This window comes from Weizmannia acidilactici (assembly GCF_008974225.1).
Classification (GTDB): Bacteria; Bacillota; Bacilli; order Bacillales; family Bacillaceae_C; genus Weizmannia; species Weizmannia acidilactici.
Genome location: NZ_BKZR01000024.1, coordinates 1 through 49,374, shown reverse-complemented (window position 1 = coordinate 49,374; position 49,374 = coordinate 1). Strand labels below are relative to the sequence as shown.

The following is a 49,374-nucleotide window of genomic DNA, read 5'->3' as shown; positions in this document are numbered from 1 at the left end:
GGCATTTGGGCGATTTCATCCAAGCTGTAGGCCTCCATTAAGAAATCCAAAAGAGTGGTTCCAAACACGGACTGATCCACCTCTGTGGTGAAGGAGCTACACTTGTAAAACAGGTGCTGAAGAAACATTTGCTTCTCCCGTGTCATGTTTTCGGTAATGTGGAACCGCATCCGTGTGAGGCGTTGCGGGGCTTGGAATTGTTCACTCATGATGAGCGTCTTTTTCAAGCGCCCGAAACGAAGCCGGTCGGCAATGACCCAGGCATCATTCATGTCTGTCTTATCCATTTCGGCATAAGCCTTTTTGAAGTTTTTGATCTGTTTGGGGTTGATCACATAGACCTTAGAATTTCACTGATTTAACAGATCATCCTGATTAAAAAATATGGCCGGATGCCAACTATAGACAGACGTCGCTTCCATACCAATTTAGATCATCTTGATATGGTGAACCCATGATGTATGGACAATGGCATTACGCAATTCAGTAACACCTGGCAAGTTGTTCGCAACTGTAAGGGTGCTAAGCGTTTCGCCTTCCTGATTCATAAGGCAGGCTTTCATGTCCTTTGAGCTTACATCAATTCCGACAAAAAGTTTCATTGGATTGAACCTCCTTTCATTTTAGGATCAAGGGATCAGGCGCTTCGGGATGCCCCCAGATGGTTTGCCGATCAATCAGCCTCGCTTATCAGAACTCATCCGGAGCCACGAGCTGCGTCTGAACGCTGCCACGTTCAGCGTGGTGTTCACCGGAGGAACAGCCTACGGGTTAGAAGGTCGGGCAAAAACTGGGGACGCAGACTTTTTAAGTAGTCAAAGCTACAGAGTGTTCTCAACGTTAACCCAAATGATCCTAAGAACATTATCTAGGAACATCACGAAACGCCCAAGTCCTAAATTGATGTTTTCGGGGCTCGACCCGAAAACATCAAAGATTCACTTGTCAAAGAACAATCATTCAACTGAAATTGACTCATTTAATAGGATCGAAACTTATTATACGAGGGTGTCTTGGAATACCCGATATTTAAACAGTGTCGAGAAAAACTTAACACATACAAATAATCTTTTTTGTTGAAATGTTGCAAAAAGAGGTTTATATTAAAAATTGACAACTTCATGAACGTAACCACAGGGGGAGCGTTTAGCTGAGAGTGAACGTGAAGTTCTGACCCTTTGAACCTGTCCAGTTAATGCTGACGTAGGGATGTGGAATGCTTTTCTCTTGTCTCCCATGGTCAGTTATGTTCATGCATGCCAAAAGGGGGATTTTTTAATGAAAAATTTAAGTTTGCAGGCCATGATTGAAGCGGCGATTTTTGCAGCATTCTCGATGGTGTTGGATTTGCTGCCGTCCATAAAAGTGACATCGGGCATTTCCTTGTCGTTTGCGATGATGCCAATCTTTGTAGTGGCGTTCCGTTGGGGATTCATGGCAAGCGTATTGTCCGGCTTTATTTGGAGCCTCCTGCAGCTTGTCACAGGAGATGCGAACGACATTTTGAACCCGGTGCAAGGCATTATGGAATATCCGGTCGCCTTTTCGTTTATCGGCTTCGCAGGGTTATTGCGCCCGCTGATCCAAAATAGCAGCTGCTTAGGGCATAAAGGGGCCATGTCTGTATGGATGTCCCTTTCGGTTCTCGTCGGCAGCATCGCCCGGTATTTCTGGCATTTTATCGCCGGAATTGTTTTTTGGGGGTCTTACGCGCCGGCTGGACAATCCGCTTTTATGTATTCGCTAATCGTTAACGGCGGCACGATGATCGGCAATACGGTTTTGTGTGCGGCGATCACAGTAGTTCTGTTTAATGCCGCGCCGCAGTTGTTGACAAAATACCGGCACGAACACCGGAAAGCGGCATAAAGGATAAAAATTGGATGGTTTTAAATGTGAAAGCGGCATGTCTCCCTTGCGCGGGGCATATCCGCTTTTTCTTTTTGGCTCTGTTAAATGTTATTGTTGATGACCGTCTATATTTTGGATTTAAGCGGGTAAGAAGAGACTCCTACGGCTGAAGCATCGAGTGCTGTCTGCAGCAACGTTATCCCGATGTCGGACGCTGAACTGAAGGGAAGGCCTTCAAAACTTGGCACCGCGTTTTGACGAAGCAGCGGTTCCGGATTACGGCAAATATACCGACCCGGGCAGCCTTGGACATTAAGGCAAACCAATATCCTAAAATAGGCTAGGCTGTTTTCTCATTGCTTCCCATTCGGTAAAGGTTTACAATAATTGTAAACCTTATAACCACAAGGGGCGATTTAATTGGAAGTTAGAGATTTTATGATCCGCGATGTGATAACAGTGAAAAAAGAAACAACGATCCGGGAGCTGTTAAAAGTGCTTGTTGACCATAAAATCGGCGGTGTCCCTGTCGTCGACGGACAGGGGAAGCTGCTCGGAATGATCAGCGACGGGGATGTCATTCGCTTCCTGCAGCCGAAAGCGCGGACGGTCTACGATTTTTATATCACAATCGTCGTGAACGAACGTGAAGATTTTAACGAAAAGCTTGCGCAAAGCCTTGACTTGCCTGTTGAAAAAATCATGAAACGGCGGGAACTGTATACGGTGAAACCGGATGACGATTTTGAAAACGCCTTAAGTATTTTAGCCAAACACCATTTTAAAAAATTGCCGGTTGTCAATCCGGCCGGGCGCGTTGTAGGCGTCATCAGCAGGGGTGACATTATGCGCCAAATTACAACAAAACTGATCAACAGCTAAAATCATGTTTACGTTTTCCTCTCCGGGGAAGACTATTATTGAGAGTCTGACTCGGGAGGTTAAACGATGAACGAAAAATCAATTCCGCATTATCCGGAACCAATTTGGCGCAAAACAGTATCACTACCGCGTTTTCCCTCATTGCAAGAAGACATTGAGGCGGATGTGGCGGTTGCCGGCGCAGGAATGGCCGGGATTGTGACGGCATATTTGCTTGCAAAAGAAGGAATAAAAACTGTGCTTTTTGATGCGGGAGAAATTGCGAACGGCACAAGCGGCCATACAACGGCGAAAATTACGGCACAACACGGCCTCGTTTATGATGAACTGATCCAGCATATCGGCATAGAAAGGGCCGGGCTTTATTACAAAGCTAATGAAGCGGCCGCGTCCTTGATTAAAAACATCATTCGTGAAAACGACATTTCATGCAGTTTTTCCCATCAGGCTGCCTTTCTTTACACTAATTCGGATGATTATTTTGAAAAACTTGAGAAAGAAATGCGGGCATATGATACGCTCGGTATCCATGGCGAATGGCTGGATAGGCTGCCGGACGGGATCCCCGCGAAAAAAGCGGTAAAAATGGAACGCCAGGCACAATTCCATCCTCTTTCGTATTTAAAAGCTTTAGTCGAATTTTTAATGGAAAAGCAAGTCCCGATCTTCGAAAATACAACGGCTAAAGACATTGAATACGGCAACCCGATTAAAATCAAAACGGAAAAAGGGCACACGATTTCCTGCAATTACGTCTGCATTTGCACGCATTATCCTTTCTACGATGCAAAAGGGCTTTATTTTACAAGAATGTACCCGGAACGTTCCTATTTAATTGCGGTAAAGCCCGAAAAGCCATTTCCGGGCGGGATGTATATCAATACCGAACAGCCAACGAGATCCTTCCGTGAAGTGGAAGCGGAAGGTGAAAAACTGCTTTTGGTCGGGGGCGAAAACCATAAAACCGGCCAGGGCGGTCCGATGATCCGGCATTATGAAGTATTGCAGGAATTCGCCGAAAAAACATTCGGGATTGAAACATTTTATTGCCGGTGGTCGGCGCAGGATTTAACGACACTGGATAAAATCCCTTATATCGGGCCGGTTACGAAAATGGAACCGAATGTTTTCATTGAGACCGGTTTCCGAAAATGGGGGATGACGGGCACCCATGTTGCCGCCCTGATCATGCGTGATCTGATTTTGCAAAAAGAAAATCCTTATGTGGAAATGTTCGCACCGCAGCGTTTTGAAGCGGATCCAATGGTAAAGAATTTCGTTTCCGCAAATGTGGATGTAGCAGAGCACCTTGTAAAAGGAAAGTTTGATTTGCCGGATAAACCATTGGAACAATTGGAACCGGATGAAGGCGCCGTTGTCCGTATCAACGGAAAGCGGGCAGGCGCTTATAAGGATAACGAGGGAAACATCTATCTCCTCGATACGACCTGCACACATATGGGGTGCGAAGTGAAATGGAACTCAGGGGAACGGACATGGGACTGCCCGTGCCACGGTTCAAGATTTTCTTTTACAGGGGAAGTTGTAGAAGGGCCGGCAAAAGACCCATTGACAAAAATCGAATACCAGGAGTAAAGTTTGAAAAACACCGCCGAAATTCGACGGTGTTTTTTTGTATCTATGCGCGAAACTATGACAATATGCCTATGTTACAAATTTTTCACGATATTACAAAGGCTGCTTTTTGTGTAACCAAATCAACACTTTCCCGTTATCGGGCTGTTACTTCATTATGTTAGCATTTTTGGTGTTGGCGGAAAGTCGGCAAAAAGAGGAGGTTGCATTTTATGAAAAAAGCAGTAACAGCACTCGCGGCTGCGGTGACATTAACAAGTGTGATGGCTGCCAATGCTTCAGCCGCCGCCCCGGATACTTATACTGTAAAACAGGGGGATACACTTTGGGGGATTTCAAAAAAATACAACACATCCGTCAAAGAATTGAAGCAATGGAACCAGCTTTCCACAGAAACCATCTATCCTGCACAAAAACTGAAAATTTCCCCGAAAAAAGTTTACGTCATTAAAGCCGGGGATACCCTTTCGGAAATCTCGGCCAAATATGGAGTAACGGTCGAACAATTAAAAAAATGGAACGACCTGCCATCCAACATCATTTTCCCAAATGACGAAATTGTCATCCATACCAATCCCCGGAGCAAGATTACGGTGAAGGATGATTCTGCAGACGTCTCCGTTCAGGCAAAAACGAATACGGATCAGGCAAGGGTGGAAGTGAAAAAGCCGATGGTAAATGTACAAACATCCGAAAAAACCACTTCCCGCCCGCAAGGAAGGACAATAACCGTAACGGCAACGGCTTATACGGCCAATGATCCGGGCTGTTCCGGCGTAACGGCGACCGGCATCAATTTGAAAAACAATCCGGACGCAAAAGTGATCGCCGTTGACCCGAATGTTATTCCGCTCGGCTCAAAAGTGTACGTGGAAGGTTACGGAACGGCTGTTGCCGGCGATACCGGTGGTGCCATCAAAGGGAACCGCATCGACGTCCTTGTGCCGAATACGGGTGAAGCAATGAACTGGGGGCGCCGCACGATCCAGGTGACGATTTTGGACTAATGTGTTTATGCGCAAATGGAAGAAACAAAAAAATAGCATATACATCAGGAAGTGAAAAGGGTACGATGGGGGATCAACTGAATTTTTGGAGGCCGCCCGGCTAAACAAAGCTCAGACGAAGTGTTTTGTTTAGCCGGGCTTTTTATTTTGCCTTGGCATTTTCCGGAAAACATTGTAAAGTAAGGTTAGAAATCGAGAGGAGTGGTTGAGTTTGTCGTTTCCATTGATCATCGCCGAAAAACCCGACCAGGGGCTCACCCTTTGTTCGGTTTTTCCCTTTGTAAAACGCCAGGGCTATATCGAGATCCGTCCCAATGACATTTTCCCGGAAGGCGCCTACTGCACATGGGCGGTCGGCCATTTGGCGCAGCTCGTGCAGCCGGAAAGCTATAACCCCGCCTGGAAGCAGTGGAAGCTTGAAACGCTGCCGATCATTCCGGAAAAATTCCGATATGAAGTTTCCAAAACGAAATATAAGCAGTTTCATACCGTCAAAAAGTTGCTGAAAGATGCGCGTGTGACAGAGATTATCCATGCGGGCGATGCCGGCCGAGAAGGGGAGCTGATCATCCGCAATATCATCCATTTGTCCGGCATCAAAAAGCCGCTGAAGCGCTTATGGATCTCTTCTCTGACACCGCAGTCGATCAAGGAAGGGTTCCGGAATCTTTTACATGACGAAGATACCAGTTCTTTATATCATGAGGCATATGCTCGCGCTTGTGCGGACTGGCTTGTCGGCATGAACGCCTCGCGCGTCTACAGCCTGCTTCTAAAGCAAAAAGGGATCAATGATGTGTTTTCTGTCGGACGCGTCCAGACGCCGACCCTTGCTTTAATTGTAAAAAGGGAACTTGAAATCGAAAATTTTAAGCCTGAACCGTTTTGGGAAGTCACCGCCTTGTTTCAATTTGATGACAAACAATACGAAGGAAAGTGGGTAAAAAATGGCGAATCGCGTTTAAAAGACCCCGCCATGGCGGAGCGGATCGCCGCATTTTGCCGACAAAAACCGGCAAAAGTTGCGGCGCTTAAAAAAGAAAGAAAAGAATTCCAGCCCCCGCTTCTGTTTAATTTATCGTCACTGCAGGCGGCCGCAAACCAGGCTATTAAATTCCCACCGAAAAAAACGCTTGATCTGGTACAGTCTCTGTACCAAAAAGGGATCGTATCCTACCCGCGTTCCGATTCCAATTACGTCACAAAAGGGGAAGCCGAAACGTTTCCGGATATTTTGCAAAAACTGCAGACTTATCCTGAGTATGCCCCGTTTTTCCCGCTTCCGCACCCCTCCATCATCAACAATAAACGCTTCGTGAATGAAAAAAAGGTGTCTGACCACTATGCGATCATCCCGACTGAACAGGTGGTAAACCCGGAAAATCTTCCGAATGACGAGAGGAAAATTTACGATATGATTGTGCGACGTCTCATTGCCGCCCATTACGGAAATGCGGTTTATCATTATACTACGGTTAAGACGCTGGTGGACGGGCGCGCCGAATTTATTTCAAAAGGCACGCAGATGGAAAAAGAAGGCTGGCGCAAAGTCATTTTTGCAAATGAAAAAGAGAAAGACCGCATTTTGCCGGAAGTCAAACAGGGGGATAAGGGCATTGTAAAGGATGTCAAGATAAAAGAAGGCAAAACCCAGCCGCCGAAACGGTATACGGAAGGACAGCTGATTACGCTTATGAAAACAGCGGGAAAATTTATTGAAGATGAAGCACTTGAAAAAGTGATGGCGGATGTCGAAGGGCTCGGGACGGAAGCAACAAGGGCAGGGGTGATCACTTTATTAAAAGAGCGTAAATATATCGAAGTGAAGAAAAATCAGGTATATGCAACCGATAAAGCGAAAGTGCTCATCCGCGCGGTCGGCGGTAAAATCCTCGCCTCCCCGGAAATGACGGCAAAATGGGAGCAGCGTCTCCGGGAAATCGGGAAAGGGCAGGCATCCCCGGCTGGCTTCATGGAACAGTCAAAAAAGCTGTCAGCCAAAATTGTGCACGATGCAGTCCAATCCGCAAACGAATGGGATTTTTCCGGTTTGAAAGTGGATGAGATCAAAAGGGTGAAATCGAAATATACATTAGGCAAAAAGATGGGCAAATGCCCGAAATGCGGCGGCGATATCGTTGATAAAGGCAATTTTTACGGCTGCAGCGCCTATCAAAAATCGGGATGCACCTTTACGCTTCCGAAAGTCATACTCGGCAAAAAAATCAGCCAGGCGAATGTAAAAAAACTTTTAGCCGGCGAAGAAACAAACCTCATCAAAGGATTCAAGAAAAATGAAAAGGCGTTCGATGCCAAACTGAAACTGGAACAAGAAAAACTGCGCTTTATTTTTGGAAAAGAAAAAACGGAGGGTTAACCCCGCTTATTCGAGAGCGGGGCTATCTGCCTGACGGCGGTTTTTCTTCCGATTCACCAATATGGCAATGGCGATGATAAATATCATGACGATCAAGCTTGCATAAAACCCGGGGCGGATTTCTTTTTCCGCCAGTGTCCCGCTGATCGAGAGCAGCAGAACCACCATACCGATATAACCCATTATTTTGTCAGAGCCTTTCATTTTTAACACGCGCATTGCGGAGAGGATAATAAACAGCCAGTTCATTAAAAGCAAAATCCCGGCAGCTGTTGTAATGTATTCGTAAATTTTCCCCGGCAAAAGAAGCGCAGTAATTATGGATAAAACCAAACCGGCGGTAGCGAGTGCCAGTGATGGAAGGGGGAGGTTTTTCCACTTTTTGATCTTTTTCTCGAACAGTTTTGGCGCGTCTCCGTCATCCGACAAGGTGACAAGTAGATTGGTTACCCCGAACAGAGAAGCAGTCATGGTGGAAAATCCGGCAATAATAATCGCCCCATTAAATACATGGGGGAAAAAAGTAAGATGATAATCATCCATCGCCTTGACAAACGGGCTTTCTTTATCGTTAAAAGCCGTGTATGGTTCCATAGTGACGGTAAGGCCGAGCGAGAGCACGTAAATGATGGTTAACAAGACTAACATAATCGATCCCGACTTTGGCGCATCGTCCTTGTTTTTTAATTGCATCGCCATTAAGCCGATGACTTCGATCCCGCCGAACGCATAAAAGGCGTAAATGAGTGAAGCCCAAAAGCCCATCAAGCCGTGGGGGAGGAACTCACCATAAGTATCCGGAAGCCGCACTCCGCCTCCGTGCCTTCCGTTAATCCAGCCGGACAAGGCGCAAAACGCAAGCACGATAAACATGACAATTGCTGCGGTTTTGACAACGGCCAGAATATTTTCCACCTTGTCAAATCCTTTTGTGCCGAACAGGACGACAATGATGGCAAGAGATGCGTAAACGGCCGCCATTACCCATAACGGCGCATTTTGGAACCAAAACTTTGTCAAAATGGACAGCGCGGTTAATTGGCTGCCCATAATGAGGATATTTGAACACCAGTAATTCCAGCCGCAGCTGAAACCAGCCCAATTCCCGTAAGCTTTTTTCGCATAATAGCAAAATGAGCCTTCGCGCGGGTCATCGGCTGTCATTTTCGCGAGCGCATGGAAAACGATATATGTTCCGATGGCTGCGATCAGGAAAGAAAACACGATCGAAGGGCCAGTGGTTTTAATTCCGATGCCTGAGCCGAGAAAATACCCGGTTCCGATCGTGCAGCCGACACCTACAAGCGAAAGCTGCCACCACGCTAAATTGCCTTTTTTTGCCGCTTTCGATGGTTGTTTCGAATTGCCCATCCGGTTCCCTCCTTTACCATACATACTGTTTGATAAAGGATGCCGGATTATGTACGGGTTCCGGCTGTTTTTTCGTTCAGGCCTTCGCAGAAAAACTTGTACATTTTATGCCGTGCCATCCTTTTTTATGCGGGGAAATGCATCATTTTGGGAAAATGTGAAACTTCATCTGCATTTTTTCGTAAAGAAATATTAAAATACGATTCAAACGGATACGAGGTGGCTTTTGATGTCCCGGAAAAACAGCAAAACAAAACATGCGATCTTCAGCCTCGGTTCTGTCGGGCTGCTCGTTTTGGCGAAACTGAAATATGTACTGGCAATCTTAAAACTAATGAAATTGTCATCTTTATTCACCTTATTTTTATCCCTTGGCGTGTACGCTATTGTTTACGGCTGGAAATTTGCGGTTGCATTGATATATTCGATGCTTTTGCACGAATCAGGCCATATGATCGCGGCTAAAAAACGCGGGGTGAAAACATCGCCGATCTTTTTTATCCCTTTTGTCGGGGCGGCTGTCGGCATTCAAGAAGAAATCAAACATTCCAAAGATGAAAGCTATATTGCTTACGGCGGCCCGCTGTTCGGGACGGCCGCAACGGTCATTGCGCTTCTTTTGTATTTATTGACGCACGGGGATGTATGGCTGCTCGCCGTTTACCTTGGCGCGGTGATTAATCTTTTTAATTTAATTCCGTTTTCGCCTTTGGACGGCGGAAGGATCGTTACGGTCATTTCGCCGAAAATATGGCTGATCGGCCTTATGCTGCTTTTGGTGTATTCATTTTTCGCGCCAAATCCGGTGATCGTCTTTATACTCATTATCGGTGCCTTTGAAGCTTTCTCCCAGCTGCGGCGCCCGTATGCGGCCCGGCTTTCTCAAGGTTTTTTGCACCTGCTAGAAAAAAGAAAACAGGCTTTGCAAAGCTTCCAGCAAACGGAGGACGTATATGAACGGAATGTGCTTGCCTATGAAGATGAACAATACGGCCGGCGGTTAAAGGAACGGGTGCGGTTTATAAGAGAGAACGAACATTTACGGAAGAACTACAAAAAGGTGCGCCTCGCCCTGCTGGAAAAGCGGCTGGAAATTTATCAATTTACGTCTTTTCAAGATCCGGAGACCGGGCTGGAATGGCTGGAGAGAAATATAAAAGAGGAAGAAAAAAACGCCCTGCAAATGAGGCAGTATTTCCAAACGGCGGCAAAAGAAAAAATTCTCGCGGGGCTGGCCTACCTGTTGCTCATTGTGGTGCTTGGAATCCTGCTTTACATCAGCCGAGATATTCTCCCGGATCCGCATGCGTTTAACGCTGCGGGCCGGGCAATATTTTAAATTGGGATCAAGGAGGAGTCGTTGTTTAAATAAACAGTTTAGGCTGTTGAAAGCAGTCTATTTTTTTGGCCTGTAATTGATGATAAAATAAACATGTATCTTGAAAAATATTGTGCAAAGGGGGAAACACATTGTCGAAAATTTACGGTGCGGTGGTGGATTCCGAGACGCGCTGCATCCATTATGCTTCTCCATTGGATGTGGTTGCGATAAAGTTTAAGTGCTGCGGGAAATTTTATCCTTGCTACCGGTGCCATGAAGAAGCAGAAGATCATCCGGTGGCACGCTGGGAAGAGCAGGAATGGAATGAAAAAGCCATTCTTTGCGGCGTATGTAAACACGAACTTGCAATCCGTGAATACTTGGCAGCAGGGCATTGCCCCCATTGCGGCGCCTCGTTTAATCCGGGATGTGCCAACCATTACCATCTTTACTTCCAGATGGAGCCGTCCTGCGGTGTGCCAGTAGAGAAAAAACAATCTAAAACCGAATAGGGGACAGCTTTGTTACCGCTTTAAAAATTCACAGTAGGGCCTTTATAAAGTTGTAAAACGTTTTAAGTCACAAAATAGTCAAGGCGGCCTTTAAAAAGCACGTAAAGACCGTCTCAAGTCAAAATTGAATTGCTTTTCACCTTGACCACCTTCATAAAATATGATATGGTTAACTCAACCAAAATACTTTAGTATATTAGAGTGCTAACATAATAAAGAGAGAATGGTAGGAAGTGAAAAAGATGTTTTTACCGGAAGGCAGCCAGGATGAGATTGGCACAATTGTCGCCAACCGCTCAAAAGTGTTTGAAACATTCCGCCGGACAGCGGAGCAGCGGAATTACACGGAAATCTCAACGCCGCTTGTGGAATATGCGGAAACTTTTACAAACGAAAAAGTCGGCATGAAGCTGCAAAATATGCTGAAATGGTTTGACGCCCGCGGCCAGATTGAAGTGCTCCGGCCGGACTGGACGACGTCAATCGCGAGAGCGCTCTCGCAGAAACCGTTCCGGCAGTATAAATGGGCATACCAAGGTTCCATTTTCAGGCAGGAAACGCCGGGCCTTGAAAGCCGCCAGGTTGGGATTGAAATCGTGGATCTGCCGGCGATTTTAGGGGAAAGCGAATGTTTATTTTTTGCCAATGATTTTTTCGGCAGGCTCGGGTTGGAAGCTGTGATGGTCGAACTCGGCCATGCCGGCATATTTGAAGAATTGGTGGCGCGGCTTGAGTTGCCGGCCGGACAGGTTGACAGATTAAGAGGCGCGATGCACGATAAACGAAAAGACGAAGTTTACGGGATTGCGCGTACCGGAGGAAACAAAAAAATCGCGGAAGAACTCGCAGCGCTCGTTGATGCGTACGGCCCGTTCCAAATGATCGAAACGTATTTGGAACGCTGGAAAGGCGAGCCGGAACTGTCCGAAAAACTCAAACATATCCAAAAGTTAGGGGAAACATTGTTTTCCATTGGCATGGAAGACGTCATCATCGATCTTGGCAGGGTGAAAAACCTTCCTTACTATACCGGCATTTTGTTCAGGGGATTTTTAAAAAAAACCGGCACGTCCTGTTTTTCCGGCGGGCGCTACGACAAACTGTATGAACAGTTTAACCGTAATACAACCGCAGTCGGAATTGCCTTTGACGCGGATATTTTGGCGGAGCAGCTCGATCGTGCCGGAAACCGGGAAAAAATCTGCATCATTGCCAATGAAGAAACGCTTGCCGACGCGGAAAAACTGAGATCAACATACTCATCAAGCATCGTGGATATCCGGTTTGAAAAGCCGCAAAAAGGCGAGTTCAGCACAGTGCTCCGCTTTACAAACAAGCACGGCAAATGGGAGGCGGAAGAAATTTGACCATCAGCATTGCATTGACAAAAGGGAGAGTTGAAAAACAATTTTTGCAGTATTTGCAGTCGCGCGGATTTGACGTCGGGCCGCTCATTGAAAAAGGCAGGAAACTCCTTGTTGAAACGGATGAATTCACCTGTATTTTCGTCAAAGGATGGGATGTGGCGACTTATGTAGAATACGGGATTTGCGACCTCGGCATCGTCGGTGAAGACATTTTGGCGGAAACCCGGCCGGATGTTTTTGATTTAATGCCGCTTCCATTTGGAAAATGCAGGTTTGCGCTGGCAGGGAAACCGGAAAGCATTCGTCATAACCGGAAACGGAGAATCGCAACGAAATACCCGAATGTTACACAGCGCTTTTTTCGCGAAAAAGGCGAATCGGTAGACATTGTCAAATTGGAAGGGTCCGTTGAGCTGGCGCCGATCGTCGGGCTCGCGGATGCGATCGTCGATATAGTGGAAACAGGTACGACCCTAAAGGAAAATGGCCTTGTCGTCATTGAGGAGATCCAGCTGATCACAGCTAGGCTTATTGCCAACCGTTCGGCTTTAAAAATAAAGAAACAGTCCATCCAGCCATTTATCGAAAAACTACATGGAGAAGGGGTTTACAAATGATCAGGGAATACACGCAGGAAGAATTTGCTGAAAATTTTTTGCGTTCCAAAAATAAGGGCGGCGCGCTCAATGAAGAAGTGTTAAAGACAGCGAAAGAAGTACTCGAAGATATCCGCTTAAACGGGGATGCGGCCGTCAAAAAATATGTTGCCAAATTTGACGACGAAGTGCCGGATACATGGGAAGTTTCCGCCGAAGAACGTAAACAGGCGTGGCAGGAAGTTTCGCAGGAGGTCATTGAGGCCCTGAAAAAAGCAGCTGAGAATATCCGCAGTTTCCATGCCAAACAGCTGCAAAACTCGCGGATCATGCAAATGGGTGAAGACATCGTTTCTGGGCAGCTGTTCCGTCCTGTTGAAAGAGTCGGAATTTATGTGCCGGGCGGGACAGCCTGCTATCCATCGTCTGTTTTGATGAACGCGATTCCGGCCGTTCTGGCGGGCGTAGAAGAAGTGATCATGGTGACGCCGGTACGGGAAGGCACAAAAATTGCCCCGATCTTATCGGTTGCAGCCGATATAGCAGGCGTTAACACGATTTATAAAGTCGGCGGCATCCAGGCGGTCGGCGCGCTGGCGTACGGGACGGAAACGATTCCGGCCGTTGATAAAATCGTCGGCCCGGGGAATGCATATGTCGCGGCGGCAAAATCGCTCGTTTACGGCACGGTTGGCATTGACATGATTGCTGGCCCGTCTGAAGTGGCAGTTATCGCTGATGAAAATGCCAACCCGGTTTATATCGCAGCCGACCTGATTGCCCAGGCCGAACATGACAAAAGTGCCCGGACTTTCTTGTTCACAACGTCACGCAAGTTAATTGAGGAAACAAAAGCGGAACTGGAAAAACAATGCACTGTCCTACCGCGCCGTGAAATTGCCGAGGCATCGATTCAAACGCAAAGCGCAGCCGTGCTGGTTGAAAATATTGATCAGGCTTTTGAACTTTCCAACCGGCTCGCCCCGGAACATTTGGAAATCCAGGTCCAAAATCCGCTCCAGCAGCTTTCCAAAGTAAAAAATGCCGGATCCGTATTTCTAGGTGAAAACACGCCGGAAGCGATCGGCGATTATTATGGCGGCCCGAACCACGTCCTGCCGACATCCGGAACGGCAAGATTTTCATCCGGCTTGTCGGTTGACGATTTTTATAAAAAAATTACGTACTTGTATTATTCCGAAAAAGCTTTGCAGGAAGCGGCGCCGCAGGTCATTGCGATTGCCAATGAAGAACGGCTTGCTGGGCACTTGCGGGCGGTTGAAAAACGGGTGAAAGGGTGAAAAAATTGCGCACAGCGGCAAAAAGCAGAAAAACAAATGAAACATTCATTGAAGTTGCCGTCCATTTAGACGATCCAACAGAAGTATCGATTGAAACAGGCATCGGCTTTTTTGACCATATGCTTGAATTATTTGCCAGGCATGGGCGCATCGGCCTTGTTGTAAAAGCAAAAGGCGATCTGCACATCGACAGTCACCATACCGTCGAAGATGTTGGCATTGTGCTTGGGCAATTGGTCCGGGAAGCGCTCGGCGATAAAAAAGGCATCACCCGGTACGGCTCTGCGTATGTCCCGATGGACGATTCGCTCGGTTTTGTCGCCATTGACATCAGCGGCCGGCCATTCCTTCATTTTGATGCGGAATTTGACAATCCAAAGCTCGGCAATTTTGACACCGAGCTCGTGCACGAATTTTTCCAGGCATTTTCGTTTCAGGCTGCGATGACGGTGCACGCCAGGGTGTTATACGGTGTAAACACGCACCATAAAATCGAATCGCTCTTTAAAGCTTTAGGTAGGGCGCTCCATCAGGCTGTGGCGGTCGACCCGGAAATCAAGGGCGTAAACTCGACAAAGGGGCTGATTGAATGATCGCAATTGTGGATTACGGCATGGGCAATATCGCGAGCGCTTCGAACGCTTTCCGCACGCTCGGCTATGACGTCGTTGTAACGGACGACCCGGAGCAGCTGAATGATGCATCCCATATCATTCTGCCGGGGGTCGGCGCGTTTAAGGCCGCCATTGAAGAAATTGAAAAACGGGGGCTGAGGCCGGTTTTGCAAGACCTCGCACGCAAAAAACCGTTCCTTGGCATCTGTCTCGGGATGCAGTTATTATTTGAAACCGGGTTCGAAAATGGCGTTTCAAAAGGGCTTGGTTTTATCCCCGGAACGGTTGAACTGATCCAGACAGGTGAAATTTTGCCGCATATCGGCTGGAATACTCTTGATGTGAAAGCGGGTTTCCCGTCCTTCAAACCTTTTCAAAATAAACACGTGTATTTCGTGCATTCTTACCAGGCGAAAACAAGCGCGCCTTATATTGTTGCCACAACCGATTACGGGGCGGAAATCCCCGCGGTTGTCCGCAACCGGAATGTATACGGCATGCAGTTCCACCCGGAAAAAAGCGGTAAAGTCGGCATGGCGCTGCTAAAAACATTTTTGCAGGAAAGCAGTTTGGAGGTACAGGCATGAGAATCATTCCTGCTATTGATTTAATTGACGGAAAATGCGTGCGGCTTTACCAGGGCGATTTCGCAAAGACAACAGAAGTTGCGCCTGATCCTGTAACCCAACTCAAACGGTTCATTGCTGACGGCGCGGAATTGGTCCATGTCGTGGACCTTGATGGTGCCAGAACCGGGAGGCCGGCGCAGCTTGAATTGATTGAAACATTATGCAAAGCATCTTCTGTGCCGATTGAAGTCGGCGGTGGCATCCGCGATCTGGATACGGTGCGCAAATATGCGGAGATCGGTGCGGACCGGATCGTGCTCGGCACCGCCGCCATTGAAAATCCGGAATTTTTAAAAGCGGCAGTGAAGGAATTCCCGGAAAAAATCGTTGCCGGCATTGATGCGAAAAACGGCAAAGTGGCAACCCACGGCTGGCTGTCGGTTACGGAGATGGATGCAATCGATTTTGCGAAAGAAATGGAATCGCTCGGTGTCCAACGCATCGTGTTTACCGATATATCAAGGGACGGCACGATGAAAGGCCCGAACCTCGAAGCGTTAAAATCACTGCTCGATGCGGTCAGCTGCGACATTATCGCATCCGGCGGCATTACGAGCGAAGAAGACGTGAAAAATTTAAGCGCAATCGGCATTCAAGAAGGGATTGTCGGCAAAGCGATTTATGAAGGTAAAATCCGGCTGAAGGGGGCGGAAAAATGATCGCAAAACGGATTATCCCATGCCTTGATGTCAAAGACGGGCAGGTTGTAAAAGGCACAAATTTTGTCGGGCTCCGCAACGTGGGCGATCCGGTTGAGCTTGCGAAGTTTTATTCGGAAAGCGGCGCCGATGAACTGATTTTCCTCGATATTACCGCCACCCATGAACAGCGTGATACGGTTGTCAACATGGTAAAAAGGACGGCGGAAAATGTGTTCATCCCGTTTACGGTCGGCGGCGGCGTGCGTACGATTGACGATGTCACCCGTCTGTTAAAAGCCGGTGCCGATAAAGTGTCGATGAATTCGGCGGCGGTCCGGAACCCGGAACTGATCCGCAAGTCGTCAGAACGGTTCGGGGCGCAATGCGTTGTTGTCGCAATTGATGCGAAAAAGGTCGCCGAAGGAAAATGGCATGTGATCGTAAACGGCGGCCGCATTGATACAGGCATTGACGCCATTGAATGGGCGAAGGAAGCCGAACGGCTCGGTGCTGGGGAAATCCTTCTCACGAGCGTCGATACGGACGGGGTCAAAGACGGATTTGACCTGCCGCTGACAAAAGCGGTTGTGGAGGCCATTAAGATTCCGGTGATCGCATCCGGCGGCTGTGGCAATCCGGAACATTTCCTGAAAGTATTTCAAGAAACGAATGCCTCTGCGGCCCTTGCCGCTTCCATTTTTCACGAAGGCACGTATACCATCAAAGAAGTAAAGGGCTGCTGCAGCAAAGAAGGGGTGAATATTCGTGAAGCTTGATTTTTCAAAAGGGCTGATCCCGGCAATTGTGGTGGACGACAAAACAGGCGATGTACTCATGCTCGCGTATATGAATGAAGAAGCGTACGAAAAGACGCTTGAAACAAAAGAAACATGGTTTTATTCCCGCTCCCGCGAAACGCTCTGGCATAAAGGCGAAACGAGCGGCAATACGCAAAAAGTGAAATCGATCCAGGTCGACTGCGACGCTGACACGCTTTTGATCCGCGTAGACCCGGAAGGCCCGGCCTGCCATACTGGGGAAAGGACTTGTTTTTACAGGGCCATTGGCGGGAACGGGGAAGTGGTTGAGGGAGATTTTTCAAGCCGGAGAATTTTTGATGTATTAACAGAGGAAATCGAAAGCCGTAAAACTGAACCGGTCGAGAATTCCTATACGAATTACCTGTTTGATAAAGGCATTGATAAGATCGCGAAAAAATTTATCGAAGAAGCGGGCGAAGTCATCATCGCAGCGAAAAATAACAGCAAAGAAGAACTCGTTTACGAAACGGCGGATTTGCTGTTCCATACTTTTGTCCTGCTTTCCAACCAAAATGTAAAACTGTCTGAAGTCGAAGCGGAATTGTGGAAAAGGTCGGCGAAAAAAGGCAACAGCAAAGGCGACCGGAAAAAAATTGAGAAGTGGTGAGTTATAATCCGGCAGAAAAAGGGCTGGCCATTTGGGGTCAGCCCTATACTTATTTACAAACCTGGATGTAATAATATAATGTCGTACCGTCTTTGACAGTCGACAGTACATGATGCCCGTGCCGTTTACATGAAGCCGGCACATTGATGAATGATTGTGGGCAATCGGCGATGACTTCCAATATTTTGCCGTCTTCCAATTTTTCGATTGCCTCAAGCGTGTAAAGTTCAGGATAAGGGCATGATTCCCCGCGGACATCAAGTGTCGCGTCCACAACGAAGTTTTCAGCCATCTTCATTTACCTCCTTTAGATTATGCTGTTGTCTTTTTGGAAGGCAATGTGCTTTTCACAGCAATTTTTCTCGTGTACCAATTTTCCCTCCAAATGATAAGTAAATAAAGTACAACCAGGAATGCGCCGGTGCTAAGCAATGCCCCGCCCCATCCGAGCGAGGAAACGAGGTTCACTTCCGGCCATCCTTTTACAAATACATCGAATACGCCCCAATGGTCCCAGCCGTAAGCCAAAAGGGTCGCGCCTGCCACATTTCCTGCGCCGACGGCAATAAATTGCACCTGGCCCTCTGTAATCCGGTACATCCATCCCGTTTCACATCCGCCCGCAATCACAATCCCTACGCCGAACAGAATGCCGCCGATAAACGCCCCCGGGCTTGCCCAGTGGACGACAGGCGCGATGCCTTTGAAAATAAAAATGGCCGTTCCTACGGTCTGTACCGCCATGCCGGCAATGATCGCTTTTCCGAGCGTACCCCGGCCTGTAAGCCATAAATCCCTGAGCCCGGAAGTAAAGCAAATTTGCCCGCGCTGTATCAGCATCCCGAAAACCGCCCCGAACAGCGCAGCCATCCCGAGCATGGCTTTTCCGGCAGAAATATAGTAGGCCGCAATCAGGATGATGATGATCAACACGACGAACGCGGCATAAAGCTGCTTGTTTTGTTTTTGCGCGGACGGGGAAGCCGTTTTTGCAGGGCGGAGGCCAAACTCTAATTTTGGTTTTCCTTTAAAGACCGGCAAAACCGCGAGTTTGACACCAAAATACGTTCCGATCGCAGTCCCGGCAATAAAGAACCAAGCGTGGAGCGAAAACTGCGGCAGCCCTGTAAAGAATGCGGCCAGATTACATCCCATCGCCAGGCGCGTTCCAAACCCGGCAATAACGCCACCGATAAATCCCCATACCCAGCGGCGTTTCTGGCGGGGAAATTTCCATTTAAAATTTTTGCTGATGAGTGCGCTGAATAAACTGCCGAGCAGCATTCCCATGACAAGCCAGCCATCCGTCCGGTCAACCGGCTCCCCGATGAGTTTAATTTCCTTGAAATATGCCCAATCGGAAGTATCCACGTCAAAAAGCTGCAGCAAATTGCCTCCCCAGCGTGTAAACTCTCCGGTAACGGCCCAGAGTGTTCCGGTCAGCCCAAAATAAAAAGCGGCAAAAACGCCGGCCAAAAGTAAGACAATAAATGGATTCCAAAATCGGTTAAAACATTTATTGTGGACTTTTTGCAATAAAGCAATGATCAAAATTACGGCCTCCTCTCTTAAATTTTATTGTGTCGTAAATAACACAATTATCATTATAGCAAATTTTTCAGGTCATAAATGCCGGAGTCTGGGAAAATCAGCGTTGGATCTCCGGAAATCAGTAGAAAATAAAAGAACGATTAGCGGAAGCAGGCAAAAATCTCTGTTAGAAATGCCTCCAGCGTATCATTTCAGAAGCAGTTCCCTTTATCCCAAAATGAAAAAATGATAAAATAATGAAACATATCACATTAGAAAGGGGGAGGTGGCTCGAGTCCGGCATCGGCCGCTCAAGCCAGTGAGGAAACAAATGAGAAATAATCAGAAAAGCGGAATGTTTTACGCATTTTTCGCTTATTTTTTGTGGGGGCTTTTTCCACTGTACTGGAAGCCGATTGAACAGGTGCCGGCCATTGAAATTTTGGCGCACCGCATTTTTTGGTCTTTTATTTTTATGATTGTACTTTTATTCTTTTTAAGGAAAATGGCAGATTTGAAGTCCAGTATCATGGACGGCATCTACCATCCTCGCACGCCGCTTTTATTGCTTCTGGCGTCTGTGCTCGTCAGCGCAAACTGGTTTATTTACATATGGGCGGTCAACCACGGCCATGTCATTGAAACAAGCATGGGGTATTACATCAATCCGCTCGTCAGCATCCTGCTCGGGATCATTTTTTTAAGGGAGAAGTTGAACCGCTGGCAGCTCATTGCTTTTCTGCTTGCAGCATGCGGGGTGGGCATCCAGACGTTCAGCTACGGGCATATTCCGTGGATTGCGATCGGCCTTGCGCTCACATTCGGGTTTTACGGCCTTGTGAAAAAGAAAGTAGATATCGATGCGTTCCTCGGCCTGACATATGAAACATTCTTTGTCATGCCGGTTGCGCTCATTTATTTAACGATCATTCAAGTAAAAGGGGCAGCTTCTTTCGCAACGGTTTCTCCGATGACGACCGCGCTTTTGATCGGTACCGGGATCGTGACGGCTGTGCCGCTGATTTGTTTTGCGCAGGGGGCGAGGAGAATTTCGCTGACGATGATTGGCTTTTTCCAATATTTAACCCCGACAATGACGCTCATTTTGGGCATTGCCCTTTTCAAAGAACCATTTACGCATGTGCAGCTTTTGTCATTCTCTTTTGTTTGGCTGGCACTGATCGTATTTTCCATTTCGGGAATCATACCGAAGAAAAAATTCCATTTGGAGGAAATCGCTTAAAAAGCGGGCCTTTCCGGCAACGGATCGGCCTGCTTTTTCGGCCCATTTTTTTTTAGATATAATGAAATAGGAAGATTGGGCATTTCAATCACAAGGGAGAATTTTGCCATGTCCAAGTTTCAGTTCCGTCCGGCGGCTTTTAAAATGATTTTTTTCATCTATATTTTGAGCACATTTTTCTTTTCGCTCCTCTATGTCCTGCCTATTTCGCACAAACAGCCGCTCGGTTTCGTTGACGCCTTTTTTCTGTCTGCTAGCTCCATCAGTGCGACAGGGCTGACGACTTTTACGGTCGCAAACACACTTACATTGGCAGGAAAACTCATTTTGCTCATCCAGATGGAATTCGGCGGGATCAGCATTATGGCATTAGTCGGGGCGCTTTTAATTTTGCTCCGGACCAATGCACCCGTTCCGTCGCAAACGCTGATGATTTTTGACCAGAACCAAAACAGTAGCCGCTCGATTTCGAAATTGATGTCCTTTATTGTTACATATACTATTGCGGTGAAGACGGCAGGATTTTTGTTGATCCTGCCGTCAGCACTGGAGAATGGCAGCAGTGCTTTTGCCGCTTTTTTTCTCTCGGTTTCCACATTTACGAATGCCGGATTTGAGATTTTCGGCAATGGTCTTGATGATTTTAAAGGGAAGCCGTTTGTTTTATTTGTGTTAAGCTGTATGATCATACTCGGCGTCCTCGGCTTTGCGGTCGTGATGGAACTTTTGCATTCACGAAGGAAAAAGAAAAGCCTTTATTTTAAAGTAAATGTTTTGATGCATCTCGTTTTGCTTGCCGCCGGCTTTCTCTTTTTCTTTCTGGCAGACTTTATCAATATGCCAGGATTTTCATGGAAAGAAAGAATCGTCCAGTCCCTGTTTTTCAGCGCCGCGCCAAGAAGTGGGGGACTTGCTTCGCTCGATTTGCATCTGTTTTCTTTCCCGTCGCTCTTATTCATGATGGTGCTCATGTTTATCGGCGGATCACCAAGCAGCTGCGCAGGTGGCATCCGGACAACTACATTTGCGGTGATCCTGGCAAAACTTTGGTTCACCATCCGCGGTTCGAACAACGCACATATGTTTAGACGTACATTGTTTACGGAAGATGTAAATAAAGCATTTCTCGTTTTCTTTTCCTTCCTCTTTATCTTTTTTACTTCATTTTTTGTGTTGTCTTTTACAGAAAAAGCGCCGCCTTTTGCGCTCGCTTTTGAGACAATGTCGGCGTTAACGACATGCGGATTTCTTTGGGGATCACGGCCGGGCTGACGGTATTCGGAAAACTGTGGCTCTCTTGTCTGATGCTGGTCGGCCGGCTCGGGGTGATCATTTTGATTTATACATTTTTGGAAAATAAAAATCAACGATGATATATACAAAAGAATCGATTTTAATTGGTTAGGGGTGAGTGTGTGAAAAATTTAAAAAAGTTTTCTCGTGCTCGGGCTCGGCCGCTTTGGATCAAGCGTCCTCAAGGAACTGGCAAGGCTCGGGTATGATGTAGTCGGCGCGGATAAAAATGAAAAAGTGCTCCAGGATGAGGAACTGCAGGATGCCGCCGCGTATTTGGTGGAGGTGGATGTCACGAGTACGATGTTTCTTGAAGAATTGAATGTGGCCAATTACGATGCGGTCGTTATCAGCATGGGGGACGATTTTGAATCCGCGATCTTAACGGTGCTTGCTTTGAAAGATCTCGGTTGTGAAACGATTTACGCCAAGGCGAATGATAAAAAGCGGGGAAGAGGATTGAAAGGGGCAGGGGCTACCGATGTATTTTACCCGGAAGAAGAAACGGGACGCCGCGTCGCTTACCATATTGCGAATCCGGACATTTTGCAGTACATCCGGCTGTCGCCGTATTGTTCAGGAGTTGAAATGGCAGTGCCAGAAGAATTTATCGGAAACACGCTGGCACAGCTGGATTTCCGCCGCAAATACAATGCGCTTGTCGTCATGATTACATCAGACAGCGAAAAAGTCCCGCTTGTCTCGCCCCCGTCTGATTATGTTTTCAAGGCCGGTGACACCATTTTTATGGTCGGCGAAAAAAAAGACCTGGAAAGGCTGCGGAAAAAATTTTAGTAGCGGGCGGGGTTTGCAAGGACAAGGCCGCCCCATTAAAGACGTTTTAAGTTTATAACGTCCGAGCAAAATGTCTTTCATGGCTGCTGAGAAATATACATTTTGAGATTATTCCGTTTATAAACCAGAAAAAGTTGCCCAACGTCATGGAAATGTTTCTCATTTTATATCCCGGCCCTTTTCAACACTCTTCACAGAATTTCTAATGAAAATTTTTTCACTCCCAATATACCATTCACTTGGAATATATCCTATTCAAGATAAACAAAACTTTTCGGGAATTCGCCGGTATATTCCGCGTCCGGCCGGAAGATCGTGTTGTTTTGCGCCTGTTCCATCGCGTGGGCGGTCCAGCCGACGACACGGCTTGCCGTGAAAGTCGGGGTAAATAAATCATCAGGCATGCCGAGCGACCGCATAATTGCTGCTGCGTAAAATTCAACATTTGTATACAGCTTCCTGCCCGGCTTGAATTGTTCCAGCAATTTTACCGCCGTCTTTTCAACATGCAGGGAAAGGGAAATCCAAGGATCATCCTGCCCGGCTTGCAGTAAAATTTTTTTTAAAGCGAGTGCGCGCGGATCTTTTGTTTTATAAATCCTGTGGCCGAAACCCATGATTTTTTCGCCGTTTTCAAGTTTTTTCCTGATCCAATTTTCGGCGTTTTCTATTGTGCCAATTTCATTCAGCATTTTCGTGACTTCAGAAGGCGCCCCGCCATGGAGTGGGCCTTTCATTGTCCCAATTGCGGATGTGACAGCCGAAACGAGATCCGATTCGGTTGATGTTGTGACACGCGCGGAAAACGTGGAGGCGTTCATGCCGTGTTCAAGCGTCAAAACCATATACGCTTCGAGCGCGCGTACATGCGCATCTGGCGGCTCTTTTCCAGTAAGCATATATAAATAATTTTTGACATGCCCGTATTCAGGGTTCGGAACAATCGGGGCCAGACCGGATATTTTCCGGTGCCAATAAGCAATCATCGTTGGCAGCACAGCCGTTAACCGGATTGCCGCATCTATAGAAGGCTGCCATGCACCCAGACTGGAAACGGCGGTGCGCAGCACACTCATGAAATCGATATCGTTTGGCAGCAGATGCAAAATTTTTTCCGTGTGTGAAGGGATTTGGCGGTATTGTTTCAATTTTTCCGAGAAATTTCCGAGCTCCTCACGGCCGGGAAAATGGCCGTTCCAAAGAAAATATGCGGCTTCTTCAAAAGTACGGCTGGCAGCGATTTCCTTCGCTTCTTTTCCGCGGTAAATGAGTATGCCGCGCGCGCCGTCTATAAAACTGATGGCCGTTTCGGCAGCTTTGATCCCTTTTAAACCAGGGCTGATCATATGCATCTTCCTTTCTTGTTATTATCATTATAAATGTTATAATTGATTAAAAAAATTAAATAATCATAATCAAATCAATTAAAAATGATAATCAAGGGGGGAGGAAGATGGATTTTAAATGGCTACATACATTTATCACAGCGGCAAAATATGAAAATTTCCGGAAGACGGCAGAAGCCCTCTATATTTCACAACCGACTGTAAGCGTCCATATGAAACTGCTGGAAGAGGAGATTGGTAGTCCCTTGTTCCAAAGGGAAGGCAGGAAAGTGCTTTTAACTGAAGAAGGAAGGACGTTTTTGCCGGTTGCCAAGCGCTTGCTGCAAGTATATGAAAACGGCCTGGAAGATATGGAACAGTACCGGCAGGGCTATTCGCAAAAGCTGGCGCTGGCAATGTCCCCATTGATCGGGGAATCGATCATGCCGTTCGTTTTAAAAAAATTTATGACCATCCATCCGGAAATCGATATATCCATCAAAGTGCTGGAATCAACCTATATTGCGGACGCAGTGCTTTCAGGCGAAGTGGATTTGGGGTTGTCGCGCTTGGAGGTCAAGCACTCGGAACTAAAATGCAGGCCGCTGTATGAAGATCCGGTTCTGCTTGTCGTGCCGCATGACGGGGCAGACAGCGAATCCGCGCCTCCGCTTGACGCCCGCGATGTGCTAAGAAACAATACATTATTTACGCATAACCATCCTGAATATTGGGAAGGCATGCTCAGGACATTGCGCGCGGAATTTCCTTTGCTGCGCACGATGCTTGTATCCCAGGTACATGTCACAAGAAGGTTTATTATCGAAGGGCTTGGGGTTTCTTTCTTGCCGGAATCCACCGTGCGCAGGGAACTGGCGGAAGGCCGGCTGTTATCGGTGCCGTGCCCGTTCTTGCAAATGCCGGTTGCGAGGACGTATGCGGTTTTAAAATACGAGCACAGGAAAGAAAGGCAATTTCTTGAATTTTTAAGCCAATTCCGGTTTTAAGGAAAAAGACAGTCCCAAAAGCCTTTAAAAAGCTAAGAGAATGCGATAATCGCGAAATTTACGACACTCCTTGCGGAAAAAGCGAGCAAATTTTTGCGGTCATCAAAAATGGGTGCCCTTTTGCCAAGCTTATCGGGTTTTGGGACTGCCCCTTTCCAGTTTTCTTACATTTTTTGCAAAAAAATTGTTGCTGTCAAGTACCGCCTTGCCAGCATTTGAAAATAAGCGGTGAACACGGATAACGTTGCAATCACAATTGTATTGCGGATCGCTTCTTTTTTCGGGTCATTCGGAGGTATATATTCTGATATCATTTCTTCCGCTTTTTTCGTAATCATACTCTCCATTGCGGCAATCATATGTTTATGGCTTCCAAATGGAAAATTTTCCGCTTCCCGCATCGTATTTAATTCTTCAAAAAGCTGTGAATAGGTTGCATACAGCTGGACAGGATTGATCAAATCATCGTGTTCGTCTTCCGGATCGTTGACAATCAGCTTTAATAGCTTGCGGATCGAGTCAAAATCAAGCGCTGTTTTTAAATCCTCCACCAAAAACAATAGCGCCATCTGCTCAATCGAGTATTTTTTTCCCTTTTCAGGTGCGACAATCATCTCTTTAATATCCCGCTTAACCCAGTTTTGAATGGCGGTAAGGGTAAAATTCGTATTTTCGATCTGGCTGCCGAGCGCCACAATTTCATTCAATGAGAATCCGAAATCATCCGTATTTTTCTTGAGGATTTTCGTGAAAATCGGGGGCATCACAGCAGAAGCGAAGGATCGGGCCGGATTTCCACCGTTTTTCTTCACCCATACTTTCTGCAAAAATGCGGCAGGTGTTTGCGGGCCCCAGCCTTTCAGTGCTAGTAAAAGGTCTGCCATTTCCCTGCGCGTCATTTGAAAAAGTTCCACGTCACAGCACCTCCCAATCATTGCCATGCTACTTTTAATCGTATGATTGAAAAGTTGAAAAGTCAATGACAGCCGGTTGAAATCGTTTCATATCCGGCATGCGGGGAAAATAAAAACCATTGTGAATCTTACTATATTAAAAAAAACCTTGCATTTTTATCAATAGGTTCATATAATAAGTTCATAGGAACCTAAAATATCACTCGATGAGAAAAGGGGAAATCAAGTTGAAGAAATTTTTCATGCTGCTAATGTCTTTGACGTTAGTTTTTTCAGTCGTTGGCCTAAACTTTTCGCATGCTGTTGATGCAAAGGGTTACCGTTCAGTGAAGCGTTCCTACCAGTCGGTACCGAAAACGACAACGCCTTCAACGAAACAAAATTCACAATACCAGTCAAAAACAAACCAAAATACAACGTCCATATTCGGCAATAAGTCGAATACGGCTTCATCTTCTTCAAAAGGCAGCTTTGTAAAAGGGCTGCTGCTTGGCGGATTGGGCGGTATGCTGTTCGGATCGATGTTCAGCCATCTGGGCGGACTGGGGACGGCTTTAACGGCTATGGCCAATATTTTAATGCTCATCGCATTGGTATTGATCGTTATTAAACTGTTCCAGTCTGTTTTCAATAACCGTAAAAAAGATCGCGAGGTATATGAACGATGGAAGAACTAAAGCTTACTGAACAAGAACTGATCAATGCGGTCTGCTCCTATGTAGCGGACCAGCATTATGCATATCCGGAAAATGTGATGGCGGTGCTCACGTACGATGACGGGATCGGCTACGGGGCCGATGTCGAATTGAATGGCAGGGATCTTGAGCCCTTGACCGAACCGAAGCTGATCCAGGCGATCCGCAAATATTTGGAAGAACAATATAGCATTGACCCGTTTGCCGTCAGCATCCGGCTTGAAATTGAAGACGTTGAAGGCATGGTCGCGTATGTAGACTGACAAAAAGCTTGGCACGAATATTCGTGCCAAGCTTTTTTTGAGGCCGGAAAACAATCGAACATCCTCCATGATTACGGTATAATAAAAAAGGGGGGATGAGATGTACTGGAAACTAAGAATTCCTATGCTTCTCTTTATCTTTGGTTTTGTGGCGGGATTATATCAGAAATTCCCTGATTTTTTTCTCGCCGGTATAAATGATTTCATTGGAAGCGCAACTTATATTGGTTTGGTTGCCGTCTTGTTTTTGATGTTGGAAAAAATAAAAGTAAATGAGAAAAAAGTGCATTTTTTGATCGGGATTGTCATCATCAGTTTCGGCTTTTTGTTTGATACATTTATGGTTTGAGAGTTAAATTCATAATTTTATGAAAATGCATTACACTAAAAATACAACTTAGAAGGCTTTCATTCATGTACACAACGGTATTTTTCAAACTCAGCTTTTACTATAGATTTATCACACATACCGATCCTCCCCTGCACCGATGCCTGCCAAAAGCATCAGCCCGCCGACTGCCATCATTATCATGATCGGGATGTTCCAGATGTGTGCATAGTCGTACAAATAACCGACAAAAAAAGGTCCGACCGCCGCAATGAGATAGCCTGCCGACTGGCTCATGCCCGACAAATTTGCGGCTTCGGCAGCCGTTTCGGAACGGAGGCCGATGAATGCCAGCGCGAGGCTGATGCTTGCGCTCTGGGCTATCCCGATTAGGATAATATAGATCCACATCATAAAAATGCTCCCGCAGAACCACAAGCCGGTGAGCCCGCTTAAATAAAAAACGGCAGTCCCGAAAACGAGGCTGATCTGGTTTTTCAACTTGTCCGCCCAGATCGGCGCCATAAAAGTAGCAGGGAGTCTGACAAACTGCATAACGGACAGCATTCAGCCGGCGGCCGCAAGCCCCACATGCCGGCTCACCATAACTTCCGCCAGCCATGCAATCGTGTTGTAAAACAAAAAGGACTGAAGGCCGAGAAACAATGTTACCTGCCAGGCAAGCGCTGATAACCAGACGGATCCGCCGTCCGCAGCGCGGTTCGCAGAAAACGGCATGCGGCTGCGCTCACGCAGTTGCGGAATCCATACAACAATAGCCAATAGGCAGACGATCCCCCAGACAAAAAGCCCTCATCTCCATCCGAGGCCAAAGCCGTTTACAAGCGGCACGCTGAGGCCGGAAGCGAGCGCCGCAAAGCCGCCCATCACTGTTGTGTAGATGCTTGTCATCAGGCCGAGTTTTTCAGGTAGCCTGTGCTTGATCAGGCTCGGGAGGAGCACATTCCCGACAACGTTTCCCGTCCCGATAAAAGCCGTACCTACACAAAAAGCAGGGCAGCGCTGCCGCATGACCGGATCAAGATGCCGACCAATAAAACGATCATTCCGAGAAACAGCGCGAGCTCCTGGCCGAGCCGGTTCGCCAGCTTCGGAGCAAGAATCAGCGCAAAAGAAAGAAGCGTGAGGGTTGTAATGAAACCTGCCGCTGCGTTTGACAAATGGAGTCCGTTGCGTACGGCGCCGACAACCGGGCCGACAGAAGTGATTGCCGGCCGCAAATTTGCTGCAATAAAAATGATACCGAGGACCAGAACCGATCCTGATAAAGCTTTTACAAGGTCTTTCTGTTGACCCATCCTTCATACTCCTTTAAAACTTTCCCGACTTAAAAATTGAAAACAAAAGCCACAAAAGCATCAAGGTTGCGACACCAAACCCGATTTCGATGATCGGATTTTTCCAAATCAAGGAAGATTGGCCGCTGATGGAGGTGCCGACCATCAGTCCGACCATCATTATGCTGAAGGCGAGCAGGACAATCGCAAATGAAAGGCGGTTGCTGATCCTGTCCAGTTTTTCCAAAAATAAATGCAGGTCCGGGATGACAATTTCCATCCTGAATTTTCCTTTCCGCATCGTTTTGGATATGTCGCGCAGATTTTTCGGCAGTTCCAGCAGGATTTCCACTTGATCAAGAAACGTTTTCCAACCTTTTTGGGCGATCCTTCCCAGACGGAATCTCTCTTTCAGCAGCCTTTCCCCAAACGGGCGCGCCGCTTCGATCAGGCTGAATTCCGGGTCAAGTGATTCCACGACGCCTTCGATTGTAATTAACGATTTACCGAGAATCGTTAAATCGGCCGGAAACCGGATGTGGTATTTGAATGCGATATGGTACAAATCGTTAATGGCTTCCCGTAAACTCAACTGGCTGACCGGCACATCGTAATATTTTTCGCGAAGGACCTCGACATCTTCCCTGAGCATGTGCAGGTCCGCGTCATCCGGAATCTCGGCAAGGGCATCGACCGACTTGATAATGGCATTTGAATCGGCCCGCATTAACGCAATGACGAGCGAGGCGCAGTGGTATTTTGTTTCTTCCGTCAGCCGCCCGACCATGCCAAAATCCATATAACAAAGGATATCCCCCGGGAGGACGACAAGATTGCCGGGGTGAGGGTCGCCATGGAAAAAACCGTCGACAAAAATCTGTTTCAGCATGGAATGGATGAGCCGATCGGAAATGGTTTTTCTCCGGTAGCCGAAAACATCCCCGTTGAAAAATTCGCTGATTTTCCTGCCCTTTATGTATTCCATTGTCAACACTTTTTTTGTTGAAAAATCCCAGTAAATCTTCGGGATGCAGACGGTGCCATCATCTTCAAACTGCTTCGCGATCCGTTCCGCATTCCGGCCTTCATGGTAATAATCGAGTTCAGACAAAATCGCCTGGGAAAATTCATCGACAATTTCCCGCAATTGGTAGTCCCTCGCCCATTCAAAACGGGACTCGAGCGACATCGATATGTCTTCCAAAATTTCCAGATCTGTTTCAATAATCGGGCGGATATTCGGGCGCTGTATTTTGACGGCAACCGGTTCTTCCGTATGCAGTTTTGCCTTATGAACCTGTCCGATCGAGGCAGTGGCAAGCGGCTCCGCGTCAAACTCGGCAAATAAATCGTCCACGCCTGACCCGAATTCTTCCTTAATAATCTCTTTTACTTCATCGTAAGAAAAAGGAGGCGCGTTATCCTGCAGTTTTTCTAGCTCCACAATGATCGACTCCGGCAAAAGGTCCCTGCGCGAGCTGGCCACCTGCCCGAGCTTAATAAAAGTCGGCCCCAAATCTTCCAGGAACTGCCGGATCCTTTCGCCGGTACTACGGTGGGCTGTGCGGGGGGATGAGGTTTTTCCCTGAGAAAAAGGAAGCAGTTCCACAAGCCCAAAATCACTGATGAGATAGCCGAGACCGTTTCGGATCAGCGCACCGGCGATTTCTTGATATCTTTTCCCGTGTTTCATCTTCCTGCGAAGCAAACAACCACCCCCGGATTCTCGTGTTTATGGAAAAAAAGCCGCCCCGGATGAAAGGGGCCAACCGGTTTATGGGTTCAAACGTTCTTCCAGCTGCTGGATGCGAAGTTCTAAAGCCTTGATTTCATCCTTCGTCGCCACGTTCATTTCAGAAAGGATTTGATTTACTCGCTCTTTGATAGCTTCATTCAGTTCCTGTTTCGACTGCTCGCCTTTTTCCAGCAGTTCATCGATCAGCTGTTTTGATTCTGCTTTCGTGAGGTTGCCCTTTTCAACAAGGCGGTTCACTGCTTTTTCTACCTGTTCTTTGCTGACAACCGCCATGCCGAGCCCTAAGGACAACAACTGGTTCATTCTATCCAACATGCCGATTCCTCCCTTTCTGGATTCTTTAATGCTATGATAGCCCAATATGAAAGGAATCACAAATGGAAAGCGGGCAGCGTAAGAAAAAATCCCAAACATTTCGTTTGGGATGACACTGCTTAATTTTTCCAATGTGCGGCAATAAATTCGTCGCGCCCGGATTTTGCCCGGTCCTCATGGTATTCCTTCGGGTTCTTTTTATAAAAATCCTGGTGGTAATCTTCAGCGGGATAAAAAGTTTTTGCAGGCAAAATTTCGGTCACGATTGGCTTTTTAAATTTGCCGCTTTCAGCCAGCGCCTTTTTTGACGCTTCGGCAAGCCGTTTTTGCTCTTCGTTATGGTAAAAAATTGCCGCCCGGTAGTTGCTGCCGCGGTCCTGGAACTGCCCGCCGGCATCGGTCGGGTCAATTTGCTGCCAAAAGATTTCGAGCAATTTTTCGTACGGGAAAATTTCAGGGTCATATGTAATTTGGACAGCTTCATAATGGCCGGTTTTCCCGGTTTTTACCTGTTCGTATGTAGGGTTTTCCACATCCCCGCCCGTGTAGCCGGAAACGACTTTTTCAATGCCGTCCCACTTGTCGAAAGGTTTCACCATGCACCAAAAACAGCCGCCCGCAAATGTTGCTTTTTCGAATTTCTGTACCATTCGTTCCCCTCCAAAAATACTTTTTTTAAATCGTAACATTCGCCGGCCAAGATTACAATGGATTTTATTTTGCCGTGCATTCCGCTTTTCCGTGGGGCTGTCCGGATAGTATAATATAACAATCAAGAAAATTTTCGTTTATCGAAATGAATGGCGGAGAAATGGCATGGACCGGGCTTTATCCTATATAAAACCTTACCGCAAACAAATCGCGGTTGCATTTTTTTTCATGCTCGTTGAACTGTCTGTCGAGCTTTTGCAGCCGCTTTTTATATCGAAAATTATCGATCATGGGATCGTAGCCCGTAACATGGGCGCGGTTATAAAATGGGGCGCTGTGATGATCGCCTTGGCGCTCCTGGCATTTTTGTCGGGAATCTCGAATTCTTTTTTCTCATCGTATGTCAGCCAGTATTACGCTGTGACCTGCGCATGCTACTGTATGAAAAAATCCAGTCATTTTCTTACGCGGATATGCACCAGTTTCGGACATCTTCGCTCGTAACAAGGATGACGAACGACATTACGCAAATCCAGCACACGGCTTTCAGTTCGCTCCGGATTATGATGCGGGCGCCGCTGCTTGTTGTAGGCAGTTTGGCCATGGCGGTTTTGGTAAACTGGAAACTGGCGCTTGCCATTGTTTTAGCAGCACCGTTTGCCGCATTCTTTCTTGTTTATATCAAAAAAGTGACAGACCGTTTGTTCTGCGAAGTCCAACAGCGGCTTGACAAAGTAAACGGGGTGCTGCGGGAAAATTTGGAAGCGCTGCGGCTCATCCGCGCTTTTAACCGGAGCGGATATGAGGAGGGAATTTTTACCAAAGTGAACCGTGATTTGCGCGATGATACGAAAAAGGTGCTTCAGCTTATCGAAGTATCCGGGACGATGCTGTTGTTTATCATGAACCTGGCCATCCTTGTTGTGCTTTGGGCCGGAAACAGGCAGCTGTATGCGCATCATGTCCGGATCGGGGAAATCGTGGCGGTTGTCAACTACGGTTTCCGCATCACGGGATCCATTTCGATGTTCTCGACGATCATCAGCAACCTGTCACGCGCGAAGGCCTCGCTCGGACGCACGGATGAAGTGCTGCACGCGAATGTGACCCAGACGGAAAACGGGGAAGATGCCGATATCCGGGAAGGCGGCAATTGTGTTTGACCATGTGACGTTCCGTTATCCTGCAACGAACCGGGATGTGCTGAGAGATATTTCTTTTGCTGTCCGGCCGAAAGAGAAAATTGCCGTACTCGGGGCAACCGGATCCGGAAAAACGGCTTTGTTCCAGCTAATCCCGAGGTTATATGATACGAGTAGCGGGGGGATTTTAATCGACGGCATCCCCGTTTCCTCTTTCAGATTAAAAACTTTGCGGGACCAAATCGGCTATGTACCGCAGGAATCGTTGCTGTTTTCAGGCACGATTTCGGAAAATTTAAAATGGGGGAAACGGGACGCATCGCTGGAGGAAATGGTCCAGGCGGCAAAAGATGCACAAATTTATGAAACGATCGAAACCTTGCCGGAACAGTTTGAAACATTGATCGGCCAAAAAGGCGTAAATTTCTCCGGCGGGCAAAAACTGCAACTTTCGATTGCGCGTGCCCTTATCCGCCGGCCGAAAATCCTGCTGCTTGACGACAGCACAAGTGCGCTCGACTTGAAAACAGAAGCGAAATTGCTTGCGTCACTGGAAAAATACGACTGCACCATCCTGATGATTACGCAAAAGGTGAGCACAGCAATGGCGGCAGATCGGATTTTGATTTTGAATGATGGGGCTGTTGCCGCATACGGGCCGCATCATGAATTGATGGAAACTTCTCCCCTGTACCGTAAAATTGTGGAATCCCAATTTGTAAAGGAGTGGACGCACGATGCCTAGGCCGCCGCACGCGCGCGGGCCGGTGAAAGTAGAAAAGCCGAAAAACGCCTGGAAAACAGTCAGGCGGGCGGATTTGCGTTACCTGTCAGCGCATCTTGGGCTTTTGTCTCTTGTTCTGTTCATGGTTGCCGTCAGTACGGTAACTGGACTGCTCGGGCCATACTTAATTGGTTACACAATCGACCATTATATTGGGCACCGTTCAAGCGCCGAACTGCTTGATTTTATTGTGCTTTTGGCCGGCGTCTATTTTCTCCAGTCCGCTTCAACCTTTTTGGGAAATTATTTGATGATCGGCATTTTGCAGGATACGGTTTTTAAAATGCGGACGCAATTGTTTGAGCAGTTCCACCGGCTGCTGATTTCGTTTTTCGACCGCCGCCAGCACGGGGAGCTAATGAGCCGCGTCACGAACGATATTGACAATGTCTCGCAAACATTAAACAACTCGGCAATCCAAATTTTTTCCAGCACCTTGACGATATCGGGCATGGCCGCGATTATGCTATGGCTGAGGCGCTTTTGACGCTCGTGACGCTGATTGTCGTGCCGGTCATGTATTTCGGGATGAAATGGATTACAAAGCGCACAGGCAGACTCTTTAAAGAGCAGCAGCAATACCTTAGCGCCTTAAACGGTTTTATAGAAGAAAGTTTGTCAGGGTAAAAAATCGTGAAATCCTTTTCGCAGGAAACACATCTGCTCGAAGAATTCCGTGGAAAAAATGAAACGGAAACTGCTTATTTAAATGAAGTACTGCAACGGGAGATGGACTATGCCAAACAGGCGCAGGATCAAAAACGGCTGCTGGAATTAAACGAAGTATTTGTGCTGTTAACTTGACGACTATAATTTTATTATGTTAACAAATAACCCTCCCGGCGTTATATGCATAATTTCATCAAAATGTCCACAAAAAAGCAAAGAAATTTAAAAAATGCGTTTAAAATTTGAACATTTTGTGAACATACGATAATATAATATAGCAAAGGGGGGTTGTAAAATGAGGGAATTTAAGGGTTATTATGTGCTTGCAACCGCTGAACTGATCATTAGTGTACTTTTTCTTGCATTTCATTTCATTGTAAACGCTAACAAAACAGACTGGGAGTTGATTTTGTTTTGGGGGTTCTTGCTTGGGGGAATGATAACGTATGGGCTCGGGATGGCATATTTGTTAATGCTTTGCGCATCAGGGAAAGAATTGCCGGAAGAATATCCGGAAGGCGATCCATATAAAAAAGTGGGATAATTTTTCGCTCGGCAGGAACCCTGTAATGTTACGGGGTTTCTTTTTTTCCTGAAAAAAACGATGCTGTTGTAAGCACCGTTTCAGTCTTTTTGCACATTTGCAGCTTGTTGCCCACGTGCGCCTTCTACTACATCGAAAGTGACTTTTTGGCCTTCTTCAAGTGTTTTATAACCTTCACCCTGGATCGCGGTGTAGTGGACGAAAACATCACCTCCGCCTTCCCGTTCGATAAAACCGTAACCTTTTTCATTGTTAAACCATTTTACTGTACCGTGTTCCACATTTTTGCCTCCTAATATTTTTACGATTTGGTCTTAATATAACCATACATCTTGCTTTTAAACGTCTATTTTTAAAATATGAAATTCCCGCTACGGCGGGAACCCGGAATGCAGGAATCGAAAAATGTTCCCAATCGCCTTTACATATTTTACGAATGCATATAAGTTCAACCATTTGATATAATCAAAAGGTATGCTGTACACTTAAAACTAATCGGATAGTGAAAACCCGTTCCAATTTTAAAGCAAAAAAGGAGCTGTTCCAATACATGATCTTTTCCGGACAAAAGGAACATCAACTTATAGAAGAAATTTTTAAAGATCAAATAGATGACATATCAGCATTAAACAAAAAATTTGAGCAATCCGGCCAATTTATGGAAGCGGTCAGGAGCCTGATTGATTTGTGCGGTGACGACCCGGACCGTGACGGGCTGCTGGAAACGCCGTACAGGGTACTGAAAGCTTTTCTGGAATACACAGAAGGCTATCGTGAAGACCCGAAACTTCATTTAACGAAAACGTTTGATGTGGACCATCAGGAGCTCGTGCTCGTTAAAGATATTGAATTTTATTCGATATGCGAGCATCATTTTGCGCCGTTTTTCGGTGTGGCGCATGTCGCGTACTTGCCGTATGAAAAAATCACCGGCCTGTCCAAAATCGCAAGAATGGTGGACGGCTATGCCAAACGGTTCCAAGTTCAGGAAAGAATGACATCGCAAATTGTGGATGCCGTAGAAGAAATTTTGGAACCACAGGGCACGATGGTCGTCGTGGAAGCGAAACATATGTGCATGTGCGGCAGGGGAGTCAAAAAATCGGACGCGTCAACAACAACGATGTCTTACCGCGGCATTTTCGCCGAACGGCCGGATATGCGTGCCGAATTTTTGTCCTTAATCAAATAGAAATTGAAGGATGGTGTTTATGCAGGATGTGGACGTATTAATTATCGGGGGCGGGCCCGCCGGCATCTCCGCGGCGATTTGGTGCAAGCGCCTCGGCATTAATCATCTGCTTGTAGAGGAGAAAGAGGCGCTCGGCGGCCAGCTGTCCATGATCCACAACCGCATTATCGATTATCCGGGCCTTATTGCAAGAGATGGGGAAGAAATGCGGAAAATTTTTCTCAAACATGTACACACACTGCAATGCCGGTATCAGCTGAACACGCGAGTATTGGAGATCGACGGGCGGCGCTATGCAACAGTTGAAACAAGAGGGCAAAAGGAGGCCATTAGATTCCGCTATTTAATTTTTGCTGCAGGTGCAATCCAGAAGCGGCTTGGCATCCCCGGCGAAAAGGAAATGCTCGCAAGGGGCGAAAATTACTCCGCAACCCGGGACAGCTGTCTGTTCAAGGGAAAAACAGTGGCGGTTGCAGGCGGCGGGGACCGGGCTTTTGAAGGAGCCATTTTGCTTGCTGAAGCGGGCGCACGTGTTTATTTAATCAACCGTTCAGGCCGTTTCAAAGCGAGAAGCGGATATATCACCCGTGCGAAAGCATGCGAAAATATCCATTTGCTGATAGAGACGCGAGTTACCGAGATTGCCGGCGAAGATAAAGTTGAAGCGGTAGAACTGGTAAACCAATCGGGAGATGTTTCGTATCTGCCGGTTTCGGCCGTTTTTATTCGAATCGGCACGAAACCGAACAGCGCTCTTGTAAAAGAACTTGTTGAGACGGATGAAAATGGCTATATTGTTTCGGGACCGTCCGGAAATACAAGCTGTGAATGGCTGTATGCGATCGGGGACAATTGTTTAGGGCCGCACTACTCCAGCATTGCCGGCGCGGCCGGGCAGGGGGCTGCGGCTGCGAAGCATATTGCATCCCTTTTAACCGGGCATATCGTACACTGAGTAAAGTCATTTACGTTTTGCAGCGGGTGGGCCGGCATCTGGAAGCAGGTAAATGAATAAATAAAGGATGCCCGAAAATACCGCCAATAATCAGACAGATATTTTTAATAGAAGTCTGTTTCGTTTATTAGGAATATATCTGATAAACGGGCATCCTTTTTCTTTATTGATTGCCTTTTTACTGCTGTAAATCATTGATATGCAAATCGTGATTAAATTACTTGTATAAAAAATCTTTAGTTGATCTTTCTTATCATATGTGGCGAGCAGAACATTTTTACTTCGGTTTGATATAAGCTTTCTAAGGAGGTAATAAGCCAGCGTTTATCCTTATGAATTTCCTCCAGCTCCTTGAAATTTATTTTGCCTTCCTTAATAAGGATTCTTGGCAAATTGAATACTCCGGATTCCAAGCTGGAATTGGGTGTAAGGGACTGGTATTTGGGATCCAGAAAGATTGAAATTTTTCCATTTGCTTCTCAAATTGCTAAAGCCAATTTCTTAACATCTTCAACTTTTTTCACGTAATTCTTCTAGTTAAACATCAATAAATATTCTTGCTTTTTTTAATCCTTTATAAAGTATTTCACCGTTTTGGACTATCGTTATCGGTCTATGGTTAATCAGTTTTCTGAACCATGGCCATTTCAACATTATAAAAACGCCTCCAAGGTACATGATGACCAACACAATGGTTGTACCGAGGGATCCTTTAAGACTAAGATGTGGATTTGAAAGCGGGTGGGCAATAATGTTTCCAATGATCGAAGCAATAACGAAATCAAGAAGTCTTAATTGGGAAATCATACGTTGGCCTAAGACTCTAGATACAAACACTAAAATAAAAAAGAAACAACCGCCCGAAGCATCCAACCATAAATGGTGAGCGTTTCCTGGCTTTGAAAAAAATCCATGTAATGACACATCCTTTTCCGTATCAATTGTTGCCTATTGGGTATTGATGCAATTTTTTCAATGGAAGAATGCAATATTGAAACGAAAGAGGCTTTTGTTTAGGGACCGTTATGGCACGAGTCTTGTACTGTGGCCGGTTTCTTCCTCTTTTAATATTTCCAACCCTCCTGATACTTCTATGGCTGCTCCTAATGAAACCAATGAATCCCCGGTGACTGCGAGTTTTTGTTCATTCAGTTTCTGATTTTTATCATTGGTAAAAATTTGGCTGGATACAGCAATTGCTTCTAATAAATGACCAATTGTCCCGATGAAAGAACCTGATGCTATTTGAACATCTCCTTCCGAAATTAAATCTTCGTTTAGCTGAAGCAGTTCATATAAGCCTAATACCTCTATAAAATGCCCAATAAATTGAAGCCAGATGCCAACAGCAACTTGTTTTTCTAATTTTGTTCTCATTTCCTTAATTTTTTCTTTTTGATCAAAGCTGTTTTCAAAAGAAACGCCCAATTCCTACACCTCACCACACGCTGATAATTGTATTATATTCAGGATGGATATTAATGTATCCGGTTGTTTTTTACTTATACGTTAAATCAATATTCCGTGACGGATAGGAATAAGACTTGAGCGGAGTATCCGATAGAACATTTCTGTGCTGTTTACTGAATCTTCGCCGGAACGTATTTTATTTGATCTTTTCACTTTTTTTATATCCCTGGCGGTTATCTGAACACCTTTTTCTTAAATAATAGAAATACGAAAAAATTTAAGAAAATCAGCGGTCCATCGTTTTCGTGATTCCTTTTTTTAATTTAGTTTAGGCTGCGGGAATTTGGGCATTTACCGTGACCTATTATGAACGCCTACGTAATTTATAATGATTAACCAAGAAGGAGAGAATGCCCAGTGTATGAATTTTACCACGATCCGTATAGCCCGGCTGATTATTATCAGGAGCCATATGATCCTTACAGGCAATTGCAGCTGCCACAATTCCAGCGGCTGGAACGCAGAATTAACCAGCTGGAACGGCAAAATGAGCGCCAGGACAGGGAAATCCAGCAACTCCAGCGCCGTCTGCAGCGTGTAAACCAGCGCGTCCGCGTTTTGGAAAACAGGCTGCAAATCCCGTTTACGCCGTATGAAGGAGGATTTTAAAAGAAGGACCGGAAATTCCGGTTCTTTTTTTCATAAATCAGCGGGGCCAAAAGCTCCAGATCTGACATTGATATTGTTTTCAATTGCCGAATATAAATCGTAAGAATTTTATGGAAAATTCGCAAACACCTTATACTTGGAAGCCGTATTAATTTATAAAAAACGCAACATCAAACTGAACTTTTGGCATTTTAAAATGCATTTTTCAAAAGTCTCCCATATGGTGGGTGGCTTTTTTGCTATAATAAAAATAAAAACATATTCCAGAGGGAGTTTACTGTACATGGCAGAATCGGTTTTGAAGAAAAGTTATGGTCAGCGGCGGACAAATTGCGCAACAATATGGATGCCGCTGAATATAAACATGTGGTATTAGGGTTGATCTTTTTAAAATACGTGTCGGACACGTTCCAGGAAAAATGGGAGGAACTGATGGAACTGGATCCGTATTTTGCCGAAGACCGCTACGCTTACACGGCGGACGTAATTTTTTGGGTACCTGCCGATGCGCGTTGGAATTACATCTCGGAACGAGCGAAACTGAAGACGAGGTTTTGATCGCGATTGCGAAAGACTTGTCCAAAAACGGTGAAAGAACATCGCACCCACGACTGGGATAAGAAAGAACAGGCACAGGCCCGCTTGCGGCTCTTTATCAAAAAAGTGCTCCGTAAACACGGCTACCCGCCAAACAAAGAAACGAAGCAGTCGAAGACGTTCTCGAACAGGCAAAACTGCAGGCTGCGGGAATGTAAACATAAAAAAATCGATTTTCTCTTTCTGGCCCGAAAAAGGTAATCGATTTCGATGCAGGCATCTGTAGTGTTGATTGTATCAGTGATCTGTTGTGATTTTTGCAACAAAAAAGAAATAACTCACCAGCCACGCATGGAAGGTTATTGTTTATGAGTAGGAGGCAATTCTTCTACAAAGAAATATTCCTCCCCGCTATACCCAATGGTCGAAGGGTTATTTCTCCCAAGGATTACTGCAAATCTTGCAGTGCTGCTGTATAACAGGGATACCGGCGCCAAATGGTGGTCCCTTTTATATGTGCATATTCTTTCTTACTGTAAACCAAAAAGGACAGTTAAAATAAATCTTTATCATGACACCAGGCTTGGCTCGAAGTTTTTTCATTGTGTAAGCCTGTTTTATTTAACTGCATGTTTACCTAAATATTACTTCTTGGTATAATAATAACAATTGATTGAAAATTTATTCTTTAACTACACTGAAAGAAGCAGAAGGGAGCCTGGTGAATGGAAAAAGAAAGTTTGAAACCGGCCGGAAAGAACTGGCGCCACAATGAAACCGTGGTGATCCACGCGGATGGCAGGAAAGGCGGCCCGGTATCTCCGCCCATTTATTATACCGCCACATTTGAAGCGGAAGATTCCGCTGATTTTGCAAAAATGGCTGGAACACCGCGTCATCCCGAATATTATACAAGATACGGCAATCCGGTACATGAACGTGCCGCAAAAATTCTTGCGGAGTTGGAAGGAACAGAAACCGCCCTTCTTACAGGTTCCGGTATGGGGGCCATTTCCACAACGCTCCTTGCCTTGTTGCGTGCGGGTGACCATGTGATTGCCCAGACACGGCACTATATGAGCACCGCGAAAATTATGGATGAGATGCTGCCGCGCTTTGGCGTGGAAGTCACTATTGTCGAACAATCGGATATTCATGCATTTGAAGAAGCGATTAGGCCGAATACAAAATTAATCATGGTTGAGACGCCGGCAAACCCTACACTTGTTATCACGGATTTGCGCGCTGTTGTCAATCTCGCACGCCCGCGCGGCATTCTCGTGGCAGCAGACAACACTTTTGCATCACCGATCAACCAGCGCCCGCATGACTTCGGCGTTGATATTGTCATACATAGTGTGACAAAATATTTAGGCGGGCACCATGATATTACAGCAGGCGCCATTTGTACAAGTGAACAATTGGCTGAACAAATTTGGCGTACACATACCTCAATCGGTTCGGTACTATCGCCAATGGATGCCTGGCTGTTATTGCGCGGACTACGGACGCTTCCAATGCGCGTGGAAAGAATTAATGCGAATGCCCTCGCTTTAGCGGAATTTTTGGAAGAACAGCCGCAAATTGAACAAGTATTTTACCCGGGATTGCCGAGCCATCCGCAGCACGATTTGGCAAAAAGCCAGATGAGCGGTTTCGGGGCTGTTATTGCATTCGCAATAAAAGGAGGTTACAAAGCGACGGAAAGGTTTGTAGCGTCTTTGCAACTTTCGCTCAATGCGGTTAGTTTAGGAGGCGTCGACTCTCTTGCCGTCCATACTGCTGCCATGTGGGGCGGGGTGATGACGGAAGAACAGATGAAAGTTGCTGGAATTCCGCCGAATTTTGTCCGCTATTCAGTCGGAGTTGAGCATATTGAAGATTTGAAGCAAGATGTGTGGCAGGCATTGCAGCAAATTTGACATGAGGAAGGAACGTACGTTTTTTAGAAAGGATAACAAAATTGAATCAACCAATCCGCATTTTTGTATACGGCACGTTACGGGAAGGGGAAGAGAACCATTATCTTTTAAAGGAGGCAAAATGTCTAGTCTGCAACTGCTGGACATCCGGCAACCTGTATGACACTGGACAGGGATATCCAGCAATGGTAACCGGCCAGACGGGGAGAGTATATGGTGAATTATATGAAATAAGTGAAGAACAATTGGCGCAGCTGGATTGGCTTGAAAGCTATGAGGGGGATGGGGAAAACAACGACTACGACAGAACTTTACAAACGATCCATGCAGGGCACGAAACCATTGGTGCCTATGTATATGTGTACGCGCCGGACCAAGTCACATGCATGGAGAAAATAGAAACCGGCGGTTGGAAACACAGACAGAAAAAGCAATGCCAAAACCCGCGGCATTGCTTTTGGTGTCATGCTTTTTCCCCACCCAGCACCTGGCCGAAGGCGGCTGAAACTTTTTGAAATTCTTCTTCAGAACTAAGCGTGTCCAAGTCGCCTTCATCGTCTGCTTTTAAGAAAAATACATCCAGGTCTTTGTTAGTATTTTCTTTCAGATCTTCGACAAACGAGACGGCGGCATACTCTGTCCCGTTAAGCGTCATCACGCCGATCACTTTGACCTCTTGTTCCCGGCCGTCTTCGGTAATTGTAAATACTTCGCCCTTTTCAATATTTGCCACAGGGTATCCTCCTTTAGCGTGTAATCAAGTATCTGTATTGTATTTTTTCAAAAACAGAATAAATCATGCCATACAAAGCAAAATGGGTTATTATGGAAATAAGTGTGCAATCATAAAGGAGTTTTTTTCGTGGCTAAAAAAGATTTGAAAGAAAAAGTCATTCAACGTTACCAAAACGACGAGAAAATGATGGTTCTTGTTTTTGCCCAATGGTGTGTCAATCACGGGCTTGATCCGGAAGAACTGTATAGACGCGCCTACCCGAGGCAGGAAAAAAACCTGTTGTTAAAGAAAGCAATTGAACGTACGCTGCCAAAAGAAGAAGCGGGGGACATCAGCAATGACACGGTATTGAATGTATTATCCCTGTTTGGAAATGGTGACCTTGCATTTGTCGTATTTGAAGAAATTCAAAAATTCCATAGTAAAAGTAAATGATTTAACCTGCAGTTGAATCAACTTTATATATGGAAGAGGAGAACCCTTTTCTTTATAAGAATCATCAATCCGGTTTGGTATATACAGCGACGATTGAAGAAAAGCTTTTTGTTTGCTGAAAAAAGATGGGGATTGCGGGGGCAATTGTGAATTGAAAATAAAAGAGCGTATGAATCACGACCATGTAACCGGTTTAAGCATTGCATGGATAAACGGTGAAAATAGCAGAACAGAGCACTATGGTTTGCTGGAAGCAGGAACAGATAGAAGTGTTGATCATGATTCCATTTTTCGCGCTTGTTCAGCGATCATGGATGTTAAGATCAAATAGTTGGCATGGGAAAAACTTTTGGAATCATAAAAAGCCATGAATAGCTTTTGAAAGAAAGAATCCTCCTTCATTACCGGGGAGATTCTTTCTTTGAATGGCGATTATTTTTTGAGACACTGGATCCTGCTAAAGCAGCCCCCATTTGCGTTCATACTCAACGGACAGATCATAATCTGTTTCTCCAATGCCGTTTTTGGATAAAAACTCGGTGAGACGATTGAAATCAAGATCTGTGGTTTCCAGTACAATCAGGTTTTGGGTTCTGTGAATTTTCCAATTTACATTTGTTTTCTGTAAAAGTTCAATCATCCGCCGGCATTTGCCGGCTTGGTTCGGATCAGCAGCCTTCTTAGGATGGAAGGGGAGGGACACTTTTATGTGCTGAATACAGGTTTCGTTTTCTCGTTTCATACGCATCTCCCTATGCCCCTAAATATTTGACCAAAAAGCATGTAGAAAGACAACGGATAACAGATACCCTAATATGACGTTAATGATCGCACCGATCCCGAATGCAGCAGCAGGTTTCCATCCGACAGCAGTCAAATCTTTGAAACGGGTAGTTAAGCCGATCGATAAAAAGGTAAATGTAAATGCCCATGTCCGGATTGTTTTAATGGGGGCAGTTACATCCGTACTGATGATTTCCTGTGTGCCGGAAGAAACGTTCGCAAGTAACAATGTCAGCAGAATCGATGAAATAAAAAATCCAAGAACAAATTTAGGAAATCTGGAGACAATTTGTCCTGCATTCGCTTTTGTCCCGGCACTCTTTTTTTCCCAAAATGTGATGGAGATAAAGGCCAGAACGAAGCACCAAATCCCGATGAACATGTCACGTCCGATCACTTTCATTAATGTAAAAGAAGAAAGGGCTTGATCGCCAAAAGCGCTGGCTGCGGTAATGCCGGCTGCATCCGCAAATTCTGAAGTCCCAATCCAGGCGCCGGCCGGTCCCGATTCGATTTCCAATAATTTAATAAGAAAAGATAATAGGAATATAAATACGATCGCATAAATGACAACTAATGAAATGGTAATCGACACATGTTCTTTTTTCGTTTTAATCGAACTTCCCATTGCAATTGCAGCCGATACCCCGCAGATAGAACCGCCCGCGCCCAGTGTTGCCGCGAACCTTTTATCGAGGCCTAACCATTTGGTTGCAGTAAAATATATAATGAGAAAAGTGGCAACGGCAATGATGGTGGCCTGGAGGAAGGCAACCGGCCCGGCTTTTACAACCATAGTAAAAGGAAGGGTTGCCCCCATAAGGACGATTCCGGTTTTAACATATAGCTCTGTCCGTAAAGCAGCATCGAACCAAACAGGGATTTTTACAAGATTTCCGATGAAGAGGCCCAAAACAAGTGCTGCTAAGGGTGCTTCTATCCCGTATTGGCCCGCCCATTTCCAGGCGCTGAATATATTGATAAGAACACTTAAAACAAACAGCAAAAGAAACCCTGCGATAAAATGGGTTACCTTTACGCCTTGAAAAGATACGGCGATTGAAAAAAGTACGGCCAACAGGATAAATAAAAGAAAAATCTTCCCAAGGTTATGCGTCAAACCGGAAGTGAACGAATGAAAATCCGACCAGGTCGGAATCTGAGGGGTGAATAATGTAATGGATGGTCCTGCCAGCCAGAGAATAATTGCGAAAACGACTCAAAACAAACCGATCCAAACGGTCCACCAGTCTTCTTTTTGAATCAATGATACCCATCTGCTTTGTTTTGGTACTTGCCGTTCTAATTGAAGATCACTTGGCATTTTGAGACACTCCTTTATAAATGAAATTATAAAAATTGGGATACTAGGAATAAATGCAAAAATAAACATTTATCCTGATTACCTTTTTATCTACTTCATTTTAACTACCTCCTCTTCATTTTCAATTCATGTTTGCAGGATACACCTCTGGGAGAGGACTTAGGTTGTCGGTAATTCCTAGGCCTAACCCCTCAACCTTTTTAAAAAGTATGAATGAATTATGAAATATTTTCTATGATTTAGAATGTTAACCCAATTAATCCAAGGTGTCAACTGAGATTTTGAAAAATGTTGACTTATCATCGTTTTTCTTTATAATCGTAAAAAGCCTGGGATGCCGGCGGATCGCTGCTTTCGGAACCCCCTCTCTTCCAGGCATCGAGTCCGGACAGCATAACCAAACCGTGTATGGGCAGGCGACATGGGAACATTGATTGAACAGATTACATCCCGGGTGGCATCAACTACCCGGCGGACATTGGAGCAGCACGCTGGGAAACCGTTTGGGTCGTGACGGAAGAAAAAATACCCCTTGGCGGCTGCCAAGGGGTTTATAAATTATAAAGCATCCCGGATGGCTTTCTTGTATCCTTCCACAGAAAGCAAGGCAAACACCGAGTACAGCAAGGTATAGAGCCCCATCACGATCAGCATCGGTGCCCAGAGTTCAGAGCCGAAAAAGAACCAGCCGGATTGAACTGCAAAATAACTGTGCAGCAGGCCGAGCAAAAGCGGGATGCCGAAATTAAACAGCTGCTTTATTCGGATACCTTTAGCTAAATCATGATCAGTAAACCCGAGTTTCCGTAAAATCGTATACGTTGGTTTTTCTTCTTCGCTTTCTTCCATCTGTTTAAAGTACAGGATGCAGCCGGATGTGACCAAAAAAGTAAGTCCCAGGAATCCAATAATAAACATTACGATCCCCATATTTTCTTTTTGTTGTTTAATCATTGCCGGGCTCGAATAACTTGAATCATTCCTGTTAAAGCGGATATTCCGGAAAAGGCGGCCGGCTTTTTCAAGATCTTGATTACGGCTGAGATTTACACTGATAAACAGGGAAGAAGAACGTTGAATTTTTGGATCCGCATCTTTTTGCAAGCCTCTAAAAAGGGCATCGTCTACAACCACAGCAGGCATGCCTCCGTTTGAAAAATAACTGGATAGGAGCCGTTCTTTCCGGAGTGCGACACAGCGAAGCGTGGCTGTTTTTTGTTTTCCAGTTAACTCAAAGTTTCCGGACGACTTCATTGGCATAAACTTTGCGAGTGCATCAACATAGCCGGATAATACGGCCTGCCCCGGCTTCACATCAAGCCCTATCACCGAACGGTCGCTGATCACGGAAACCTGCACGGATTTTGGGTTGAGATTTAAATCTTTTGTGTCAACTTGGAACAAGCTGCTTAAATCTGCTTTTTCCTGCACAACTGCAATTTCTTTTTTTCTGAACGGAATTTTGTTGGTGCGTAGTTTTTGCGCAAACTGCTCCGCATCCTTCGCGTTTGTAAATGAAAAATCTGCCGCTGCGGCATTCCTCGCTGCTTTTTCAGCGGAATAATAGGTGATATAGCTCAAGGACAATAACCCGATGGCAAGCGCCGACACTGTCGTAATAATCGTCAGCAGCACAGCATTCGATCTCATACGGAACATGATTGTCGATAGTGACATTACTTCGTTAATGTTTAAATAACCGTCTTTCTTTTTGCGGATGAGATGAAATACAAAGCGGACTGATGTTTTGTAAAAAAGATATGTTCCGAATATGACGAGCGCCAGAATGGAAGCCATGGCCGTAAAAAGGGCATTGACCGTCGTAATTTCACCGTCAAATAATTTTGAGGATATGAAGTAGCCGGCTGCAATGCATACAAATCCCAAAATGCCGGAGAATATTTCAAATCCCGAGATATTTCCGGATTTGTCCTCCGTTGCCGTAACAGCCTGGAATAGTCCTAAAATGCTTTGCCTTTTGATAAAAATGTAATTCATCAATAGCACAAGAATAAAAATCAGGGTAAAAACAAACAATATCTGCACGAAAGCTTTCGGTGAAAAATTTAGGGCAACGCTGATATTGATATTTAAAATTTTGAATAAGATCATCAGGAGCAGCTTTGAAGCGGCAAACCCGAAGAAAATCCCGATCAGAAGCGAACCAAAATAAAGCAGAAAATTTTCGACGCTGAATATCCAAAAAATTTCTTTCTTCATCATGCCGACTAACTGGAACAGACCGATTTCCTTGCTGCGCCTTTTGATAAACAGATGATTGGCATACAGCAGGAAGATTGCGACAATCACAACCAGTAAAATGGAAGCTGACCGAAACGCCGCAAGTCCCTTTACGGAAGACTTTACTTCATTTAAAGAAGGCGCATACTGCAGCGTTACAAAGGCGAAATAGAGTGCCGCACTGAAGGCAAGCGCAAAGATATACAGGGCATAATGCGGAAGATTCTTTTTGAAATTGCGGTAAATTAAGCCGTTAACGCTCATACTCCACACCGCCCAGCACAGCCTGAGTTTTTAGGATCGCCTGATAGAAATCCTGCCTCGATTCTGCTCCTTTATGCAATTGGGAGTAAATCTGTCCGTCTTTAATAAATATCACCCTGTTTGAATAGCTTGCTGCCGCCGCGTCATGTGTCACCATCAAGATTGTCGCTTTTCTGTTTACATTTAAACGGCTTAACTTGTTGAGTAGATCGGAAGCGGATTTTGAATCGAGCGCGCCGGTCGGTTCATCGGCAAATATGATGCTTGGTTCATGGATAAAAGCGCGGGCGGCAGAAGTCCGCTGCTTTTGTCCGCCTGAAATTTCATTCGGGTACTTGTCCTGAATGTCGGAAATGCCAAGTTCTTCGGCAATCATGAGAAACTTTTGGTCCGCCTCGTGCTTTGAAACTTTTTTTACAGACAGCGGCAGCAAAATATTTTCCTTCACCGTCAGCGTGTCCAGCAAATGGTACTCCTGAAAAATAAACCCTAAATGGCGTTTCCGGAACTCCGCCAGCTGCCTTTCTTTCATTTTTGTAAGTTCTTTTCTTCCAATCTGAATCGAGCCGCGGCTAACATGGTCAATCGAAGATAGGACATTAAGCAAAGTTGTTTTGCCGGAACCGGACGGGCCCATGATACTTGCAAACTCTCCTTTCTCAATACTTAAATCAATGCCTTTTAATACTTCCTGTTTGTTCCATTTGTTTCCGTATGATTTATAAATATTTTTGGCTTCAAGAATCATTTGTATCCTCCTCTCTTAACTGATTTCATTATAAAAAAGCCTGCGGAAAGCTTCCTTCGATTTTCCTAACAATAAAGAAAAGCATATGACAGTTTTGTCACATGCCGGTAATGTACTGGAATTCATTTTTGCGCGGAAAAATGAGTGTAAAGGTGGAACCCGTGCCGGGCGCGGATTGGACCGTAAGCCGGATATGCAATTTTTCCGCCGCCCTTTTGGCCAAATACAGCCCAAGCCCGGTTGCAGCCGTGTTTTGACTGCGGTCTGTTGAGGTAAAACCTTTTTCAAAGATTCGCGGCAAATCTTTCGGGTCAATGCCGCACCCGTGGTCTGCCACTGCCAAATGCAGGCGGCCATTTTTGAATTCACCGGAAATCGTGATATCCGTCCCTTCACTGTATTTGACGGCGTTTGTGATCAGCTGCCGAAGAATAAACGCGAGCCATTTTGCATCCGTCACTATTTTCGGTATGTCAAGTTGTATATCAAAACCAATCCCTTTTTGGATGCACCACGACCGCAATGCTTTAATTTCTTGATGAATCAAACGTTTCAAGTCGACATTCTCTATATATAAATCGTTTTCCATATTGCCAATCCGTTTCTGATGGAGCTGCTTGTCAAGAAGGAGGTGGATGCGCAGCCATTCATAGCTTAAGGAGGCTTTTGTGTTTTCATCTTCAATCCGGTCGATCATCAACTGCATGGCGGTCATCGGTGTCTTGATTTCATGGACCCAGGCTGTTAATTCGTCCTTTTCCACTTCCAGCATGGCAACATTTCGGGCAGTGTCCGCTTTTAAATTTTCCGTTTGTGCGACCAACGCCGTTTCAACCAATTTTTCAAAAGGACTGTCAGGTTTCTCTAATTCATTGAGGTCAAGGCTTTCGTCCCAGTCTTTTAAGCCAGCATAAAATTTTGTTTCTTTACGATAACGGTACAGCAAAAACAAAAGAAAGATGACCAAATTTAAAAAGATAATATAGAAGGCAGATTGCACAGCAAATTGCCGGTCGATGGAGGCAATGAACAAAAGGAGCAGCTGTTGCGTAATAAAAATCATCAGCCAGCTTTTCCTTTCATCCAGAAACATCCGGATCATAACATCCCGTCCTTTTCAAGCGCCATATATCCCTGGCCTACTTTTGTTTCAATATAATCGCCGAGCCCGATTTCCCCGAGCTTTTTCCGTAACCGGTTGACATTGACGGTCAGTGTATTATCGCTGACAAACCGTTCATCATCCCATAAACATTTAATCAGATGCGTGCGGCTGACAATCCGGTTTTTCTGATCGACCAGCAACTTTAAGATGAACATTTCATTTTTGGACAGTTCAATGCAGCCATGTTCGTTTTCCACTGTATTTTTCTGTAAGTCAATCGTTGCCCCGCACCATGTTTTCAAAACAGCCTGTTCGCTTGTGTATGCATACACCCGGCGCAGAGTGGCTTGTATTTTGGCGATTAAAACATCGATATGAAAAGGTTTCTGCACATAATCGTCAGCCCCGAGCTGCATCGCCATCACCATATCAGTCGGGTGGTCGCGCGAAGACAGGAAAATAATTGGAACATGGGAATGCGCGCGGATCAACCGGCACCAGTGGAAACCGTCAAATTTTGGTAGTTGGACGTCAATGATGACAAGATCGGGCTGAAATGCCGCGAACGATTCCATTACGTTATGAAAATCGTGAACCCCTGAGACATTAAATGACCATTGCCCGAGCCTTTCTTTTACTTCCCGAAAAAGCGTCTTATCATCTTCAATGATCAAAATTTTAAACAAGAAAACCACTCTTTTCTGTATTGCTACTATCGATTTTACAAGAAAAAGGGCAAGCCTGCTACCCAGGATCGATATCTTAAGAACATCAGTTTCTGTTTATTAGGAATTTTTTACTTCTTTGTCATTAAGATTGGAAATGAATGGCTGTATGTTTTTCCATCCCCGGCTAATATTAAAATAAGCGGAAAGGGGAGTGAGACAATGGGCAAGAAAGATAAACGGGGCGGACAGTCGCTTTTTACATTCGGGAACGGTTGAAATCAGTTTTGAAAAAGAGCCGATGCATTCAAAACTTGCGGTAAATCCCGGCAAACTGGATCGG

Annotated in this window: 54 protein-coding genes, 4 pseudogenes and 1 riboswitch; of the genes and pseudogenes, 37 read left to right on the top strand and 21 right to left on the bottom strand. The window is 45.7% G+C overall.

What is annotated here, in order from left to right; genetic code table 11:
* Window positions 1-602: pseudogene (locus tag GBH70_RS17810) on the bottom strand (IS110 family transposase); the annotation flags it as partial.
* 524 nt (window positions 603-1,126) lie between these two features.
* Window positions 1,127-1,227, top strand: a riboswitch (TPP riboswitch).
* A gap of 51 nt (window positions 1,228-1,278) precedes the next feature.
* On the opposite strand from GBH70_RS17810, the gene thiT reads away from it, so the two are divergent.
* The 5 genes from thiT (at window position 1,279) to GBH70_RS10170 (ending at window position 7,713) form a co-directional block, all read left to right on the top strand.
* Window positions 1,279-1,869 carry an energy-coupled thiamine transporter ThiT gene (gene thiT, locus GBH70_RS10190; protein ID WP_151680942.1) on the top strand — a complete coding sequence of 197 codons (591 nt, stop codon included), beginning with the start codon at window positions 1,279-1,281 and terminating at the stop codon, window positions 1,867-1,869.
* 402 nt (window positions 1,870-2,271) lie between these two features.
* A complete protein-coding gene (locus GBH70_RS10185; RefSeq protein WP_151680941.1) occupies window positions 2,272-2,733 on the top strand; it encodes a CBS domain-containing protein in 462 nt (153 codons plus the stop codon).
* Between the two features lie 66 nt (window positions 2,734-2,799).
* Window positions 2,800-4,329 (top strand): FAD-dependent oxidoreductase, encoded by a 1,530-nt coding sequence (locus GBH70_RS10180; RefSeq protein ID WP_151680940.1) that lies wholly within the window; start codon window positions 2,800-2,802, stop codon window positions 4,327-4,329.
* Between the two features lie 212 nt (window positions 4,330-4,541).
* Window positions 4,542-5,336: a LysM peptidoglycan-binding and 3D domain-containing protein gene (locus tag GBH70_RS10175; protein ID WP_151680939.1), complete on the top strand. Its 795-nt coding sequence runs from the start codon at window positions 4,542-4,544 to the stop codon at window positions 5,334-5,336.
* 211 nt (window positions 5,337-5,547) lie between these two features.
* Window positions 5,548-7,713: a DNA topoisomerase III gene (locus GBH70_RS10170; protein WP_151680938.1), complete on the top strand. Its 2,166-nt coding sequence runs from the start codon at window positions 5,548-5,550 to the stop codon at window positions 7,711-7,713.
* A 6-nt stretch (window positions 7,714-7,719) separates the two neighbouring features.
* Here the strand turns inward: GBH70_RS10170 and GBH70_RS10165 are convergent, their stop codons facing one another.
* Window positions 7,720-9,084, bottom strand: coding sequence for an amino acid permease (locus tag GBH70_RS10165; RefSeq protein ID WP_151680937.1), 1,365 nt, complete (start codon window positions 9,082-9,084; stop codon window positions 7,720-7,722).
* A 229-nt stretch (window positions 9,085-9,313) separates the two neighbouring features.
* Here GBH70_RS10165 and GBH70_RS10160 point away from each other — a divergent pair, with 229 nt between their 5' ends.
* From GBH70_RS10160 to hisIE, 10 genes are all read left to right on the top strand, one after another.
* Window positions 9,314-10,423 (top strand): site-2 protease family protein, encoded by a 1,110-nt coding sequence (locus GBH70_RS10160; protein WP_151680936.1) that lies wholly within the window; start codon window positions 9,314-9,316, stop codon window positions 10,421-10,423.
* A gap of 131 nt (window positions 10,424-10,554) precedes the next feature.
* A complete protein-coding gene (locus GBH70_RS10155) occupies window positions 10,555-10,917 on the top strand; it encodes a CHY zinc finger protein (protein WP_151680935.1) in 363 nt (120 codons plus the stop codon).
* A gap of 242 nt (window positions 10,918-11,159) precedes the next feature.
* Window positions 11,160-12,284, top strand: coding sequence for an ATP phosphoribosyltransferase regulatory subunit (locus GBH70_RS10150; protein ID WP_151680934.1), 1,125 nt, complete (start codon window positions 11,160-11,162; stop codon window positions 12,282-12,284).
* Window positions 12,281-12,901, top strand: a complete 621-nt coding sequence (gene hisG / locus GBH70_RS10145) for an ATP phosphoribosyltransferase (protein WP_151680933.1) — start codon at window positions 12,281-12,283, stop codon at window positions 12,899-12,901. Before GBH70_RS10150 ends, hisG begins: the two co-directional genes overlap by 4 nt.
* Window positions 12,898-14,181 (top strand): histidinol dehydrogenase, encoded by a 1,284-nt coding sequence (gene hisD, locus GBH70_RS10140; protein ID WP_151680932.1) that lies wholly within the window; start codon window positions 12,898-12,900, stop codon window positions 14,179-14,181. The genes hisG and hisD overlap by 4 nt, the downstream gene beginning before the upstream one ends.
* A 5-nt stretch (window positions 14,182-14,186) precedes the next feature.
* Window positions 14,187-14,774, top strand: coding sequence for an imidazoleglycerol-phosphate dehydratase HisB (gene hisB, locus GBH70_RS10135; protein WP_172967530.1), 588 nt, complete (start codon window positions 14,187-14,189; stop codon window positions 14,772-14,774).
* A complete protein-coding gene (hisH, locus tag GBH70_RS10130) occupies window positions 14,771-15,382 on the top strand; it encodes an imidazole glycerol phosphate synthase subunit HisH (RefSeq protein WP_151680930.1) in 612 nt (203 codons plus the stop codon). Before hisB ends, hisH begins: the two co-directional genes overlap by 4 nt.
* Window positions 15,379-16,083: a 1-(5-phosphoribosyl)-5-[(5-phosphoribosylamino)methylideneamino]imidazole-4-carboxamide isomerase gene (gene hisA, locus GBH70_RS10125; protein ID WP_151680929.1), complete on the top strand. Its 705-nt coding sequence runs from the start codon at window positions 15,379-15,381 to the stop codon at window positions 16,081-16,083. The genes hisH and hisA overlap by 4 nt, the downstream gene beginning before the upstream one ends.
* Entirely contained in the window at window positions 16,080-16,841 is a 762-nt protein-coding gene (hisF, locus tag GBH70_RS10120) for an imidazole glycerol phosphate synthase subunit HisF (RefSeq protein WP_151680928.1), read from the top strand. Before hisA ends, hisF begins: the two co-directional genes overlap by 4 nt.
* Window positions 16,831-17,493: a bifunctional phosphoribosyl-AMP cyclohydrolase/phosphoribosyl-ATP diphosphatase HisIE gene (hisIE, locus tag GBH70_RS10115; protein WP_151680927.1), complete on the top strand. Its 663-nt coding sequence runs from the start codon at window positions 16,831-16,833 to the stop codon at window positions 17,491-17,493. Before hisF ends, hisIE begins: the two co-directional genes overlap by 11 nt.
* Window positions 17,494-17,542: 49 nt before the next feature.
* Here the strand turns inward: hisIE and yedF are convergent, their stop codons facing one another.
* Window positions 17,543-17,785: a sulfurtransferase-like selenium metabolism protein YedF gene (yedF, locus tag GBH70_RS10110; RefSeq protein ID WP_151680926.1), complete on the bottom strand. Its 243-nt coding sequence runs from the start codon at window positions 17,783-17,785 to the stop codon at window positions 17,543-17,545.
* A gap of 20 nt (window positions 17,786-17,805) precedes the next feature.
* Window positions 17,806-19,044: a selenium metabolism membrane protein YedE/FdhT gene (gene yedE, locus GBH70_RS10105; protein ID WP_371862186.1), complete on the bottom strand. Its 1,239-nt coding sequence runs from the start codon at window positions 19,042-19,044 to the stop codon at window positions 17,806-17,808.
* A 310-nt stretch (window positions 19,045-19,354) separates the two neighbouring features.
* On the opposite strand from yedE, the gene rarD reads away from it, so the two are divergent.
* The 4 genes from rarD to GBH70_RS10090 all read left to right on the top strand — a co-directional run bounded on the left by rarD (window position 19,355) and on the right by GBH70_RS10090 (window position 22,354).
* Window positions 19,355-20,266, top strand: a complete 912-nt coding sequence (rarD, locus tag GBH70_RS10100; RefSeq protein WP_253693727.1) for an EamA family transporter RarD — start codon at window positions 19,355-19,357, stop codon at window positions 20,264-20,266.
* 108 nt (window positions 20,267-20,374) lie between these two features.
* Window positions 20,375-21,538 (top strand): potassium transporter TrkG, encoded by a 1,164-nt coding sequence (locus GBH70_RS10095; protein ID WP_253693723.1) that lies wholly within the window; start codon window positions 20,375-20,377, stop codon window positions 21,536-21,538.
* On the top strand, window positions 21,505-21,639 hold the full coding sequence (locus GBH70_RS17515) for a hypothetical protein (RefSeq protein ID WP_259370057.1): 135 nt from the start codon (window positions 21,505-21,507) through the stop codon (window positions 21,637-21,639). Before GBH70_RS10095 ends, GBH70_RS17515 begins: the two co-directional genes overlap by 34 nt.
* Window positions 21,640-21,706: 67 nt before the next feature.
* Window positions 21,707-22,354, top strand: coding sequence for a potassium channel family protein (locus GBH70_RS10090; RefSeq protein WP_253693719.1), 648 nt, complete (start codon window positions 21,707-21,709; stop codon window positions 22,352-22,354).
* A gap of 251 nt (window positions 22,355-22,605) precedes the next feature.
* On the opposite strand, the gene GBH70_RS10085 is transcribed toward GBH70_RS10090, so the two are convergent.
* Window positions 22,606-23,700, bottom strand: a complete 1,095-nt coding sequence (locus GBH70_RS10085) for a citrate synthase/methylcitrate synthase (protein WP_151680924.1) — start codon at window positions 23,698-23,700, stop codon at window positions 22,606-22,608.
* A gap of 107 nt (window positions 23,701-23,807) precedes the next feature.
* On the opposite strand from GBH70_RS10085, the gene GBH70_RS10080 reads away from it, so the two are divergent.
* Window positions 23,808-24,686, top strand: a complete 879-nt coding sequence (locus tag GBH70_RS10080) for a LysR family transcriptional regulator (protein WP_151680923.1) — start codon at window positions 23,808-23,810, stop codon at window positions 24,684-24,686.
* A gap of 164 nt (window positions 24,687-24,850) precedes the next feature.
* Here the strand turns inward: GBH70_RS10080 and GBH70_RS10075 are convergent, their stop codons facing one another.
* The gene (locus tag GBH70_RS10075; protein WP_151680922.1) at window positions 24,851-25,600 is read right to left on the bottom strand and encodes a DUF1836 domain-containing protein; all 750 of its coding nucleotides are present in this window, start codon (window positions 25,598-25,600) and stop codon (window positions 24,851-24,853) included.
* 227 nt (window positions 25,601-25,827) lie between these two features.
* On the opposite strand from GBH70_RS10075, the gene GBH70_RS10070 reads away from it, so the two are divergent.
* The 3 genes from GBH70_RS10070 (at window position 25,828) to GBH70_RS10060 (ending at window position 26,907) form a co-directional block, all read left to right on the top strand.
* The gene (locus GBH70_RS10070) at window positions 25,828-26,277 is read left to right on the top strand and encodes a hypothetical protein (protein ID WP_151680921.1); all 450 of its coding nucleotides are present in this window, start codon (window positions 25,828-25,830) and stop codon (window positions 26,275-26,277) included.
* Window positions 26,265-26,558, top strand: coding sequence for a DUF2653 family protein (locus GBH70_RS10065; protein WP_151680920.1), 294 nt, complete (start codon window positions 26,265-26,267; stop codon window positions 26,556-26,558). Before GBH70_RS10070 ends, GBH70_RS10065 begins: the two co-directional genes overlap by 13 nt.
* A gap of 100 nt (window positions 26,559-26,658) precedes the next feature.
* Window positions 26,659-26,907 (top strand): hypothetical protein, encoded by a 249-nt coding sequence (locus tag GBH70_RS10060; RefSeq protein ID WP_151680919.1) that lies wholly within the window; start codon window positions 26,659-26,661, stop codon window positions 26,905-26,907.
* Window positions 26,908-27,018: 111 nt separating this feature from the next.
* Here GBH70_RS10060 and GBH70_RS10055 read toward each other — a convergent pair.
* The 4 genes and pseudogenes from GBH70_RS10055 to msrA all read right to left on the bottom strand — a co-directional run bounded on the left by GBH70_RS10055 (window position 27,019) and on the right by msrA (window position 30,905).
* A pseudogene (locus GBH70_RS10055) lies at window positions 27,019-28,205 on the bottom strand (CynX/NimT family MFS transporter).
* A 13-nt stretch (window positions 28,206-28,218) separates the two neighbouring features.
* The gene (locus GBH70_RS10050; RefSeq protein WP_151680918.1) at window positions 28,219-29,892 is read right to left on the bottom strand and encodes an ABC1 kinase family protein; all 1,674 of its coding nucleotides are present in this window, start codon (window positions 29,890-29,892) and stop codon (window positions 28,219-28,221) included.
* Window positions 29,893-29,958: 66 nt separating this feature from the next.
* Window positions 29,959-30,255 carry a phasin family protein gene (locus tag GBH70_RS10045; RefSeq protein ID WP_151680917.1) on the bottom strand — a complete coding sequence of 99 codons (297 nt, stop codon included), beginning with the start codon at window positions 30,253-30,255 and terminating at the stop codon, window positions 29,959-29,961.
* Between the two features lie 119 nt (window positions 30,256-30,374).
* Window positions 30,375-30,905 (bottom strand): peptide-methionine (S)-S-oxide reductase MsrA, encoded by a 531-nt coding sequence (msrA, locus tag GBH70_RS10040; protein WP_151680916.1) that lies wholly within the window; start codon window positions 30,903-30,905, stop codon window positions 30,375-30,377.
* A 166-nt stretch (window positions 30,906-31,071) separates the two neighbouring features.
* Between msrA and GBH70_RS10035 the strand changes: the two are divergent.
* The 5 genes and pseudogenes from GBH70_RS10035 to GBH70_RS10015 all read left to right on the top strand — a co-directional run bounded on the left by GBH70_RS10035 (window position 31,072) and on the right by GBH70_RS10015 (window position 34,045).
* Window positions 31,072-32,793: pseudogene (locus tag GBH70_RS10035) on the top strand (ABC transporter ATP-binding protein).
* The gene (locus GBH70_RS10030; protein ID WP_151680915.1) at window positions 32,786-33,319 is read left to right on the top strand and encodes an ABC transporter transmembrane domain-containing protein; all 534 of its coding nucleotides are present in this window, start codon (window positions 32,786-32,788) and stop codon (window positions 33,317-33,319) included. The pseudogene GBH70_RS10035 and the gene GBH70_RS10030 overlap by 8 nt, the downstream one beginning before the upstream one ends.
* Window positions 33,301-33,459 carry an ABC transporter transmembrane domain-containing protein gene (locus tag GBH70_RS10025; protein ID WP_151680914.1) on the top strand — a complete coding sequence of 53 codons (159 nt, stop codon included), beginning with the start codon at window positions 33,301-33,303 and terminating at the stop codon, window positions 33,457-33,459. The genes GBH70_RS10030 and GBH70_RS10025 overlap by 19 nt, the downstream gene beginning before the upstream one ends.
* 6 nt (window positions 33,460-33,465) lie before the next feature.
* A complete protein-coding gene (locus tag GBH70_RS10020; protein ID WP_253693715.1) occupies window positions 33,466-33,636 on the top strand; it encodes a sigma-G-dependent sporulation-specific acid-soluble spore protein CsgA in 171 nt (56 codons plus the stop codon).
* Between the two features lie 160 nt (window positions 33,637-33,796).
* A complete protein-coding gene (locus GBH70_RS10015; RefSeq protein WP_151680913.1) occupies window positions 33,797-34,045 on the top strand; it encodes a hypothetical protein in 249 nt (82 codons plus the stop codon).
* 80 nt (window positions 34,046-34,125) lie between these two features.
* On the opposite strand, the gene GBH70_RS10010 is transcribed toward GBH70_RS10015, so the two are convergent.
* Window positions 34,126-34,326, bottom strand: coding sequence for a cold-shock protein (locus GBH70_RS10010; protein ID WP_151680912.1), 201 nt, complete (start codon window positions 34,324-34,326; stop codon window positions 34,126-34,128).
* A gap of 269 nt (window positions 34,327-34,595) precedes the next feature.
* Here GBH70_RS10010 and folE point away from each other — a divergent pair, with 269 nt between their 5' ends.
* Together folE and GBH70_RS10000 are read left to right on the top strand one after the other, a co-directional pair.
* A complete protein-coding gene (folE, locus tag GBH70_RS10005) occupies window positions 34,596-35,237 on the top strand; it encodes a GTP cyclohydrolase I FolE (RefSeq protein ID WP_151680911.1) in 642 nt (213 codons plus the stop codon).
* 19 nt (window positions 35,238-35,256) lie between these two features.
* The gene (locus GBH70_RS10000; RefSeq protein WP_151680910.1) at window positions 35,257-36,192 is read left to right on the top strand and encodes an NAD(P)/FAD-dependent oxidoreductase; all 936 of its coding nucleotides are present in this window, start codon (window positions 35,257-35,259) and stop codon (window positions 36,190-36,192) included.
* A 236-nt stretch (window positions 36,193-36,428) separates the two neighbouring features.
* Here GBH70_RS10000 and GBH70_RS17200 read toward each other — a convergent pair whose 3' ends face one another.
* The 3 genes from GBH70_RS17200 to GBH70_RS09990 all read right to left on the bottom strand — a co-directional run bounded on the left by GBH70_RS17200 (window position 36,429) and on the right by GBH70_RS09990 (window position 37,620).
* Window positions 36,429-36,644: a YetF domain-containing protein gene (locus GBH70_RS17200; RefSeq protein WP_302466620.1), complete on the bottom strand. Its 216-nt coding sequence runs from the start codon at window positions 36,642-36,644 to the stop codon at window positions 36,429-36,431.
* An 85-nt stretch (window positions 36,645-36,729) separates the two neighbouring features.
* Window positions 36,730-36,846: a YetF domain-containing protein gene (locus GBH70_RS17805; RefSeq protein WP_371862251.1), complete on the bottom strand. Its 117-nt coding sequence runs from the start codon at window positions 36,844-36,846 to the stop codon at window positions 36,730-36,732.
* 369 nt (window positions 36,847-37,215) lie between these two features.
* Window positions 37,216-37,620: a hypothetical protein gene (locus GBH70_RS09990; protein WP_151680909.1), complete on the bottom strand. Its 405-nt coding sequence runs from the start codon at window positions 37,618-37,620 to the stop codon at window positions 37,216-37,218.
* 399 nt (window positions 37,621-38,019) lie between these two features.
* Here GBH70_RS09990 and GBH70_RS09985 point away from each other — a divergent pair, with 399 nt between their 5' ends.
* The 5 genes and pseudogenes from GBH70_RS09985 to GBH70_RS09965 all read left to right on the top strand — a co-directional run bounded on the left by GBH70_RS09985 (window position 38,020) and on the right by GBH70_RS09965 (window position 41,245).
* Entirely contained in the window at window positions 38,020-38,271 is a 252-nt protein-coding gene (locus tag GBH70_RS09985; protein WP_253693708.1) for a hypothetical protein, read from the top strand.
* A gap of 291 nt (window positions 38,272-38,562) precedes the next feature.
* Window positions 38,563-38,811: pseudogene (locus GBH70_RS09980) on the top strand (type I restriction-modification system subunit M N-terminal domain-containing protein); the annotation flags it as partial.
* 24 nt (window positions 38,812-38,835) lie between these two features.
* Window positions 38,836-39,069 (top strand): type I restriction enzyme endonuclease domain-containing protein, encoded by a 234-nt coding sequence (locus GBH70_RS09975; protein WP_151680908.1) that lies wholly within the window; start codon window positions 38,836-38,838, stop codon window positions 39,067-39,069.
* 464 nt (window positions 39,070-39,533) lie between these two features.
* Window positions 39,534-40,730, top strand: coding sequence for a trans-sulfuration enzyme family protein (locus tag GBH70_RS09970; RefSeq protein ID WP_151680907.1), 1,197 nt, complete (start codon window positions 39,534-39,536; stop codon window positions 40,728-40,730).
* A 41-nt stretch (window positions 40,731-40,771) separates the two neighbouring features.
* Window positions 40,772-41,245 carry a gamma-glutamylcyclotransferase family protein gene (locus GBH70_RS09965; protein WP_172968303.1) on the top strand — a complete coding sequence of 158 codons (474 nt, stop codon included), beginning with the start codon at window positions 40,772-40,774 and terminating at the stop codon, window positions 41,243-41,245.
* Here the strand turns inward: GBH70_RS09965 and GBH70_RS09960 are convergent.
* Window positions 41,194-41,463, bottom strand: coding sequence for a DUF1292 domain-containing protein (locus tag GBH70_RS09960; protein ID WP_151680905.1), 270 nt, complete (start codon window positions 41,461-41,463; stop codon window positions 41,194-41,196). The genes GBH70_RS09965 and GBH70_RS09960 overlap by 52 nt on opposite strands.
* A gap of 129 nt (window positions 41,464-41,592) precedes the next feature.
* Here GBH70_RS09960 and yxiS point away from each other — a divergent pair, with 129 nt between their 5' ends.
* Window positions 41,593-41,901, top strand: a complete 309-nt coding sequence (gene yxiS, locus GBH70_RS09955; RefSeq protein WP_151680904.1) for a protein YxiS — start codon at window positions 41,593-41,595, stop codon at window positions 41,899-41,901.
* Window positions 41,902-42,013: 112 nt separating this feature from the next.
* Window positions 42,014-42,232 carry a hypothetical protein gene (locus GBH70_RS09950; RefSeq protein ID WP_151680903.1) on the top strand — a complete coding sequence of 73 codons (219 nt, stop codon included), beginning with the start codon at window positions 42,014-42,016 and terminating at the stop codon, window positions 42,230-42,232.
* Window positions 42,233-42,358: 126 nt separating this feature from the next.
* Here the strand turns inward: GBH70_RS09950 and GBH70_RS09945 are convergent, their stop codons facing one another.
* From GBH70_RS09945 to GBH70_RS09920, 6 genes are all read right to left on the bottom strand, one after another.
* Window positions 42,359-42,649 (bottom strand): hypothetical protein, encoded by a 291-nt coding sequence (locus GBH70_RS09945; protein ID WP_151680902.1) that lies wholly within the window; start codon window positions 42,647-42,649, stop codon window positions 42,359-42,361.
* Window positions 42,650-42,661: 12 nt separating this feature from the next.
* A complete protein-coding gene (locus GBH70_RS09940; protein ID WP_253693705.1) occupies window positions 42,662-43,690 on the bottom strand; it encodes a YeiH family protein in 1,029 nt (342 codons plus the stop codon).
* Window positions 43,691-44,566: 876 nt separating this feature from the next.
* Window positions 44,567-46,513, bottom strand: a complete 1,947-nt coding sequence (locus tag GBH70_RS09935; protein WP_151680901.1) for an ABC transporter permease — start codon at window positions 46,511-46,513, stop codon at window positions 44,567-44,569.
* A complete protein-coding gene (locus tag GBH70_RS09930) occupies window positions 46,503-47,261 on the bottom strand; it encodes an ABC transporter ATP-binding protein (RefSeq protein WP_151680900.1) in 759 nt (252 codons plus the stop codon). Before GBH70_RS09930 ends, GBH70_RS09935 begins: the two co-directional genes overlap by 11 nt.
* Window positions 47,262-47,358: 97 nt before the next feature.
* Entirely contained in the window at window positions 47,359-48,363 is a 1,005-nt protein-coding gene (locus tag GBH70_RS09925) for a sensor histidine kinase (protein ID WP_151680899.1), read from the bottom strand.
* On the bottom strand, window positions 48,360-49,052 hold the full coding sequence (locus tag GBH70_RS09920; protein WP_151680898.1) for a response regulator transcription factor: 693 nt from the start codon (window positions 49,050-49,052) through the stop codon (window positions 48,360-48,362). The genes GBH70_RS09925 and GBH70_RS09920 overlap by 4 nt, the downstream gene beginning before the upstream one ends.
* Window positions 49,053-49,374 lie beyond the last annotated feature (322 nt).

Excerpts from the sequence above, each read along its gene's own strand:
- GBH70_RS09970 (WP_151680907.1), top strand. The coding sequence starts at position 39,534 with ATGGAAAAAGAAAGTTTGAAACCGGCCGGAAAGAACTGGCGCCACAAT.
- GBH70_RS10030 (WP_151680915.1), top strand. The coding sequence starts at position 32,786 with ATGCCTAGGCCGCCGCACGCGCGCGGGCCGGTGAAAGTAGAAAAGCCG.
- GBH70_RS10150 (WP_151680934.1), top strand. The coding sequence starts at position 11,160 with ATGTTTTTACCGGAAGGCAGCCAGGATGAGATTGGCACAATTGTCGCC.
- hisH (WP_151680930.1), top strand. The coding sequence starts at position 14,771 with ATGATCGCAATTGTGGATTACGGCATGGGCAATATCGCGAGCGCTTCG.
- thiT (WP_151680942.1), top strand. The coding sequence starts at position 1,279 with ATGAAAAATTTAAGTTTGCAGGCCATGATTGAAGCGGCGATTTTTGCA.
- rarD (WP_253693727.1), top strand. The coding sequence starts at position 19,355 with ATGAGAAATAATCAGAAAAGCGGAATGTTTTACGCATTTTTCGCTTAT.
- GBH70_RS09925 (WP_151680899.1), bottom strand. The coding sequence starts at position 48,363 with ATGATCCGGATGTTTCTGGATGAAAGGAAAAGCTGGCTGATGATTTTT.
- GBH70_RS10000 (WP_151680910.1), top strand. The coding sequence starts at position 35,257 with ATGCAGGATGTGGACGTATTAATTATCGGGGGCGGGCCCGCCGGCATC.
- GBH70_RS10065 (WP_151680920.1), top strand. The coding sequence starts at position 26,265 with ATGGAAGAACTAAAGCTTACTGAACAAGAACTGATCAATGCGGTCTGC.
- GBH70_RS17805 (WP_371862251.1), bottom strand. The coding sequence starts at position 36,846 with ATGTTGAAATGGCCATGGTTCAGAAAACTGATTAACCATAGACCGATA.
- GBH70_RS10160 (WP_151680936.1), top strand. The coding sequence starts at position 9,314 with ATGTCCCGGAAAAACAGCAAAACAAAACATGCGATCTTCAGCCTCGGT.
- GBH70_RS10180 (WP_151680940.1), top strand. The coding sequence starts at position 2,800 with ATGAACGAAAAATCAATTCCGCATTATCCGGAACCAATTTGGCGCAAA.
- GBH70_RS09930 (WP_151680900.1), bottom strand. The coding sequence starts at position 47,261 with ATGATTCTTGAAGCCAAAAATATTTATAAATCATACGGAAACAAATGG.
- GBH70_RS09945 (WP_151680902.1), bottom strand. The coding sequence starts at position 42,649 with ATGCGTATGAAACGAGAAAACGAAACCTGTATTCAGCACATAAAAGTG.
- hisF (WP_151680928.1), top strand. The coding sequence starts at position 16,080 with ATGATCGCAAAACGGATTATCCCATGCCTTGATGTCAAAGACGGGCAG.
- GBH70_RS10080 (WP_151680923.1), top strand. The coding sequence starts at position 23,808 with ATGGATTTTAAATGGCTACATACATTTATCACAGCGGCAAAATATGAA.
- folE (WP_151680911.1), top strand. The coding sequence starts at position 34,596 with ATGATCTTTTCCGGACAAAAGGAACATCAACTTATAGAAGAAATTTTT.
- GBH70_RS10045 (WP_151680917.1), bottom strand. The coding sequence starts at position 30,255 with ATGTTGGATAGAATGAACCAGTTGTTGTCCTTAGGGCTCGGCATGGCG.
- yedF (WP_151680926.1), bottom strand. The coding sequence starts at position 17,785 with ATGGCTGAAAACTTCGTTGTGGACGCGACACTTGATGTCCGCGGGGAA.
- GBH70_RS10175 (WP_151680939.1), top strand. The coding sequence starts at position 4,542 with ATGAAAAAAGCAGTAACAGCACTCGCGGCTGCGGTGACATTAACAAGT.
- hisD (WP_151680932.1), top strand. The coding sequence starts at position 12,898 with ATGATCAGGGAATACACGCAGGAAGAATTTGCTGAAAATTTTTTGCGT.
- GBH70_RS10015 (WP_151680913.1), top strand. The coding sequence starts at position 33,797 with ATGAGGGAATTTAAGGGTTATTATGTGCTTGCAACCGCTGAACTGATC.
- GBH70_RS10085 (WP_151680924.1), bottom strand. The coding sequence starts at position 23,700 with ATGATCAGCCCTGGTTTAAAAGGGATCAAAGCTGCCGAAACGGCCATC.
- GBH70_RS10025 (WP_151680914.1), top strand. The coding sequence starts at position 33,301 with ATGGCTGAGGCGCTTTTGACGCTCGTGACGCTGATTGTCGTGCCGGTC.
- GBH70_RS10095 (WP_253693723.1), top strand. The coding sequence starts at position 20,375 with ATGTCCAAGTTTCAGTTCCGTCCGGCGGCTTTTAAAATGATTTTTTTC.
- GBH70_RS17515 (WP_259370057.1), top strand. The coding sequence starts at position 21,505 with ATGCGGATTTCTTTGGGGATCACGGCCGGGCTGACGGTATTCGGAAAA.
- GBH70_RS09935 (WP_151680901.1), bottom strand. The coding sequence starts at position 46,513 with ATGAGCGTTAACGGCTTAATTTACCGCAATTTCAAAAAGAATCTTCCG.
- GBH70_RS10060 (WP_151680919.1), top strand. The coding sequence starts at position 26,659 with ATGTACTGGAAACTAAGAATTCCTATGCTTCTCTTTATCTTTGGTTTT.
- msrA (WP_151680916.1), bottom strand. The coding sequence starts at position 30,905 with ATGGTACAGAAATTCGAAAAAGCAACATTTGCGGGCGGCTGTTTTTGG.
- GBH70_RS10165 (WP_151680937.1), bottom strand. The coding sequence starts at position 9,084 with ATGGGCAATTCGAAACAACCATCGAAAGCGGCAAAAAAAGGCAATTTA.
- hisA (WP_151680929.1), top strand. The coding sequence starts at position 15,379 with ATGAGAATCATTCCTGCTATTGATTTAATTGACGGAAAATGCGTGCGG.